Raw genomic sequence first — 57466 nt, 5'->3', positions numbered from 1 at the left:
GTATTCGCCGCAGTACGGCCGACGGTGGGACGGTTGCGAGGCGTGACCCGATTGACTGGTCGACGAGATGCCATGACGGGTTCTCCTACGATCCAGGCTTGGGCATCGCGCCCTCCGACGGTGTCGCACCGGGCTGTCCGGCTGTCGGCTGATTCAGCGGGACGGGCTGACTCAGGGGACTCGCCTTCTCGGCCTTCCAGACCTCACCCTGCTTGACCAGATCGAGGGCCCAGGTCTGCCGGTAGGCATACGGCGCGACATCCGGGGCGGTCCTGGTGGTCTGCAGCACGATGAGCGCGGAGGCGTGGTCGCGCTCGGAGTTCAGCGCGGTCAGCGAGGAGCCGATCACCTTGGACTCCAGCCTGGTCTTGGCCTGTCTGGCCTGCTCGCGGAACTGATCCTGGGTCTTGGTGGCATCGTCGAGCAGCGATCCGGTCATCGAAGACTGGATCAGCGCGAGCGAACCGTCGACATCATTGGGGTCCAGCGACATCAGGTTGATCGCGGCCTGCCTGGCATCAGCGAGCGCGGTATCGCGCGCCTCGGCGCGCGGACCGTCGGTAAAGAAGGCCGCGCGGACCCAGCCGGTGCCGAACCAGACCGCGGCGATCAGTGCGACGACCAGAGCGGCGGCCGCGGCCATGGTGACGGTGCGTCGTCCGGTGGCCGCGGCCGTCGGGCGCACGGAATCCGATGCCATCGCGTCATGCGCTGCGGCATCGGCTTCCGTGGCATCGGAGCCGGTCGCGGCCGGCGTTTCCTTGGACATGTCGATGCTCACGACCGTACCTCGCTAACGCTCGGCACAGTCGGGCCCATTGCGGGCGCTGTGCCTGTGGTTCGCTCGCTTCGATCACTCACGGCGAGACACCCTAACTTCCATCACTGCGGATTAGTCGCATAGGTCCTGCTCACCGCTTGGGCGTGACCCCCAGCAGGGTAGCCATCTGCACGGCGATCGGGTTCAGATTCAGCTTCTCGGGATCGGTTTTCGGGTTGGCATCCCAGGGCTGCACAATGCTCGGATCCGCCAGGTCGGCGCGCATTCCGCCGCGCACCGCGGTCGGATTGCCGAACGGCACAGTGCATTTCGCGTCCTTGTTGAACGGGAATTCGTCGCGGGTGTCGTCGAAGTCCGGATTCTCCCGCTTCATCTGCGCCAGGATGGCCTGCGTACCCTCGTAGCCCTGGGTGCAGGCGGGCGGATTGTTCACCTCCAGCACCAGGCCGAAGTGGCTGGTGCCGTCGCCGGGCGCGGTGGACGACGCGCCGATGGACAGCTGCGGCAGCATCTGCAGCAGCGGGCGCAGCGCGTAGAACTTCGGCGAGATGGACAGCAGCAGCTGACGCAGGTTGGTCAGGTCCTCGGTGAGGGGGCCGCCGCTCTCGTGCAGCAGCGCGGTGATCTGCTCGCCGGCGTCGGTACCGGTGCCGATGAGGCGCCGGATATCCGGATCGCTGGAGCGCAGCTGGGCGGCGAGTTCGTCGAGCCCCTGGCTGAACTGCCGGATGTAGCCCGACTGCTGGGCCTGGGTGCCCAGTGCGATCCGACCGTCACGAATCAGCTGAATCGTCTGCGGCAGGGTGTCGTTGAACGTCGCGGTGAACTTGTTCAGCGAATCGATGAAGACCGCGAGGTCGTCGCCCTTGCCGTCGAAGGCCTTGCCGAGTTCGGTGACGGTGGTGTTGAGCGCGGTGAGATCGACCGAGCGGGTAAACGTATCCACGCTCTGTACCAGCTGCTCGACCGAAATCGGTGTCGTCGCCGAGGTGATGACGGAGCCGTCGCGCAGATACGGCCCCTTATCGGAATCGGGTTGCAGATCGACGTACTGTTCACCGATGGCCGAACGGTTGGCGACCACCGCGCGGGCCGACTCCGGAACCTTCGGCGCACTCGAATCGAGCACCAGATTGATGGCCACGCCCGTGTCGGTGAGTTCGAGACTGCCGACCCTGCCGACCGGGACGCCGCGGTAGGTCACCTCGGCGCCCTTGTAGATGCCGCCGGTCTGCTTGGCCTCGACCTTCACCTTGTACTCGCCGATGCCGAGCATGTGCTCGAGCCGAACGTATTTGGCGCCGACGAAAACCACGCCGAGCACCGCGATCAACGCGAACGCGACCAGCTGGTAGCGCACCAGACGGGTCATCGCTGACCACCTCCGATCTGGTCGAGAATCGCCCCGAGCGGATCGGTCGGCAACGGCGGCAGACCGGCCGGGAAGCGAGGCATATCGGGCGGCAGCGGCAGCAGCGATACCGTCGGCCAACCCGGACGCGGACCGTTACCGCCGTAGTACGGGTTGGTCGGATTCACCGGCACTTCGGGGCCGTACGGCGGCGGGATGTACACCGGATCACCCTTGCCGACACCGAGATTGCTGAGCGTGACACCGATCTGCTGATCCACCGAGAGCCAGGTGTTCACTTGGCCACCGAAGGTGCCCTCCAGCGTCGAGTCCGGGAACGGATAGGTCGGTACCAGCGGCAACGCGGTGACCAGATCCGGTGCGGCCTTACCGAGTTCCTGCAGTGTCGGACGCAGCGAGGTCAGATCCTTGATCAGGTCCTGCTTCGAGTGGTTCAACACGTCGAACCCGGCCTGGCCCACCCGATCCAGCTGTTGCAGCAGCGCGATCAGTTGTGGCCGTTGCTCGTTCAGGATCTTGATGCCCCGCGGCAGCTCATCGATGATCTTGCTGATCTGGTCGGTCTGGGTGCTCACCCGGTTACTCAGGGTGGCGAGTCCGTCGATGGCTCTTGTGATGTCGTCGACCTGCTCGTTCAGCCCGGAGATCAGGGTATCGGCCTGCTCCAACAGCGAGCGGACCCGGTCCTCGCGGCCGCCGAGCGTCTTGTTCAGCTCCGTGACGATGGGCTGCAGCTGTGCGACGCCACCACCGTTGAGCAGCAATGACAGCGCACCGAGCACCTGTTCGACCTCGGTCGCGTGCCGGGTGTGGTCGGCCGGGATGACCGAACCATTGCCGAGCTTGTTGCTGTCGGGTTGCTCGGCGGGCTTGGACAGCTCGATGAACTTCTCGCCGAGCAGATTCGACTGCCGCACCTCGGCCCGCGCATTGGCGGGTAGATCGACCGAGGAGTTCACCAGCGCGCGCACGCTGGCGGTCCAACCGTCGGGGGCCAACGCGATCTTCTCGACGCGCCCCACCGCCACGCCCTCGACCTTGATCGCGGACTGCGGCACCAGATCGAGCACATCGTCGAAGCGGATATCGATGGTCATCGGATGGTCACCGACATCGGCGCCGCCGGGCAGCGGCACCGCGTAGATGCCCTCGGACGAGCACGAGGTCACCAGGACCGCGCTCATACCGAACACCAGCACAGCGCCGAAAGTGCGTGCCGCGCAACGGATTCGCATATTCATCGCTGGCCGCCTCCCTGCGAGGGCGGAAGTTGATCGGACGGGGTGCCGGGGACCGTGCCCGGCACCGGGGCGCGCTGCTCGTTCTCATTGCTGAGGATGCCGAACGGCAGGACCAGCGTCGGGGTCTTCACGCCGGCGGTGATCTGATCGGTGATTTCCTTGCAATGGTCCAGAATCGGGCGCATCTGCTTGCCCAGCGCTTCGAACTTCGGATCGCCGGGCATCAACTTGCCCAGATCCAGCATCTTGCACACCACACCGAACGGATCCTGCAGATCCGGCAAGTTGGCGCGCATATCGAGGGTGCCGGATTCGGCATTGTGGATATTGATCAGGTTGCTCAACGCCAGCGGCAGCACCGGCAGTGCGGCGGCCAGATCGTCGCGCTGCTTGGCCAGCGTCGCGGTGAGCGTGGTCAGACCCTGGGCATTGCGCTGGACCAGATCCCGGTTCTCATCGATGAATCGGGCGACATCGCCGAGTGCGACCGACAGCAGGTTCAACGCCGCGCCGAGATCCTGACGTTCCCCCGCGAGGAAGGTCGACAGATCCGCGAGCTGGGCATTGAATTGCCGCACCTGCTGGTCGTTCTGGGCCAGCATGGTGACGAAAGTCTGCAGATTCTTGACGGTGTCGAAGATATCGCCGCGGGCATCGCCCAGGTATCGCGCGGCGCGCGAGAGCTGAGTGATGCTGTTGGCCAACGCCTCTCCGTTGCCCGCCAGATTCGCCGCGGAGGTGCGCACCAGTTCGTTCACCGCGCCCTTGGCGTTGGCGCCGTTGGGGCCCAACGCATCCGAGAGTTCGGTGATGCTCTTGTACAGCTGGTCGACCTCGATCGGGGTGACCGTGCGATCACGCGGAATGGTCGCGTTGCGCCCCATTTTCGGTCCACCGGTGTAGGCCGGGGTCAGCTGGATGTAGCGGTCGGAGACGATCGACGGCGTGATCTGCGCGGCCTTGGCCTCGGCGGGCACGTCATAGCTGCGGTCGACACTCATCACCACCTTGACCCGATCGCCCTGCGGCTCGACCGAATCCACCTTGCCCACCGGCACACCAAGGATGCGGACATCCGAACCCTCGTAGATGCCGACGGAGCGATCGAAATACGCGGTGATCTTGGTCGTGGCCATCCGGTCGAAGAGCCACCAGAGGGCACCGGCCAGGACCAGCGCCGCGATCACACCGATCGCGATGCCCACCTTCGTGCCGCGACGCGAGGTCCGGATCGCGGTGAGCGGCTCCTTACGAGGCCAGTGCACCCCCATGTCAGTTACCTCCCATGGTGCGCACCGGCGGCCGGTCGCCCGGAATCTCCGGCAGACCGGGCGGGATCAGGTTCACGATCACCGCGTCGAACCAGCGACCGGTACCGAGCACATTGGCGTAGAGGCCGTAGAACGGCGCGGCGAGTTCCAGCGTCTTGGAAACGTTGTGCTGGTTCTCGTTCAGCAGGTCGATGGCGGCCTCGAGGTTGGTCAATGCCGTACCCATCTGCTTCTCGTTATCGGCGACCAGCGCGCTCAGTTCGGCCGATACCGTCTTAGCGCCGGTGAGCAGCTGTGCGATGGACTGCTGGCGAATATTCAACTCGGCCAACAACTGTCCGCCATTGGCCAGCAGGCGCTCGAACTGCTGATTGCGATCCGCGAGCACACCAGTGGTCTGCCTGGTCGCCGCGAACAGCTTCTTCAGCTCCTCATCGCGCTTGCCCAGGGTTTCCGAGAGCCGGGCGACCCCGTCGATCGAGTTGCGGATCTGCGGCGGCGTGGTCTCGAACGCCTCCGAAAGCACCCGCATGCTGGTAGCCAGCTGCGCGGTGTCGATCTGATCGATTTGCTTGGCCGCATCGCTGAATGCGTCCACCACGTCGTACGGGGATACCGTGCGCGACAACGGAATCGCCTTGCTCGGATCGGCGGGCCCGGAACCCTTCGGGTCCAGCGCCAGATACTTCTGACCGAGCACGGTCTTGATCTGGATCGAGGCGGTGGTCTCGTTACCGATCCAGGCATCCTGAGTGCGGAAGTAGACGAGCACCTTATTGCCGTCGAGCCGAACATCCGATACCGAGCCGACCTTCACACCGGCGATGCGAACCTCATTGCCTTTCTTCAGACCGGCGGCCTCGGAGAACTGCGCGATGTATGTGGTGCCCGCGCCGATGATCGGCAACTTGTCCAGGAAGAACGCGGAGACCGTCACGAGCAGGACCATGACGACGCCGAGCACCCCCATGAATGCGGGGCTGCGCTTGCCGAGCAGGATCCGGTCGTCCATCAGTGACTACCCTTCCCTTGGCAGCGCGGTGCGGCATTGGTGTAGATCGGCTGGTTGACTGTCGGTAGCCCGCCCGGCAGGTTGAGCTGCGGTGCATCCACCGCACCCGTTCCGAGCACGATGTCGATACCGCACAGATAGAACTGGAACCAGGAGCCGTAACTGCCGGCGCGGCCGAGCTTTTCCATCTTGATCGGCAGGTTCGTCAGCGCCGCATTCACTTCGCCCTTGCGCTCGTCGATGGTGCCGGTCAGCTGGCTGAGCCCGGCGATCGAACCCTGTAGCGTCGGGCGGGTCGGCACGAGCAGATCCGCGGTGGCCGAGGCCAGATTGCCGAGCGAGGTGACCGAGCTGCCGATGGTGTCGCGTTCGGCCGCCAGTCCGCTGACCAGTGCCTCGGTATTGACGATCAGCTGATCGAACTGGCCCTCGCGCTCGTTGACCGCATTGAGTACGGCGGTCAGGTTGCGTACCAGATCACCGATGACGGCGTCCTTGTCGGCGATCTTGTTCGTCAGGTTCGCGGTAGTTGCCACCAGATCATGGATGGTGCCCTGTTCGCCCTGGAAGACCTGGATGATCTCGTAGGACAACTTGTTCACATCATCGGCGGTCAGCGTCTGGAACAGCGGACGGAAGCCGTTGAACAGGGTAGTCAGATTCAGCGCGGGCCTGGTGTGGTCGAGCCCGATGGTCGCACCCTTGTTGAGTTTGCGGCCCTGCTCTCCCGTGCCCTGCTCGAGCGCGATATAGCGCTGGCCGACCAGGTTGCGGTACTTGATGGTCGCCGTGGTGGAGGCGGGCAGCCACTCGCGGTCGGTCAGTTCGAATCCGACCTCGGCCTGACGCTTATCCACGATCTTGACACTGGTGACCTTGCCGACCCGGACACCCGCGATGCGCACCTCGTCACCGGAATTGAGCGAGGTGACATCGGTGAAGCGCGCCCTGAACGCGGTACCGCCGCCGGTGTAGTTGGCGATCGAGAGTCCGAGGATCGTCGTCGCCAACAGCGTGACGACAACGAAAATGATGAGTTTGGTCAGCGGCCCGCCGAGGCCGCGCATCTGCTGCTTCATCGCACGCTCACCTCGCTGCCACGAAACGCGGGCGCACCGATCCGGGTGACCCAGCTGGGCACCTGGTCGGGCGAAACACCGTTCGCCGCACCGTAGATCGTGCCGAGGGTCTGCTGTTCGGCCGGGGAACCGGCCGTGGTCGGCACATTCGCGGCCGGGTACATACCGAACTGCGGCGCCGGCAGCTTGCCGCTGTCCTGGTCACCCGGGTTGCGACTCGGTACCGCATAGGAACCGTCGTTGTTCGGTCCGCCGGTGTACTGGCCGGGATCGGTGAAGACCGGGTATTCCGGCATGCACCACGGCCCGCGGGTGTCCAGCCAGCGCGGCTCGTCCTGGTTGGGCAGGTACTTGCCGCGGGTATTGGTCAGCTCGATGCTGACTCGGGAGCCGGGACGCGAGGTGCCCTTGCCCATGATCTGGTCGATGCGCGGCTTCATCTTGGCGAAGTTGGCCAGTGCGCAGGCGTAGCTCGGCGAGTAGGTCGCCAGCTGCTCCAGCGCGGGCCGAGAATCGGCGGCCACGTCGATGATGTTGTCACGGTTGGCGATCAAGAAGTCCGCGGTGGTGGCCGCGGTCGGATTCAGCGTGGCCAGCAGGGTATCGATCTGCGGGCGGCGCGCGATGATGGTCGCATTGGTCGTGCGCAGGTTGTCGAATGCGTCGATCAGCTGTGGCAGCGCGTCGGAGTAGGTGGCTGCCACATCGGCGAAGCTCACCAGATCCTGCCTGAGATCCGGCATGACCCCGTTGACCTCACGGAAGATGTGTTCCAACTTCTCCACCGACTCCCCGAGCGCCACACCCTGCCCCGAAAGCGCCTGGGACAGTGCGCCGAGCGTCGAGGCGAGATCCTGCGGCGGAATCGCCTGCAGCAGCGGCAGCACATCGTCGAGCAGCTTGCTGATCTCGATGGCGTTGCCGCTGGTGTCCTGATGCAGGGTCACGCCCTCGGTCAGGTGCTGCTTACTCGGCTCGTCCGGGATGACCAGATCCACGTACCGCTCACCGAAGAGCGTCTTCGGCAGCAGCCGGGCCGTCGCGTTGACCGGAATCTGCTGCGCCTTATCGGGATCGATAGCGAGGTCGAGGGTCACCTTGCCGCGCTCGGACCGGCTGGATCTGACTTCGCCGACATGGACGCCGCGCACCTTCACATCGGCATTGCGGGTCAACGCGTTTCCGACGCTGTCGGTGATCAGGTGGATCTCGAGGGTCTCGACGAACACCTTGTTGTAGGCCGCGACCGTCGTGGCCAGGAATAGTGCGCAAACTACGAAGAATGCGATACCCAGCAGCCGGACACGCAATTTCTCCGTCGCGCGCCATATCTGCACGCGATTACTCATGACGGCACCTCACTGCCGCTTCCCGTTTCGCTCATCCGGCAACCCGCACAGTCGTAGTCGTGCCCCAGATAGCAAGGCTCAGGAAGAAGTCGAGCACATTCACGAGCACGATCGCCGCGCGCACCGCGCGCCCCACCGCGACGCCGACACCGGCCGGTCCACCGGTGGCATTGAAGCCGTAATAGCAATGCACCATGATGATTACGAATGCGAAGACCAATACTTTGACGAATGAATACAAGACGTCTTCTGGTGGCAGGAACAGACTGAAATAGTGGTCATAGGAACCACTGGATTGTCCGTTGAACCAAATACTGATCATTCGCGACGCGAGGAAGGTGCCGAGCAGGCCCACGATGTAGAGCGGGATGACGGCGAGGAAGCCCGCGATCACCCGGGTGGTGACCAGGAACGGCACACCCGGGACCGCCATCACCTCCAGCGCGTCGATCTCCTCGGAGATCCGCATCGCGCCGAGCTGGGCGGTGAAACCACAACCGACCGTTGCCGACAGCGCGAGCGCGGCGACCAGCGGCGCGATCTCACGGGTATTGATGTAGGCGGTGAGGAAGCCGGTCAGCACCGAGCTGCCGAGCGAATCCAAAGCCTTGAAGCCCTGCAGGCCGACGACGACGCCGACCGAGCCGGACATGAACACGATGACACCGATGGTGCCGCCGATGACGGCCAGCGCACCACTGCCGAAGGTCACCTCGGCGAGCAGCCGCATGACCTCCTTGCGATAGTGCACCGCGGTGCGCGGAATCCAGGCGATGGCCTTGGAGTAGAACGACATCTGATCGCCTGCGCGATCGATCACATTCACCGGCACGCGCGCGATCCCACGAGCCCGGCGGGCGGATTTCGCCAGAGCCGGGAGACGGTAGGAGGTGGCCACGGGTCAGGCGCCCTTGGCGGGGACGACCTGCAAATACACCAGAGTCAGGATCAAGTTCACGAAGAACAGAACCATGAAGGTGATAACCACGGATTGGTTCACCGCGTCTCCGACTCCTTTCGGGCCCCCTTTGGGATGCAACCCCTTGTACGCGGCGATTACGCCTGCGAGCAGACCGAATATCAAGGCCTTGATCTCGCCGATCCACAAGTCCGGCAGCTGGGCCAGTGCGGAGAATGAAGCGAGGTAGGCGCCCGGCGTACCGCCCTGCAGCCCGACATTGAAGAAATAGCCGCCCGCGATGCCGACCACCGACACCAGACCGTTGAGCAGCAGCGCGACCAGCATCATGCCGAGCACGCGCGGTACCACCAGCTTCTGCACCGGATCGACGCCGAGCACTTCGAGTGCGTCGATCTCCTCACGGATGGTGCGCGAGCCGAGGTCGGCGGCGACCGCCGACCCAGCCGCGCCGGCGATGATCAGCGCGGTGACAACCGGGGCAGCTTGCTGGACGGTAGCCAGCACGCTGGTTGCGCCGGTAAAGGATTCGGCGCCCAGCTGTTTGATCAGGGAGCCGGTCTGCAGCGCGACAACCGCACCGAAAGGGATGGCGACCAAGGCGCTGGGCAAGATCGAGACACTCGCGATGAACCACGACTGCTCGATGAATTCGCGCAACTGGAAAGGCCGTTTGAATGTCTTGCGCATAACGTCGATGAGTAGCGCAAACATGTTGCCGGCCTGGCCGAACCCCGACTCCACTGGAGTCCGCAATCGCGCCAGGGTGGAATTCACGATCGCAGATGTTACCCGTTAGTTGTGTTGTGGCGCACGGTTGTATCGAGCGACCCGCCTTGGTATCCACCGATATCGCCGTTCTGGTACGCCATCACCTGCGTATTGTCGTTCTCCTCGAGTGACTCGCGAATAGCCACCTGGGCCGCGTGCGGCAGGGTGTGCATGATCTCGCGGACGCGTTCCTTGCGCCGAAGCACGGCCTGGCGCACCGGCATACCCGGAGTGGCCCGCATCTGCGGGATGATGCCCTCGACCTCCTCCGCGCCGCCGTGATGGTGCCCGGCGTCGACGAGAGCCTGCTCGCGGGCCATCTGCGCCTCGTCCTTCTCCTCCGACATACCGATCGGGCCGATCATGCGACCGTTGAGGAACTGCTTGACCACCGGCTCCTCCGAAGTCAGCAACACCTCACGCGGGCCGAACATCACCAGACTGCGCCGGAACAGCATTCCGATATTGTCGGGCACGGTACGAGCCAGGTTGATGTTGTGGGTCACGATCAGAATCGTCGCGTCGATCTGGGCGTTGATATCGATCAGCAACTGCGACAGATACGAAGTACGCACCGGATCCAGACCCGAGTCCGGCTCGTCGACCAGGATGATCTGCGGATCCAGCACCAGCGCACGCGCCAGACCGGCACGCTTGCGCATACCACCGGAGATCTCGCCGGGCAGCTTGCCCTCCGCACCCAGCAGACCGGTCAGCTCGAGCTTCTCCATCACGATCTTCTTGATGTCGGACTCGGACTTCTTGGTGTGCTCACGCAACGGGAACGCCACATTGTCGAACAAGTTCATCGACCCGAACAGCGCACCGTCCTGGAAAAGCACACCGAACAACTTGCGGATTTCGTAGAGCTCCTTATTGGAGCAGGTGGTGATATCGGTGCCGTCGACGAAGATCGAACCACGCTCCGGACGCAGCAGACCGATCAACGACTTCAGAAAGACGGATTTACCGGTACCCGAGGGGCCGAGTAGCGCGCTGACCTCACCCGAGGGCAGGGTCAGCGAGACGTCCTGCCAAATTCGCTGTGCACCGAAGGACTTGGTAACACCTTCGGTCCTGACCTCGACGCCCACGCGTACCTCCACAAATTCTCAGCGAGCCACCCACCGGCGTACCGCGCTGTTCGGTATCACGGTGTGTCGCGTCACAGTGGGTTCGGTCACTGTATCCCATGCGCATGACCAGCACACCCTTACCTGACCGAAGAGTAACCCCGAAACCCTCGCGATATTCGCAGACCGTCGAACGCATCATGACAAAGCAAACGGGCGGCCCCAATGGGGACCGCCCGTTCGGCGAGTTACTCGCGAATTACTTGACGGAGACCTTGGCGCCGGCCTCTTCCAGCTTCGCCTTGGCAGCCTCGGCGGCATCCTTGGCGACCTTCTCCAGGATCGGCTTCGGGGCGCTCTCGACGAGGTCCTTGGCTTCCTTCAGGCCCAGGCCCGAGACGATCTCACGGACCACCTTGATGACCTGGATCTTCTTGTCGCCGGCACCCTCGAGGATGACGTCGAACTCGTCCTGCTCCTCGGCGGCTTCGGCCGGAGCAGCGGCGCCACCGACGGCGGCCACGGCGACCGGAGCAGCCGCGGTGACCTCGAACTTCTCCTCGAACTTCTTGACGAAGTCCGACAGCTCGAGCAGGGTCATGTTGCCGAAGGTCTCGAGCAGTTCGTCAACGTTGGCCATTGTTGTTTCCTTTCGGTAGTTGGTTGTCTATGTGGGCGAGCCGCACGCGGATCCACCCTCGGTGTTGAATTTGCGGCGTTCGCCGGGCCCGCGTGGGCGCGCACGCCTTGCAGAGAGTCCATCGACGGCGCCTGCGGGCCCGTCGCGACCGCCGCAGGGTGTTACTCGGCGGCGGCTCCGCCTTCGGCCTGCTTCTTCTCCTGCAGGGCGGCGGCCAGGCGGGCCACCTGCGAAGCAGGAGCGTTGAACAGACCGGCGGCCTTCGCCAGGTTGCCCTTCATCGCGCCGGCCAGCTTGGCCAGCAGCACCTCGCGGGACTCCAGGTCGGCGATCTTCTCGACCTCGGCAACGGACAGCGCGGCGCCGTCCATATACCCGCCCTTGATGATGAGCGCCTTGTTCTCCTTGGCGAAGGTCTTGATGGCCTTCGCCGCGTCGACCGGCTCGCCCTTGATGAAGGCGATGGCGGTCGGTCCGACGAACAAGTCGTCCAGGCCAACGACGCCCGCTTCCGCGGCCGCCCGCTTGACCAGGGTGTTCTTGGCGATGGAGTAGGTAGCGCCTTCGCCGAGCGCGCGACGCAGATCGGTGAGCTTACCGACCGACAGACCACGGTATTCCGTGATGACGGTGGCCGACGAGCTCTTGAACTGCTCCGTGATCTCCTCGACCGCGGTGACCTTCTCGGGTTTTGCCATACTTCGCCTCCTCTCTGGATGTCGGTTTCGTATTCGAACTGCCGAGTACCAGGGGCCGGTGATAAAGCAAACGCCCCGAACGCAGAGCGTTCCGGGGCGCAATAGGTGATCGACCCAGGCATAGCCCGGATCGGATCCCAGCCACGGTCCTCCCTGCGTGGGCCGCCGGCTCGATGCCGGACCTTCGACCACGCCCGAATGGGCGCAGCGACCAACGGTCTTCGGTAGAACGGATTTGGGTAGTCATCGAACTCGTCGATTACTTCCGTCCAGGGTAGCCGAACCCACCCCTATCTGCCAAAACGGGTTCGAACGGGATGCTTCCGCGACCGAATTGTTGTGGCGCGGACGACATTTCATATCAGAATGCGTCGAACGTCGCCGCAGGGTTCCTATTTCGGGCCAGCGGAAGTTCGATTGAATCCCGGCAGCGAGTCGGATCACACGCTCACAGCTCGGCGGACCAGGAGATCGAGGGCTGCCAGTGCCCCGGTGCGGAATCCAGGGGTTGCGACCAGGCCGTTCGCGGCGACGGCAGCGCGCGCCACCGGCAGGTGAGCGCAGCCTGCCGGGTCGACGATCGCGCCGACATAGCCCAGCACCGTCGTCAGCGTCGCGGACGCACCCTCGCCACGCCCGTGGGCGGCGACATTGAGGAAGGCGGTCGGCTTTTCGTACAGGTCGGCAGTGCCGACGGTCCAATCGAGCAGATTCTTGAAGCTCCCGGGAAGCGTGCCCGCGTACTCCGGGGTGCAGAGCAGGACCGCGTCGGCGCGCGACATGCATTCACGCAGTGCGACAACCGAAGGATGTCCGGTCCCATCGTCATCCGGGCTGAAGGCGGGAAGTTCGGACAGCCTGTCGTACCAGAAGGTTTCGACCCCCTCCGGCGCGATCGCGGCAACGGTGCGCAGTGCGGCGGTATTCGTCGAAGCACTGCGCGTACTTCCGGAGATGAGCAGAACGGCGGTCATCTCGGTGGCAACGATGGCCGCGCGCGAATTAGTCCGGCGACCATTCGAAAAACGCAAAGGGCGGGAACGCGATTCACGCTCCCGCCCTGGTGCCGACGTGCTACTTACGCATCCTCGTCCAGGAGGTTGCGGGTGCGGTTCGGGTCCACCGGGATGCCCGGTCCGGTGTTCGTCGAGACCGTCACCTTCTTGACGTAGCGACCCTTGGCGGTCGACGGCTTGACACGCAGGATCTCGTCCAGCGCGGCGCCGTAGTTCTCCACCAGTTTGGCATCGTCGAAAGACGCCTTGCCGATGACGAAGTGCAGGTTGGCCTGCTTGTCGACCCGGAAGTTGATCTTGCCGCCCTTGATGTCGTTGACGGCCTTGGTCACATCGTTGGTGACCGTGCCCGTCTTCGGGTTCGGCATCAGGCCGCGCGGGCCCAGGACACGCGCGATCCGGCCGACCTTGGCCATCTGGTCCGGGGTGGCGATCGCGGCGTCGAAGTCCAGCCAGCCGCCCTGGATCCGCTCGATCAGATCCTCGGCGCCGACGGCGTCCGCACCGGCGGCCTCGGCCTCGGCGGCCTTCTCACCGGCCGCGAACACGATGACGCGGGCGGTCTTACCGGTGCCGTGCGGCAGGTTGACCGTGCCGCGGACCATCTGGTCGGCCTTGCGGGGATCCACACCGAGACGAACGGCGACCTCGACGGTCGCGTCGGTCTTGGTGGTTGCGGTCTCCTTCGCCAGACGCGCGGCGGCCAGCGGGGAGTAGAGCTGAGTGCGATCGACCTTCTCGGCCGCGGCGAGATACGCCTTGCTTCGCTTTGCCATGATTGTCTGTCCTTAATGTGGTTCAGAAGTGGTTATCGGGTCTGGCCGACCCTCCCACCGGGATTGCGAGTGCGGAACTCAGGCCTCGACGGTGATACCCATCGAACGAGCGGTGCCCGCGATGATCTTGGCCGCCTGGTCGATGTCCTTGGCGTTCAGATCTTCCTGCTTGGTCTTGGCGATCTCCCGGACCTGGTCCATGGTGACCTTCGCGACCTTGGTCTTGTGCGGCTCGGCCGAACCCTTCTGCACACCGGCGGCCTTGAGCAGCAGCTTGGCGGCGGGCGGGGTCTTCAGCTTGAAGTCGAAGGTCCGGTCCTCGTACACCGAGATCTCGACCGGAATGACGTTGCCACGCTGCGACTCGGTCGCGGCGTTGTACGCCTTGCAGAACTCCATGATGTTGACGCCGTGCTGACCGAGCGCGGGGCCGACCGGAGGGGCCGGGTTCGCCTGGCCGGCCTGGATCTGCAGCTTGATGATCCCGGCGAGCTTCTTCTTCTTGGGGGGCATCTTTCTTTCCTAGGGTTTGGTGTCCTTGCTCTTTGCAAGCCTGGTGAATCAACCCGTGCGCCGGGCCGATTCATCCCGCGATCCCGGCCGAAGCCGAAATCGCGAAACTAGATCTTCGCGACCTGGGTGAACGCCAGCTCGACCGGAGTCTCGCGACCGAAGATCGACACGAGCACCTTGAGCTTCTGCTGCTCGGCATTGACCTCGGAAATGCTGGCGGGCAGCGTCGCGAACGGGCCGTCCATCACCGTGACCGACTCGCCGACCTCGAAGTCGACCTCGATGATCGGCTTGGGCGCGATATCGGTGGCGGCCGTAGCCGCGGCGGCGGCCTCGGCCGCCGGCTTCTTCTGCTGCTGCGCGGCCGGGACGAGGAACTTCACCACATCGTCGAGGGAAAGCGGCGAGGGCCGCGAGGTAGCGCCGACGAAACCTGTGACACCGGGGGTGTTGCGCACCGCGCCCCACGATTCGTCGTTGAGTTCCATCCGGACCAGGATGTAGCCGGGCAGCACCTTGCGGTTGACATGCTTGCGCTGGCCGTTCTTGATCTCGGTGACCTCTTCGGTCGGCACCTCGACCTGGAAGATGTATTCCTCGAGGTCCAGGTTCTGCACGCGGGTCTCGAGGTTGGCCTTCACCTTGTTCTCGTAACCGGCGTACGAGTGGATCACATACCAATCACCGGGGGCACGCCGCAGCGCTGCCTTCATCTCGGCGACTGGATCGGCGGGTTCGGCATCGACAGGAGCGGCCTCGACAATTTCGGCGTCAGCGGCGTCGGATTCGTCGACCACTTCCTCGACGGCCGCGGACTCCTCGGCGGCCTGCACCGCGTCGTCGACCGGGAACTCGTCGGTTGTGTCGTTCTCCGGGGTGCTCACTGGGGCACTCGCTTCCTGTGTCGTCACGTACATCCTTTGCGTACCGGGCCGGGCGCGCTGTGTAACGCGCCGGCTCGGGGTCGGCTACCGGCGTCGGCGGCGATCAGCTAGCCGAACAGCCAGTTGACACCCTTGATGAACGCCAGATCCAACCCGCTGATGAACGCGACCATGAAGATCACGAACACCAGAACAACGCTCGTATAGGTGACCATCTGCTTCCGGTTGGGCCAGATCACCTTGCGCAGTTCTGCGACCACTTCGCGCAGGAACTTGATCAAACGCTTGAGCGGGTTACCCGCCTTGCGTCCGGCCCGATCGGTCTTCTTGGCTGCCTTGCCCGACGTGGGCCGATCGATGGTGGCGACCGAGCCCGAATCGGCATTGCGACTGCGCCGCACGGACCGCTTACCGCTCGGCCGAGCCACCGCGGCGGTGTCGTCGTCCTCGGCCGCGTGCGCGCCGTGGCGAGTATCCCGCTCGTCGACCACGTCGATCCTTTCGTCGCTGGCATCCAGGGCAGGGGCGACAGGACTTGAACCTGCAACCTGCGGTTTTGGAGACCGCTGCTCTGCCAATTGAGCTACGCCCCTTCGGTTGGACGATCCAGCTGTCCAACCACTGTTCGGTATTCAGTTGTCGGTCTAACTATCTGGTGTCACACGACACGCGCGCCACTCCGGCAGTTGCCGGCCCCGTCGGCGAATCCTCGCGGACTCACCTGGAACCAGCCCTTGCAGAGCAGCGCGCAGCGGCTGGTGACCCCAGAAACCTGAGTGTACGTTACCGCCTGCGGCATATGCCAATCAGGGCCAATCGACCAGGTCAGGCCAGTTGCACTGTCGCGGTGGCGCGTCCGAAGATCTTCTTGCCCGCGGACTTCGCCACGATAGCGACGACCGCGGTCTTGGTCTCCGGATCCACCGACTTCACCTTACCCGTGTACTCGACCTCGGCAGGCTCCTCGGAGCCAACGTAGACCGGGCTGGTGAAGCGGACGTTGTACTCCTTGACCGCGCCGGGATCACCGAGCCAGGAGGTGACGAAACCGCCGCCTAGGCCCATGGTGAGCATGCCGTGCGCGACCACATTGTCAAGACCGACCAGCTTGACGACCTCGTCGCTCCAGTGGATCGGATTCGCGTCACCGGAGACACCGGCGTAGTTCACCAGATCGCCGCGGGTAAGCCGGACGGTGCGCGACGGCAGCTCGTCCCCGACGGCGACGTCCTCGAAGTTGATCGCGTGCTTGCTCGGCGCGATCGCGGGCACCGCGGGCGCGGACACCGCGAGCACATCGGTGCCGGCCGCAGTGCGCGGATGGTGGCTGGGGGCGTCCTCGCCGATGCCGTGCATGAGCACATTGCGGACCGCGCCCTGCAGGTTCGGATCGATATCGCCGCCGCTGCGTCCGATCAGCGTGGTGTAGGTGGTGAGCACCAGCTCGTCGTTCTGCGCGGTGACGATGTTCTTGGTGACGATGATGTCGCCGCCGAAGGCCTGCCGGAACGAGTGCAGGTAGACATCGCAGACCAACTGGTCGCCGACCTTGATGGGCCGGTGGAATTCCAGAATCTGATCGGTCTGCATGATCTGGCTCAGGTCGTAGCCCGTGACGATCTGCTCGAAGAGTTTGCGCTGGGCCAGAATTCCGACCAGGGAGATGAAGGTGAGCGGGGCGAGCAGGCCGGCGTAGCCGTACTCCTGCGCGGCGTCTTCATCCCAGTGCACCGGGTGATAATCCTGAACGGCGCGGGCGTACTCACGCACCTTCTCGCGGCCGACCTCGTAGTAGTCGTCGACGCGGTAGTGGTGGCCGACCATCGCCGCGGCATGCGCCGCCGGGTCGAGTTCTTCGTCCGTCGCGACCGCTTCGTCTGTACCGGTGTTGATTGTCACGGGAGGACTGTACCTATCTGACCCCGTGCCCCGGAGTCGACGGAGCGGTCACAACTACACCTCGCTGGCGCTCGGCTCCGTCGTACCCGCTTGGCGGCTGTGTCGATCGGTTACTCGCTGCACCCGCAACCCCACCGCACTCGAGTCGTGAAACACGTCAGGGCCGGACATATGTCCGGCCCTCGCAAGTGTCACGACCCAAGAATCCGGGACGAACCCGGAAGCCAATCAACGCGGCAGCGGCCCGCGTGGTGGACTAGCGGGATTCGCGGTGCGCCCGGTGGGTTCCACAGTTCGGGCAGAACTTCTTCAGCTCCAGCCGATCCGGGTCATTGCGCCGGTTCTTCTTGGTGATGTAGTTGCGGTGCTTGCACTGCTCGCAGGCCAAGGTGATCTTTGGCCGGACATCGGTGGACTTCGCGGCCACGATATTCCTTCTTTCGGGTCAACCAGATGGTCTGATCGGTCTTTGGTAGCGATGGCCGGACTTGAACCGGCGACACAACGATTATGAGTCGTTTGCTCTACCGACTGAGCTACACCGCCACGGGGTCGCATTGCTTGGTGATGCCGCGCCCGGCCCCACAGAGTGGAGGTTGTAGCGATGCCGAGTCGGTCACCACCGGCAATCCGGCGAGCCCCCTAACGGAATCGAACCGTTGACCTTTTCCTTACCATGGAAACGCTCTGCCGACTGAGCTAAGGGGGCATGACTAGCTCCGCACCGTGACCTACGTTCAGGACTCCGGCGCGGCGAAGTCTTGAACGAGGTTACACACTCACCGGTCGCACCTCCAAACCGGGTGGTCAGAGCGGTTTTTGCGGCCACATGCAGCGGCCGCGGCAACGTCTACCGGTAATTGACGAACTGCAGCGCGATGCCGAAGTCCTCACCCTTCAGCAATGCGATCACCGCCTGCAAATCATCGCGCTTCTTACTGGAGACGCGAAGTTCATCGCCCTGGATCTGGGCCTTCACCCCCTTGGGGCCCTCGTCGCGGATTTTCTTGGAAATTTTCTTCGCATGCTCGGCGTCGATGCCCTGCACCAGTGTGCCGGTGATTTTGTAGGTCTTGCCGGAGGCCGCAGGCTCACCGGCATCGAGCGCCTTGAGCGAGATATCGCGGCGAATCAGCTTTTCCTTGAACACCTCGAGCGCCGCCTTGACCCGCTCCTCGGCCTCGGCACTGAGCACGATCTTGTCCTCACCGGACCATTCGATACTCGCGCCGGTGCCACGGAAGTCATAGCGGGTGTTCAGCTCCTTCTCCGCCTGATGCAGCGCGTTGTCGACCTCCTGACGGTCGACCTTGCTGACAACATCGAAAGACGAATCGGCCACACTTCGCTCCTGTCCTGGCGGTCCAACGGGTCTGGGACAGACCCTTTCGAGCGACCTGCACGCAGTCGCTACGGGCCGGCTGTTCCGGTCACCGTCAGTTCTACCCCGGAGCGCGACGGTAGTCCTGTCGCATGGCCGATGGCCAGCCGGTTTGCATTATGGGTACGGGTTCGTTGTAAGCTGCACTGCGCGCCGAGAAGCGCGACGGCAGGTTGCCCGAGCGGCCAATGGGAGCAGACTGTAAATCTGTCGGTGAAAGCCTACGTAGGTTCGAATCCTACACCTGCCACCGGAGCCCCCGTCGATCATCATGATCGACGGGGGTTTTCATTTCTCCGGGCGTTTGTCGCTGACGAAGGGCGGCCAGGTCGGTCGCATTCAGGCTCGCAACTAGTTCGTCCTCTTCGTAGCTGACATGGTTTTCCAATTCAGTTGCGAGAAGCCGTTGCATACCGAATAGAGACGGATGTTCACGCAGAGGCTATGAGCCTACGAACGGGAATTCGCGGCCGAACACGATTGAGCGACTCGCGATCACCGATCAGTATCCGCGTGGCCCGCCCGCCATTTCCTCGAGGCGGGCGATGCGATCGGCCATCGGCGGGTGGGTGGAGAACAGGCGCGCCGCGCGCTCACCGGCCCGGAACGGGTTGGCGATCATCAGGTGCGACTGGGCCGTCAGCTGCGGCTCAGGGGGCAGCGGGGCGGCCTGTACGCCGCGCTCCAGCTTGCGCAGCGCCGAGGCCAAGGCGAGCGGGTCACCGGTCAGCTCGGCGCCGGACTGGTCGGCTTGATATTCGCGGGAGCGGGAAACGGCCAATTTGACCAGGGTCGCGGCGATCGGGCCGAGCAGCGTCACCAGGATCACGCCGAGGATATTGGGACCGTCGCCATTGCGGTTGCCGCCGAAGATCGAGGCGAAGAAGGCCAGGTTGGCCACGCCGGAGATGACCGCGGCCAATGCGCCCGCGATCGACGAGATCAGAATGTCGCGGTTGTAGACGTGCGACAGCTCATGGCCGAGTACGGCACGCAGTTCGAGCTCGTCCAGGATCTGCAGAATGCCGCTGGTGCAACAGACCGCGGCATGGCGTGGATTGCGCCCCGTCGCGAACGCATTGGGGGCGTTTGTCGGGCTGATATACAGCTGTGGCATCGGCTGCCGCGCCGTGGTCGCGAGCTCGCGCACGATGCGGTAGATGACCGGAGCCTCCAGCTCGCTGACCGGCTGCGCGTGCATGGCCCTGAGCGCGATCTTGTCGCTGTAGAAATACGCGTAGGCATTCATGCCGACGGCCAGCAGGATCGCCAGGAAGAGAATCATCGGACTGCGGAACATCGCCCCGGCGAACACGATCAAGGCCGAGAGGCCGACCATGAGCCCGAACGTCTTCAGCCCATTCGAATACCCGTGCATGTCCGCCTCTCCGCGTATTCAGGCCATACAAGTCAGTGCCGCGAGACTTGGCCACGGGTCCTGCGTCGAGTGCCTGGTGGGTTCTGGGCGTACCCGGCGAGTTACCCATGTACTCACGACATCGGTCGTTGCGTGTGCCACGATCTCACCGATTGGATTACACCAGGTCAACGCCAAGGGCCGAGCAAAGGTTCCTGATCGAGATGTGAACTCCGTGCCACCTAGCCGACGCGTTCGATCGTGTAGCGGACCAGGCGTGCCAGGGCGTCGTTGGCCGGGCCCGAGGGCAGCGCGGACAGTTCGGCGTGCGCGATATCGGCGTAGCCCTGCAGCTTCTCCTTGGCCAGCACCATGCCGCGCGAGCGGGCGAGCAGCGACAGCGCCTCCTCGACCTCGTCATCGGTCTGCAGCGGGTGGGCCAGCAGTTTGCGCAGTCGGTCGCCCTCGGCGCCCTCATCGCGCAGCGCGTACAGCACCGGCAGGGTGTGCACGCCCTCGCGCAGGTCGGTGCCCGGCGTTTTACCGGACTGTTCGGCCGCCGAGGAGATGTCGATGATGTCGTCGGAGATCTGGAAGGCGGTGCCGACCACATCACCGAGCCGGGCCAGCCGCTCGACGTGTTCGGCGTCGGCGCCGGAGAAGGTGCCACCGAAACGTCCGGCGGCGGCGATCAGCGAACCGGTCTTCTCCCAGACCACGCGCAGGTAATGCTCGACCGGATCCTGGGATTCGCGCGCGCCCATGGTTTCCCGCATCTGACCGGTGACCAGTTCGGCGAAGGTCTCGGCGATGATCCGCACCGCGTCGGGCCCCAGGGTCGAAGTAAGTCTCGACGCGTGCGCGAACAGATAGTCGCCGGCGAGGATGGCAATATTGTTGCCCCAGCGCGAATTCACGCTCGGGGCGCCGCGGCGCATGGGAGCCTCGTCCATGACGTCGTCGTGGTAGAGGGTCGCCAGGTGCACCAGCTCGACCACCGTGCCCGCCGTGATCAGCGCCGGATCGGTCGGACGCGGCCCGAGCTGGCCGGTGAGGATGGTGAACAGCGGGCGGAATCGTTTACCCCCGGCCTTGGCCAGATGCAGCGCCGCCTCCTGTAGGAAGAGCTCGCCGTCGGACAGCTCATCGATCAGGAGTTTTTCGACATCGATGAGGCCATTGCGCACGGTCTGCGCGAGCTCGGTGTCACCGAGATCGACTCCGGCCACCACCGTGCTTTCCTCACTCACAGCCGATGTGCTCATCTCTTCTCCCAGCGATGCGTCCGACCCCACGGTAGAGAACCTAGCGTGTCCCCGTCGCGCGGCCCATGAACACCGTCACTATGCGGTGTATCAGACACTGTCGCATATTGTTTTCCGCGTCATCGATCGCATGGTCTGCGACGCGGGCAGGCTCGATCGACACGAACGGAATGCTCCTGCGAGTATTGAGCGCATGGGTTCACCGGATGTCACCCCCGCGGGCGGGGACGGGGAGACGCAGCGCGCGATTCCCACACAGACCGAAGTGCTCGTGGTCGGTGCCGGGCCGGCCGGATCGGCCACCGCCGCCTGGGCCGCGCGCGCCGGTCGCGATGTCTTGCTCATCGATTCCGCCGTCTTCCCACGTGACAAGACCTGCGGCGATGGACTCACCCCGCGCGCCACAGCCGAATTGGAGCACCTCGGGCTCGGCGATTGGCTGCGCGCGCACACCGTGAACCACGGCCTGCGGATGACGGGTTTCGGTCGCGAGGCGCTACTGCCGTGGCCGGGCGGTTCCTTCCCAACGTATGGGAGTGCAGTTCCCCGAACCGAACTCGACGACAAGCTGCGTGAGACAGCCGTGAAGTCCGGGGCGCGGATGCTGGATGGCACAAAAGTGATCGATGTCATGCGCGCGGATGATCGCGCGACGGGTGTGATGGTGCGTACGGCGGACGGCACCCAATCGATCGGATGCACGACGCTTGTCGTCGCCGACGGTGTCCGCTCCCCGATCGGCAAACTGCTCGGCCGCACCTGGCATCGGCGCTACGCCTACGGCACCGCGGCCCGCGCCTACATCAAATCCGCGCGCAGCGACGATCAGTGGATCACCTCGCATATGGAGCTGCGCAATGCCGACGGTGAGTTGGTGCCCGGCTACGGCTGGGTATTCCCGCTGGGCAATGGCGAGGTGAATATCGGCGTCGGCTCGCTGGCCACCGAAAAGCGACCCTCGCATATCGCGCTGAAACCGCTGCTGGAGCATTACACCTCGATGCGACGCGAGGAATGGCAGTTCGAGGGTTCGCTGCGGGCGGTCGCCTCCGCGCTGCTACCGATGGGCGGGTCGGTGTCGAATATCGCTGGACGCAATTGGGTGCTGATCGGCGATGCCGCGGGCTGTGTGAATCCGCTCAATGGCGAAGGCATCGATTACGGACTGGAGGGCGGGCGCATGCTCGCCGAACTGCTGGATGAACCGGATCTCACGACCGTATGGCCGGAGCTCTTGCGGGCCCGCTACGGCCCGACGTTCTCGGTGGCGCGGCGGATCGCCGGACTGGCGACGCACCCGCGGATGGTGCCGATCGGCGGGCCACCGGTGATGCGGTCCAAGTATCTGCAGCGCACTGCGATTCGGGTAATGGGCAATCTGGTCACCGACGAGGATCTGGATCTGACGGCCAGGGCGTGGCGGGCCGCGGGCCGGGCGTCCTACCGCCTCGACGAACTCGCACCGTTCACCTGAGATGGCCGGGTTACCCGCGCTCTACCTGCTTCCGCATCTGCGGCGGGCGCGGGACCTCGCGGACCGAAACTATGCCGAGCCGTTGAATCTGGACGAATTGGCCGCTGCCGCAGGGGTTTCGAAATATCACTTTCTGCGCGCGTTCGCGGCCGTCTACGGGGTGACCCCCGCGGCGTATCTGGCCCAGCGGCGGATCGAGCGGGCACAGGATTATCTGCGGGCCACCAACCTCACCGTGACCGAGGTCTGCATGCTGGTCGGGTACAGCAGTCTCGGGTCGTTCAGCAGTAAGTTCCGGCAGTTGGTCGGGGTGACGCCATCGGCGTATCAGGCCGAATTCGCGGATGGGGCACCGCGAATTCCGGGCTGTTATGTGTTCATGCACGGGCTCTCGGATCGCAAGCCGCGCGGTTGAGCCGCTCGGCTCAGCGGTTCGCCCAGCTCAGCAATTTCGGAGAAGCGTCCCGGTCAACGCGTTTCCTAGCCTTTGTGCATGACTATTACGAATGTCTCGCTGGTCACCGTGTACGTCACCGACCAGGACGCGGCCAAGCAGTGGTACACCGAGAAGCTCGGGTTCGTCGAGACCGCCGACCTGACGATGGGCGACAACGGATTCCGCTGGGTCAGCATCGCACATCCCGATCATCCGGAACTCGAGATCACCCTGATGATTCCGGGACCGCCGCTCGATGAGAATCTCGCCGACGCCATCCGCCGGTCCCTGGCCAACGGCACCCATGGCGCACTCGGTCTGAAGACCGACGACTGCCAGAAGACCTTCGAGGAATTGACCGCCAAAGGCGTGGAATTCATTCAGCCGCCCGCCGAACGCCCGTATGGCACCGAGGCGATCATCCAGGACAACTCCGGCAACTGGCTGGTGCTGGTGGAGCCGAAGGAATTCGACCCGGCGGATTTCGCCGGATAGCCGACGAACCCGATACGCCCCGGCTTTCGCCGGGGCGTTGGGGACGAGTCAGGCGCTCGCCTGTGCGGCGACCCACCGCTCGATATGTTTGCGCTCACTCTCGAGCACCCGATGGTGCAGTTGTTCGGCGAGCGGTTCGATGGCGCCGCCGACCAGCGGAACCTTGACCTTCACAGTGCCGACGACCTCGATCTCGGCCCCCTCGACGGTCGAACGCAGTTCATAGGTGCCCGACATTTCGCTGCTGATGCCGCCGGTGGTGCCCTCGAAGGTGCCCTTGGCGATTTCGCCGTCCAATGCCTGCCAATTGTCGGTGCGCGAGAGCACCAATTCGCTCTTGAGTACCTTGCTCACGATGCCGGGAACCTTGTCATGGCTGGCCTTTTCGGTCATGTGAATGCGGATGGTATCCGCGCCCTGCGGATGCGAAAGATCTAGTGTGGCCGTCTCCGCACCGGCGAACCGGGACAACCAGACCTCTTCGTTGGTGAGTGCCCGGTGAAGATCTTCGACCGGGACGGTGTAGGGCACGGTGAAGCTGAATTTTCGGGACATGGGGGCACACGGTATCGGAGGCGGCAAGTAGCCTGATGTCGTGTCGGAAACCAGCCAGTCTGAAAGGCGTTCGAACCGCCTGCGGCGGGCCAGGATCGGGGTACTGACCGCGGCCGTCTTCCTGAGCGCCCTTGTCGTGCTGCTGGTGCTCGCCGCCTGGCGCAACGACTATCTGATCAGCTCCGACAAGGGTGTGACCTCCGCCGAGGTGCTCTCGGCCGGGCGGCTGCGTTCGGCGGTCATTTATGTCACACCGGACGGGAAGACCCACAATCCGAAGGTCGGGGTGTTGTATCCGACCAACCTCACCGCGGGTGAGCGGATCAATGTGGAGTACAGCCGCAAGGATCCGGATCTGGTCCGGGTAGCCGGGCGTGATGTGCGGGTCGCGATTCAGCCCGCATTGTCGGTGATTCTGGTGGTGTGGGTGGTCGCGCTGCCCACGGTGTGGCTGCTGCTGCGGGCCCAGCGCCGCAACCGGGGACCGCTGGAGGGACCCCGTGCGGTGGCCGGCGCCACCTGAGTCGAGCAGCCCCGATAGTTCGCCGGATCTTTGCGTTTCGGTCATTTCGACGTGACGGCGTGGCGCGTTGCGCAGGTCAACCTGGGATGGTGCGCGTAGCCATCGTTTCGGAGTCGTTCCTGCCGAATATGAACGGCGTCGTCAATTCCGTCCTCCGGGTGCTGGACCACCTCGACCAGCACGGGCACGAGGCGCTGGTGATCGCGCCGGACACCCCGCACGGGCTGCCCGCCGCCCCCCGGGTCTACAAGCGGTTCCCGGTGCATCTGGTGCCAGCGGTGATGGTGCCGAAGGTCAGCTCACTGCCGGTGGGTCTGCCGCAACCCGGAATCACCGCCGCGATCGACGAATTCGACGCCGATGTGGTCCATCTGGCCTCACCCTTCCTGCTCGGCGCGGGGGGTCTCGGTGCGGCTATGCGGTTGGATCTGCCGACAGTCGCGATCTATCAGACCGATGTGGCCGGATTCGCGAAAAGTTACGGGCTGGGACTGGCCGGTCGGGCGGCCTGGGCCTGGACGCGACGGATTCATGAGGGCGCGACACGGACCCTGGCACCGTCACGCGCGGCCGCCGAGGATCTGGCACGGCACGGTATTCCGCGGGTGCACCGCTGGGGTCGCGGTGTCGATATCGCCCGGTTCACGCCGTCGGCGAAGCGGCCGGAGCTGCGGGCCTCCTGGTCGCGCGATCAGGACAAGCTGCTGGTGGGATTTGTCGGGCGACTGGCCCCGGAGAAGCATGTGGAGCGGCTCGCGGTGCTGGCGAGCGATCCGACGATCCAACTGGTGATCGTCGGAGAAGGGCCGGAGCGGGCCCGGTTGGCGCGAATGATGCCGACCGCGATCTTCACGGGTGAACTCGGCGGCGACGAACTGGCGCAGGCGTACTCGAGTCTGGATGTGATGGTGCACGCGGGTGAGCACGAGACGTTCTGTCAAGGCGTGCAGGAGGCGTTGGCCGCCGGAATTCCGGTGATCGGGCCGGATGCGGGCGGGCCGCGCGATCTGATCGCGCACTGCCGCAACGGCTACCTCCTTCCGGTGGATCGCTTCACCGAGCTGCTCCCCAGTGCGGTTGCGGCGCTTCGGGACCCGGTTCTGCGGACGCGATTCGCCGCGGCCGCCCGCAAGTCCGTGCTGCACCGGACCTGGCCCGCCATCTGCACCGAATTGATGGGCCACTACGCCGACGTCACGGGGATTCGGACGCAGTTGCCGCACACCGCGTGAGCTGCTTACGCATGTGAGTTTCGTGACCTCCGAATCCCGATTCCGGCCAGGTGAAGGGTGTGACCACGGAAAAAGCAGGCGGGTCCGAACGCGGCGCCGAAAGTCTGGCCCGGCCCGGCGCGGGGGTTTCGCCCGGCCTATGTCAGGCGCGGTAGGTTCGGAGGCGTGGCGAAAACAGAGCAGCGGGAACCAGTTCGGGCTTCGCTGGACAAGCAGCCGCACGAGGTCGCGTCGATGTTCGACGAGGTCGCGAAGCGGTACGACCTGACCAATACCGTCATCTCCTTGGGACAGGACCGATATTGGCGCTGGGCGGTGCGCAAGGCCGTGGCGCCGCGGCCGGGTGAGCGGGTGCTCGACCTCGCCGCGGGCACCGGCATTTCGACGCTGGACCTGGCGAAATCGGGTGCCTGGTGCCTGGCAGCCGACTTCTCCCAGGGCATGCTCGCCGCGGGCAAATCCCGCGATGTGCCGAAGGTGGCCGCCGATGCGACCGCACTGCCCTTCGCCGACGATTCGTTCGACGCGGTCACCATCTCCTACGGCCTGCGCAATATTTCCGAGACCGATGCCGCCCTGCGCGAGATGTTGCGGGTCACCAAGCCGGGCGGGCGGATGGTGATCTGCGAATTCTCCACGCCGACCGTGCCCGTCTTCAGCACCATCTATCTGGAGTACCTGATGAAGGCGCTGCCGAGGGTCGCGGTGGCGGTGAGCAGTAATCCCGATGCCTACGTCTACCTCGCCGAATCCATCCGGGCCTGGCCGAATCAGCGACAGTTGGCGCTGCGGATCGCCGATGCGGGCTGGTCGTCGGTGAAATGGCGCAATCTGACCGGCGGCATCGTCGCACTGCATCGCGCCTATAAATTGGGCTGAGCCGCCGAATTGGGCTGAGCACCCGGTCGCGGCATATCTTCGTGGCGCACGCCACACCTCACGGAGGGGATTCGCTGACGTGAGGTTAATTGTCATCTACCGATAACGCTGAGTAAATCAGCCGCAATCGGCGATGCGCATGATCGGTGACATGACCGATGCTGGCTCTGATCGCACGCGCACCGCGAGCACGGCGTGCTCGTACTGCGGCGTCGGCTGCGGCATCGTCGTCGAGACCCGCGCGGGTGCGGACGGCGCGCCGGTCATCGCCAAGGTGCGTGGTGACAAACTGCATCCGACGAATGCGGGCCGCCTGTGCACCAAGGGCGCGACTCACCAGGAATTGATGGCGACGCCGGGGCGGATGGAGACCGCGTACCGGCGACCCGAGCGCGGTCAGGTGCCGGTGGCCGTGCCCGTCGACGAGGCGGTGCACGAGGTGGCCACCCGGCTGCGGGCGATCCTGGACGAACACGGACCGGACGCGATCGCGCTGTACGTCTCCGGGCAGATGTCGCTGGAGGCACAGTACCTGGCGACCAAGCTGGCCAAGGGGTATCTGCGGACCAAGCACATCGAGGCCAATTCCCGGCTGTGCATGGCCAGCGCGGGGACCGGCTACAAGCAGTCGCTCGGCGCTGACGGACCGCCCGGCTCCTACGACGACTTCGAACACGCCGATCTGTTCTTCGTGATCGGCGCGAATATGGCCGACTGCCATCCGATCCTCTATCTGCGCATGCTCGACCGGGTCAAGGCGGGGGCGAAGCTGATCGTGGTGGATCCGCGGCGCACCGATACCGCCGCGCGGGCCGATCTGTTCCTGCAGATCGCGTCAGGCACCGATCTCGCCCTGCTGAACGGGCTATTGCACCTGCTCGTCGAAAACGGCGCCATCGACGCGGACTTCATCGCCGAACACACCGAGGGCTGGGCGGCAATGCCCGAATTCCTCGCCGACTACCCGCCGGATAAGGTCGCCGCGATCACCGGGCTGGCCGCGGACGATATCCGCACGGCCGCGCGCTGGATCGGCGAAGCCGGCGAATGGATGTCGCTGTGGACCATGGGACTCAACCAGTCCACCCACGGCACCTGGAACACCAATACACTCTGCAACCTGCACCTCGCCACCGGAGCAATCTGTCGTCCGGGCAGCGGACCGTTCTCCCTGACCGGTCAGCCGAATGCCATGGGCGGACGCGAAATGGGTTATATGGGGCCGGGTCTGCCGGGACAGCGCAGCCTGCTCTCCCCTGCCGACCGCAGCTTCGTGGAGACCGCATGGGGTCTCGAGCCGGGCACGCTGCGCACCGGGGCCGGACCGGGCACCATCGAGATGTTCCGCGAGTTGTCCGAGGGGCGGATCAAGGCGGCCTGGATCATCTGCACCAATCCCGTTGCGTCCGTAGCCAATCGGAAGACGGTCATCGGGGGGCTGGAGGCGGCCGAGCTGGTCATCGTGCAGGACACCTACACGGATACGGCCACCAACTCCTACGCCGACATACTGCTGCCCGCCACGCTGTGGGCCGAGGCCGATGCGGTGATGGTGAATTCGGAGCGCAATGTCACGCTGCTGCAGCGCTCGGTGGATCCGATCGGCGATGCCCGCCCGGACTGGCTGCTCATCGCACAGGTCGCCACCGCGATGGGCTTCGCGGGTTTCGAATACCGCTCCAGCGCGGAGGTTTTCGACGAGATCAAGCGGTTCGCCAATCCGGTCACCGGATACGACCTGCGTGGGATGAATTATGCGCGGCTGCGCGAAGGGCCGATGCAGTGGCCGTGCGCCACGCCGGACCGTGCGCGCAATCCGATCCGATACCGCAATGACGGTGTCAGCCAGGAACTTTTCGTCGACGATGCCGGGCACCAACCTCGGCTGGCCTTCGCGACATCGAGCCGTCGCGCGGTGTTCTGGCCGCGCCCGCATCTGGCGCCGGAGGAAATGCCCGCCGACGACTATCCGTTCCTGCTCAATACCGGTCGGCTGCAGCATCAGTGGCACACCATGACCAAGACCGGCAAGATCGACAAACTGACCAAGTTGACCGGACAGCCGTTCGTCGAGGTGCATCCCGAGGATGCCGAACGGCTCGGGGTCACGGCGGGAGACGAGCTCGAAATCGCTTCGCGGCGTGGTCGAGCGGTGCTGCCGGTGCAGATCAGCGACCGGGTGCGACCCGGCGATTGTTTCGCACCCTTCCACTGGAATGACGAGCAGGGCGAATATCTGACGATCAATGCCGTCACCAACGACGCGGTGGATCCGGACTCGCTGCAGCCCGAATTCAAGGCGTGCGCGGTATCGCTGCGGCGGGTCGCGGTAATGCCGGAAGCGTCCGCGGCCGATAGCCCTTCGACGGAAACCGCCGTGCATAACGGCTCGCGGACCGCGCATCCGCTTTCGGTCATGCTCGGGCTCGACGCGGGCACCACTCCGACGCTCAGTGAGGCCGAACGGATCTATCTCGCCGGATATCTCTCGGCGCTGCAATCCATTCCGGTGACGGGGCAACCGGTGCTACCCGAATCCGCGCCCCTGGCCAGCAACAGCCGGTTGTGGATCGATGGACTGTTGGCCGGCATGTATTCGCGCAGCGCGGCATCAACATCCGCGCCCGCCGCCGATATTCCCGACGAACCACCCGCCCGTCCCATCACAGTGCTGTGGGCCTCACAGACCGGCACCGCCGAAGAGTTCGCTGCGACGACGGCCGCGCGGCTGGCCGAATCCGGCTTCGCGCCGCGGCTGATCGTCATGGATTCGTGCGAACTCCACGAACTCACCGGCGATGTACTGGTGATCAGCAGCACCTTCGGCGACGGTGGTCCGCCGGATAACGGCACGGACTTCTGGGAACGGCTGGACGACAGCGCGATCCGGCTGACCGGCATGCGGTACGCGATATTCGCGCTCGGCGACTCCTCCTATGACGACTTCTGCGGCCACGGTCGCAAACTGGACGCGAAACTGAGCGAGCGCGGGGCTACCCGGCTGCTCGCGCGTGTCGACAGCGAACCCGATTACGAGGAAGCCGCGGCACGCTGGTTCGACGAGGTGCTCGCCACACTCGACGGCGGTGCGAGTGCTTCCGATCCCGGCGGAACTCGCAAGCCCGAGCGGTCCGCCGACGCCACGATGGTGCTGACAGGTACCGCTGCGGCTGTCGGAACCCAGATCGCCGGACCCGCGACATTCACCCGCAACGCACCGGTGACCGCAGCACTGGTGCGCAATGAACCGCTGTCACATGCCCGATCGCCGAAGGAAGTGCGCCAGTTCGGGTTCGACCTGCGCGGGCTGAAAGCGAGCTACGAGGTCGGCGATTCGCTCGGGGTTTGGCCGACGAACGCCGATTCGATGGTGGCCGAATGGCTCGCGGCGACCGAGGTGGACGGCCGTCGGATCATCGAGCTGGACGACCAGGAATTGCCGCTGGCCCAGGCGCTGCGGACCCACTACGACATCACGAAGGTCGGCCACGATCTGCTCACCTTCCTAGCCGAACGCAATCCCGACAAGCGACTGGCGAAACTGCTGCGCCGCGATAATCGCAATGAACTCGACAACTACCTGTGGGACCGGCAGGCCGTCGATGTGCTCCGCGATTTCCCGGTGCGCGCCGATCTCGTCGAATGGCTGGGCACGCTGAAAAAACTGCAGCCGCGCCAGTATTCGATTTCGTCGAGTCCGCTGGTCAGCCCGGACGAGGTGCAGCTGACCGTCGGTGTCGTCCGGTACGGCGATCCGGCCGCGACCGGATCGGCCGCGCGGCGCGGCGGGGTGTGCTCGACCTTCCTTGCCGACCGCGCCGACGCCACCGAATCCGCGGTACCGATCTTTCTGCAGCGCGCACCGCATTTCCGGCCGCCGCTCGACCCCACCGCTCCGATGATCATGGTCGGCCCCGGCACCGGTATCGCACCGTTCCGCGGCTTTCTGCAGGAGCGTCGTGCCCTCGGCTGTAGCGGCCGCAACTGGCTGTTCTTCGGCGATCAGCACGCCACCCAGAACTTTTACTACCGAGCGGAATTGGAGGACATGTTCCGCTGCGGCTTCCTCACCCGCCTCGATCTGGCCTTCTCCCGCGACCAGCGCGAGCGGATCTACGTGCAGCACCGGATGATCGAGCACGGTGCCGAGCTATGGTCCTGGCTGCGCGACGGTGCGCACTTCTATGTATGCGGCGATGCCGCGCGCATGGCCAAGGATGTCGATGACACGCTGCTGGCCATTGCCAGGATCCACGGCAAGCTCGACGAGGACGGGGCGCTGGCGTTCCGGAAGCAACTGGTCGCCGAGAAGCGCTACGTTCGCGACGTGTACTGAGGGGCGACCTGAGCGGCGCCCATTCCCGGTGGATTCCGCGCAGTGGGCGCTGTGGCCATCGGATTCACACCGCGGGGGCACTCAGCCGAGCGAAGTCCGGCAGCCGCCGACTGCGTCCAGGTCGTTCCGACGCTGCGCGCGGGCTCCTGTCACCGCCCATCGCAATCAAGTCGTAGCGGCGAAAGGTGCTGAAAAAGCGGAGAATTGGTAGATGAAGGGCGATCGGGTGGAGATCGTCGTCGATTTCGGCGACGGGTCTCGCAGTTATGAAGTGGCGGCAACGCGCGCCGGGCGCAAGGTCGAGGTACGGATCGCGCGTGGCGTGGTCGAGGTCAGCGAAGTGACGCGAACGGGTGTCGCCGTGCGGACGGCGCGGTTCATGGCGGGACGCACATTGGCGCTCGTCGAATTCCCGGCGAATGGGTCGGATCCGGTCGACCGCGAATAGCGGGTGGGTTGCCGAACGGGCCGACCAGGAGCATTCTCATCTGTGTCGGACTGTTGTCCGTCTGCGCCGTGTCGTGGCGCAAGAACGGGTTATTCACTCATTGGAGCACCGGATACCAGCCGGAACGCCCGCGCGGAAAGGAGTGAACGATGACTGAACCCAGCACGTCCCGCAGCCTGGACGAGGTCTCGGAAGCCGACTACGTCGAGCAATCCCTCCCGGCCTATCCAGACCCCGAAGACACCGCCGAGGACCGCGGCGAACGCGATCTCGCGGCGGCAGTCGATCGTGATGCCTTCGACGCCAACCCGGCCGATATCGTCGAACAGTCGATCGCGGTGCCGCTCGATGACGACCGGGATGCCGAACCGGAGTACTGATCGGCCTCGATCGCAGCCAGGACTCGCCGACGCCTCGAGTACGGCAGGGGCGATCGCACGCTCACGCGGCGATCCTGGCCCGCACGGTCGCGTGCAACTCCCGCAGACTGGAACGCTCGGTGGCAACCTCCAGGACCCGCAAACCGTGCGCATGGCCAGCCAATTCGACCGCCAACTGCCGGGTATCGACCTGCTTGTGCGGAATCCGATAGGCGGCACAGAGAGCGGCCAAATCCATCCCGTGCGGTGTACCGAAGACGCGCTCGAAAACACCGGCGTACTGCGGATCACCCTGTTCCAGGAGTTCGAAGATGCCGCCGCCGTCGTCGTTGGCGACCACGATGGTCAGATCGGCGGGGCGAGGTTCACCGCGGCCGATGAGCAGGCCGGAAGCGTCGTGCAGGAAGGTGAGGTCACCGATAAGCGCGATAGTGCGGCCGGTGTGGTGTAGTGCCGCGCCGACGGCCGTGGAAACGGTGCCGTCGATACCGGCCACACCTCGATTGGACAGCACCTGGACACCGGGTCGCGGATATGCGACCAGGGCCGCGTCGCGCACCGGATTGGAGGCGCCGAGCAGCAGCTGATCGCCCTCGCGCAGCGCGTCCATCACCACCGCGGCGACGTGCAGCCCGGTCGGCTTCGGATGGTTGGCCAATTCCGCGCGGACGATCTGATCGGCCTTCGCACCGAGTTCGCGGCAGTGCGCGAGCCAGTCCGCATTCGGCGCGCCCGTGGTAACCGCCCTGGTTCCCGTCCCGACCACATTGCCGGAGACATCGGGCCAGCGCGGACCGGTGGTGAGCGCGTAGACGGTGACGGCTGGATCGGCCAGCACCTTCGCGACCTGACGGTGCAGTGTCGGCCGCCCGGTAATGATTGCCTGCCGCGGCTTCAGCAGGGGCAAGGCCAGCGGATGCAGGGACGGACCGTGCATCGGGGCCGTGGGTTCGGCCACCGTCGGCAGCTCGGCCAGTTCCGGTCGCAATCCGGCGCCGTGGCCGGAGATGACGACCGTATCGGGCGTCAGGTCGAGGTCGAGCGGCACATCGAGCGTCGCGTAGCTGGTACTCGTCCACGCCACACCGCCGGAGCGGCCCTGGGGCGCGCACTCGTCCGGCGTGTGATCCGGCACCAGTGGCTCGCGCAGCGGAATATCGAAATGCACCGGCCCGGCATTGCCGGAGCGGGCACCATGGGCCGCGGCGAGTACCCGGCAAACGGCCGAACGCCACTGGCTGTTCTGGTGCCGATATGGCATGCCGCCATCGGTGCCCGCCTCCTCCTCGGCGAGTCCGAGGCTGATCGAGGCCCGGACCTGGCTACCGAACAGCCCGAACTGTTCGACGGTCTGATTGGCGCCGGAACCGAGCATCTCGTAGGGCCGGTTGGCGCTCAGCACCACCAGCGGTACCCGGGCGTAGTTCGCCTCCAGCACCGCGGGGCCGAGATTGGCGACGGCGGTTCCCGAGGTCATCACCACCGGTACCGGCAGTCGGCTTGCGATGGCGAGTCCGATGGCCACGAAGCCCGCGGTCCGCTCATCGATGCGCATATGCAGGCGCAATCGACCCGCCGCATCGGCCGCCTGCAGTGCGAATGCCAGGGGTGCGTTTCTCGACCCCGGGCACAGCACGACATCCCGCACGCCCCCGCGCGCGAGTTCGTCAACGACCACTTGCGCCTGTGCTGTAGACGGATTCACGTCTCCAGCCTCTCAGACAGTCGCTTCGACGTCTTCGTCACCCTGCTCACAATGGCACCTCGCCAGCGCTCGGCACCATTGTGCCCAGTGGGCGCTGTGCCGTTGGTTCGCGCGCCGCGCTCCCGCACGCTGTCCGGGCCGACGGAAATTTCGCCCCGCGTCCACCACCGGACGCGGGGCGCTCAGCGCCCATGGTCGGCCGAATCGCCGTGCGCGACAGTGACCGTCGCCGACGTACCCACCACGGAGCGAGTCCCATGAGCGAACGCAGTGAGCGCCGAAAACACGGCCGCCATGCGGTCATGCCGGAGCCGAGCGCTAGCGAGGCGCAGGCACCAGCGAACGCAGTGAGCGCCGAAAACACGGCCGCCATGCGGTCATGCCGGAGCCGAGCGCTAGCGAGGCGCAGGCATGAACGCAATGCGCGGCGCCGCCCGCCGACTCAGGCGTGCCGCTGCACCAGGTCGCCCAGCCGCGGCAGGGCCTCGATGACGTTCTTCTTGGCCGAGGAACGCATCGACGAGTAGACCTTCTGCAGCGCCGGACGGGTCGAGGCCTCGGCACGTGCGTCGGTCACCGAAAGCAAAGCCTCGGCGACCTCATCTGACTTGGCGACCAGCAGGTCGGCGAACTTGCCGGACCCGGTCGCCGTGTATTCCTGCCAGAACGGCTCCAGCTGCGATACGAGCTTGGGCGCCAAGGACTCCAGCGCGTCCGGCACGATGGACGGGCTGAGCTTCTTGACCGCCGCGTAGCCGCCCTTGACGGCCAGGCCCGACGCACCACCCTTGTCCGACACCTCGGCGTCCAGAACCTCCTTGGCATCGGCAAGGAAGGCCGAGCGCTTCGCGTCGTCGAGCAGGGATTCAGACAGTGCTGCAACCACTTTCAGGTTCCTCCGGATAGATGTCGATGAACGAGCGCACGTCACTATACGCACTGGTGCGCAGAGTCACACGGCGCTCATCCGGCTACGGCTGCCACAGCAGCAATTTCGCGCGTCCGATCGAGCGCCTCGCCGAAGATCTCGTCGGGGGCGTCCAACGGAGACGGCCAGATCCTGCAGCGTGCGCATGGCTTCGACGAACGGGGCGAAGTCGGCGCCGACGCGGGCGCGCGAAATCTTGGGGAAGCCGCCGTGCTTCGTACCGGGATTCGTCCACCGCGCTGTCGTCGATGCGCGGAGCGGACCGCCCGACAACACGCTCTGGAACTCGTTTCACTGCATCGCACCCGACCGCCGCCCGCCAACCGAATCGCTTCGCGATGCCCCTGTTACTGACGCGGTATCGCCTTGTTATACACCGTCAAGTCGTACGGCCGAGTAATGCAATCGACGCCGTAGAAGTTCGCATGGAAGGCGCTGACACCCGAAACACCGATGGGGGGCAATAATCACTGGGGTGACGTTCAATCCGAAGCTGTGGCGGCCCGTTCCGGGGTTCGAGAACCTGACCGACATCACCTATCACCGGCATATCGAACAGGGCACCGTCCGGGTGGCATTCGATCGGCCGGAGGTGCGCAATGCGTTCCGCCCCCATACGGTCGACGAGCTCTATCGCGCGCTCGATCACGCCAGGATGACCCCGGACGTCGGCGCGGTGCTGCTCACCGGCAACGGACCGAGCCCCAAGGACGGCGGCTGGGCTTTCTGCTCCGGCGGCGACCAGCGCATTCGCGGCCGCAGCGGCTACCAGTACGCCGATGGCGAGACCGCGGATACCGTTGATCGGGCGCGTGCGGGCCGGCTGCACATCCTCGAGGTACAGCGGCTGGTCCGGTTCATGCCCAAGGTGGTCATCGCGCTGGTGAATGGCTGGGCCGCGGGTGGCGGACACAGTCTGCACGTGGTCTGCGATCTGACCCTGGCCAGCCGCGAGCACGCCAGGTTCAAGCAGACCGATGCCGATGTCGGGAGCTTCGACGGCGGTTACGGCAGTGCCTATCTCGCGAAAATGGTCGGCCAGAAATTCGCGCGGGAAATCTTCTTCCTCGGCCGTCCCTACACTGCCGAGGAAATGCATCAGATGGGCGCGGTGAACAAGGTCGTCGATCACGCCGAACTGGAAAATGTGGCGCTGGAGTGGACCGCCGATATCAACGGCAAATCCCCGCAGGCCCAGCGCATGTTGAAATACGCGTTCAATCTGCTCGACGACGGTCTGGTCGGTCAGCAACTGTTCGCGGGCGAGGCCACCCGGATGGCGTACATGACCGATGAAGCGATCGAGGGTCGCGACGCCTTCCTGGAGAAGCGCGAGCCGGACTGGACCCCCTACCCCTGGTACTTCTGAGATGGACATCCTCAGCAGCCGGGTCGTCCTGCGGCCCGCCGACTACCCGACCGCCCTCGCGTTCTACCGCGACGGACTCGGCCTGGCGATCGCGCGCGAGTATCCGGGCGGCACGGTTTTCTTCGCTGGACAGTCGCTGATCGAGGTGGCCGCGCACGGCGGATCGGGCAAATCGACCACCTTCGAAGGCGCGCTCTGGCTACAGGTACGCGACATTTCGGACACGGCGGCCGAGTTGGCGCTGAAGGGGATTCGCATCGAGCGCCAGCCGGTGCGCGAGCCGTGGGGACTGATCGAAATGTGGGTGCGCGATCCGGACGGCGTGCCGATCGTTTTGGTCGAGGTGCCCGCCGAACATCCGATCCGACGGGATTCGCGCTGGTCACCGGAATGATCGCGACGCATGTGCCGATGCGGGTGATTCGGCTCGAGTTGCCAATGCCGACCCCGGCGACGACGATAACCCACGGATGGCCGTCCGATCGCCGACGTCCGGGCGACCATTCTCGAGTTCCATCCTCCGAGTGAATCGCAGTCTCGATGTCCGGCGTACCCGAGTTCTCTTCCCCCGACGCGGCCGAACCCCCGGTGCGCCGCCCAGCAAACCGACCCCTGCCGCATGCGGTCACGTCGACATGACACGATCAGACCCGTGAGGGAGCGCAGCGAGCGAACCATGAACACAGCGCACCTGCGCACGACGGAGCCGAGCACCGAGCGAGGTGCGGTCGTGAGAAAGCACAGCGAACGAGCCATGGGTAATGTGCGCCCGCGCGTGACGGGGGCGAAATCATGAGTCGCACTTTGCGGACGCTGCCGATGCCGACCGGATCGGGGCTCGGCGATGTCATGCCGCATCTGCGAGAAGTGTTGGAGGGCAACGGTCCAGCCTGGTTGCCTATCCCGACCAGTGACCGTCGGGAGGCCCGGCGACTGAGCGACGCGCTCGGCCCCGGCGAACCGATCGATGACGAGGTCGCGCTGGTGGTGACCACCTCCGGCACTACAGGTGCGCCGAAGGGCGCCATGCTCAGCTCCGCCGCCCTGCGGGCCAGCGGGACCGCGACACACGATCGACTCGGTGGACCCGGCACCTGGCTGCTGGCCCTGCCCACCCATCACATCGCGGGCATTCAGGTTCTGCTGCGCAGCATTCTGGCCGGTACCGAGCCCGCCGTGCTCGATGTTTCCGGCGGCTTCCTGCCCGAGGCACTGGCGGGCGCGATTTCGGGTATGCGCGGTGACCGCCGCTACACCGCGCTGGTACCGACCCAGCTGATCAAGGCGCTGGAGGCACCGACCGCGGCGGCGGCACTCGCTCGATTGGACGGCGTGCTGGTCGGCGGAGCGGCCACTCCGGCGCCGGTCTACGAACGTGCGAAAGCAGCCGGTATCAATGTCGTTCGCACCTATGGCATGAGCGAAACCTGCGGCGGCTGTGTGTACGACGGAGTTCCGCTCGACGGCACCGAGATTCGCATCGAGGACGGTCGCGTACTGCTCGGCGGCGCGATGATCGCCAATGGCTATCGCGGCCAGCCGGACCATCCGGCCTTCGCCGAACCCGGCTGGTTCCGCACCGAGGACTCGGGCACTTACGACAATGGGGTGCTCAGGATCAGCGGACGCCTCGACGAGGCGATCCTTACCGGCGGATTGCTCGTCATCCCGCAAGTGGTGGAGGCCGTGCTGATGACCCATCCCGGCATCAGCGAATGCGTGGTGCTCGGTCTGCCCGATGATCGGCTCGGCCAGCGGGTCGCGGTCGCGGTGGTGCCTGCCCCCGGCGCCACGCCGACGCTCGAGGAGTTGCGCGATCACGTGGTGCGCGAACTCGATTCCATCGCCGCACCGCGCGAACTGGCGCTGCTGGACGAACTCCCACTGCGTGGCCCCGGTAAGCCGGACCGTGCCAAACTCCGCGAACGTTTGTCCGCCACTCCCCGTATTTAGGCGCCAGACCTAGGTGCTGGCCCAGCCGCGTCGGCGACCCGCGCGGCGAGTTACCCATCTTCTCCCGAAATCAGTTGTTACGTCCGCGCATCGAGCCAGCGGCGCAAGAGCATGTGATCGCGGTGCAAGCTAGGGCGACATCGCCGTGCAAGGGCCGCGCAAGACGGCGGCCCCACAGTGTTGTGCATGACTTCTTTCACACCCACTTCAGTGCTCGCCGTCGAGGCGGACAGCCTGGTCAAGGTGTTCGGGGAACAACGCGCCGTCGACGGTGTGAGCCTGGCGGTTCCGCAGGGCTCGGTCTACGGCGTGCTCGGCCCGAACGGCGCGGGCAAGACCACGACCATCCGCATGTTGGCCACCCTGCTGCGGCCCGACGGCGGCAGCGCGCGCATCTTCGGCCGTGACGTCGTCGCGGAACCGACGGCGGTCCGGTCCCTGGTCGGTGTCACCGGGCAGTACGCCTCGGTCGACGAGGACCTCACCGCCACCGAGAATCTGATCATCTTCTCCCGCCTGCTCGGCCTGAGCCGGATCGATGCCAGGCGCAGGTCGGTCGAACTGCTGGAGGAGTTCGACCTCACCGAGGCGGCGAACAAGCCGTTGAAGAATTTCTCCGGCGGCATGCGACGCCGTCTCGATCTGGCCGCCAGCCTGATCGCGACACCGCCGCTGTTGTTCCTGGACGAGCCCACTACTGGTCTCGATCCGCGCACTCGCGCTCAGATGTGGGAAACCATCCGCCGTCTGGTCCGCGACGGCGCGACAGTGCTGCTCACCACGCAGTACCTGGACGAGGCCGATCAGCTCGCCGACCGGATCGCCGTCATCGACCACGGCAAGGTGATCGCCGACGGCACCGCCGATGAGCTCAAGTCCTCGGTCGGTGGCTCGTCGCTGCATCTGACCCTGGTCGATCGGGCGCAACTCGACGAGGCCCGCCGCATTGTCGGCGAGTTCCTCGGCGCCGAGGCCCAGATTACGCCCGAGGCCGGACGGCTCACGGCACCACTGCAGGACGCCGGCATGACCGCCGATCTGCTGATCCGCCTGCGCGAGTGGGAGATCGCGATCGACGAGATCACTGTCACCAAACCCAGCCTCGACGAGGTCTTCCTCACCATCACCGGCCACCCGGCCGACCACGAGAACGAACGGAGCGCGGCATGAGCGAGCGCAGCGAGCGAACAATAGGCTCAGCCACCCTGGTGGGCCTGACGGAGCCGAGCGAGAGCGAGGCGCAGTCATGACCACCATTACCGCCACCGAAAAGGCCGCGCGGCATGCGGCGCCGCAATCGATTCCGGAGGCCAGCAATCGGATCAGCCTCCGCCAGACCGTGGCGACCTCGCTCACCATGGCCTACCGCGGCATCCTCAAGATCAAGCACAATCCCGAACAGCTGTTCGATGTGACAATTCAGCCGATCTTGTTCACCGCGCTGTTCGCCTACATCTTCGGCGGTGCCATCGGCGGCAGCGTGCACGACTATCTGCCGATCCTGGTTCCGGGCATCCTGGTGCAGACGGTCATCCTGACCTCGGTCGTGACCGGCACCCAGTTGCGCGAGGATATGGACAAAGGCGTCTTCGACCGGTTCAAATCCCTGCCCATCGCCCGCATTTCGGCGCTGGCGGGTGCGTTGATCGCCGATATGGTGCGCTATGCGCTGGCGACAACGCTGACCATCGTGGTCGGCCTGGCCATCGGCTATCGGCCCGAGGGCGGTGTGGCCGGTGTCGTGGTGGCCGGTCTGGTCATCGTGGTCTGCTCATTCGCGGTGAGCTGGATCTGGGCGCTGGTCGGCGTCACCGGTAAAAGCGCCGCTGGTGTGCAGGGCATTTCGATGATGGTGATGTTCCCGCTGACCTTCATGTCCGGCGCGTTCGCTCAGGTGAGCACCATGCCGGGCTGGATGCAGGGACTCAATCACGTGAATCCCGTGTACTACATGGTGAATGCGGCCCGAGCGCTGATGAACGGCAATGTCTACGGCAGCGATCTGGCCTGGTCGCTGATCGGCTCGGTGATCGTGATCGCGATCTTCGCACCGCTGAGCATCAAGGCGTATATGCGCCGGGCGTGAGTCGATAACCCGAAAATCGCGGTGGGAGACGGTAAATCACCCACCGCGATTTTCGTCGTCGCGGGACAGTTCCTGCAGGAGTTCGAGTGTCCGCGCCGCCGCTTGTCGTCGGCGCATTCCCGCGACCCGGGCCAAGGCTTCGTCGAAGCGCGCGTCTCCCACCGTGGTTCGGTGCAGTTCGACGTGACGTCGCAATTCGGTCGACGGATTGTCCTGTCGCGCCGTCACTTTGGTAGCCAGCGAGACCAACTCCAAGCCGAGCTCCGAGTGGCGTCCAATCGCCAGGTAGAACGTTCCGACCGCATTGCCGACCGCGCCGATCTGCGGCAGGTCGTGCCCAAGTCGGCCCGCCACGAGGCGCAGCAGCGTGCGCGCGATATCGCCCGCCTCGGGCGCGCGCCCGTGCAGCACATACGCGTCCATCGCCGCGCTCGCGGTCATCAGAGTGCCCGGGTCCGGCATGGGTTCGTCATCGGGCCAGCCGCGCAGATCCAGGGCCCGACGATAATGGCGCAGTCCGGCATCGATATCGCCCTCGGCCAATTCCAGTTCCGCTAAGCCGATGACAACCGGCGCCAGGCGATGGTTGCGCCGGATGTGCGGATCGTCGATCGCGGTGCCCTGTGTCGGATCACCGTCGGCCGCACCGAGTGCGAAGCCCAGCTCGCGCCGCGCTTGTGCGAGCCGACCCGTACCGACCAGCGATACCGCGAGATAGCTGCGTATCTCGACGGCTTCTTCGTGGGCGCGTAATTCTCGCAACAGTTCCTCGGCCCGCCGGTAATACCCCACCGCATCGGCATAGCGCGCGGTTTGTCCGGCGAGCTGTCCGAGATGTTGGGTGACCATCGCCATACCCCAGACGTCGCTGCCTGCGATCAGGTGCGAGGCCGCCTTCGCGTCCCGGGTGGAACCGTAGACATCGCCGGCGTTCTCCCGGAGATGCGCGCGCATGAATAACGCCGTGGCACGCACCACGCGATCCGGCGACCTGGCACCGTCGGCGAACAACCGCGGCGCGTCCGAACCCGCGGGATTCGCGATGACCATGGTGCCGAGAAAGCGCGTTCCACCATGGAGATCGATCGCAGTGCTGAGCAATCGACGGACACGAGCTCGCGTGGTCGCCATCCGACGCAGACCACCGCCCAGGAAGACCATGTGCATACCGATCTGCAGGTGCGCGAGCATCTGCAGATCGGCGACCGTACCGCGTACCGGACCGGGTTCGGGTGCCAGACCGAGGATCCGGCGCGCCCAACCGCCCAGCTCCATATGCGCGCCACGCATGACCCATAGCGTGCCGACGATCGGGAAGACCCGGTACACCGTGCGGGCATCCCCGCGCTCCAAGGCATAGCGCAGCACCGTGACCAGGTTGTCGAGTTCCACACCGACCGAGAGCACGGTGGCCACCTGCTCGTTGGAGAGATATCGGTGCGCGGCGGCGATCGAATAGTCACCGGCCCAGCGCGACATACGATCCATCACCACGGGACGCTCGTCGACGGCATCCGAAATAGCCGCCGCCGCATCGGCTCCGGTCAGTGTGAGCTGTTCTTCACCGAATTCGCGGACCGTTTCCAACATGCGGTAGCGGGTTCCGATCAAGCCCTCGTCATCGTCCAGGACAGTGAGCAGCGATTGGCTGACCAGTCCGTCCACGGCCGCGGCCACATCGTCGACATCCGGGCCGCCTGCCACCGCTTCGGCCGCATCGAGGGTGAATCCGGCCGGAAAGCGGCACAGCCTGCGCAACGCGATCTGCTGCGGCTGCTCGAGCAGATTCCAGCTCCACGCGATGACCGCGTGCAAGGTGCGGTGCCGTTCCGGCGACGAGCGATCTCCGCCGCGCAGCAGGGCGAACCGGTGTTCCAGGCGGGTTTCGATCTCCTCGACGCTCATGGTCCGCGCGCGGGCGGCCGCGAGTTCGATGGCCAGCGGCAGCCCGTCCAGCGTGCCGCACAACCGGGCCACCACTTCGGGATCCAGGCGCACCGTCGGCCGCACCGCACGCGCTCGGGCCATGAACAGCTCGGTCGCGGGCGACCCGGCCGCGTCGATTGCCAGCGGGGCCAGCGGATAGACCGTCTCCGCGGTGATCGCCAGTGGCGCTCGACTGGTGGTGAGCACGCTGAGCTGATCGCAGCTGCCGACCAGATCGGCGACCACCTCGGCGACCGGGTCGATCAGATGCTCACAGTTGTCCAATATCAATAGCGTCGGGCGGGCGGCGAGCGCATCGCGCAGTCGGCGACCGACGTCGCTGTAGCCGGTGGAGCGCCGCCACGCCGTCTCCCGGACGATCTCGCCGAGGCCGAGTGTGGTGCTGATCGCGGCCTCGATATCGGCGCGCGGATCGGCGTCGGCGGCCGTATCGGCCCGCACCGACGCCAGCTCGACCAGCACCACGGATTCGTTGCGCGCTATCCGTGCCCCCAATTCGTTCGCCACCCTGGTCTTACCCGTCCCGCCGGGGCCGAGGACGGTTGTCACCCGGGATCGGTGCAGTAGTTGTTCGAGTGCGTCCAGATCCTCGGCACGTCCGAGCAAGGCATTGGGGGCCGCGCGCAGGCCGATCGCGCAGGGTGCACTCAGCGCTGCGGCGGCGGGCGAATCCGAAACTCGTCCAATCGAATCCGAAGCCCGCCGTGCGAAATCCCGTGTGACCGAATCCACTACCGCGACTGATAGTGACAAACCCGATGATGTGACCGAATTCACACCTGACGTCGGATTCGGTACGGCCCCACCATGATCGGTGCGCGATACGAATCCTGGCACCGGATCACCGCGCAGGATCGCGGTATTCAACTCCACCAGCGCTGGACCCGGATCCGCGCCGAGTTCTTCGACAAGTCGCCCACGGATCGACGCGAAGACGTCGAGGGCTTCGTTGGGCCGACCCGCCGCGGCGAGCAACCGCATCAGGGTGGCGTGCGCGGCTTCGTCGAGCGGATTGGTTGCCGCAGTGCGGCGGGTGATCGCCACCGCGCCGTCGAGATCACCGCCGGCGACCCGAGCGGCGATCTCGATCGCCTCCAGTTCGGACCAGCGATGCGCGGCCGCCGTGCGCAGTTCGTCGGCAAGGTCGCCGGCCGGGAGGTCGGCACCGGGCTCGCCGCGCCACAGCGATCTGGCCCGGGTCAGCACCTCGAGGCATCCGGCGTGGTCACCGTCGACCTGTTTGGCGCGGGCTGCGCACACCAGATCGTCCACAAGGGTCACATCGACCTGATCGGCGGTCAGTGTGAGGCGGTAGCCCGCCGGGCCGATCTCGAGCACCGCATCCGGTAACGCCGCGCGCAGCCGCGACACCTGGGTGTGCAGCGCGTTCATCGGCGCGCGCGGCGGCTGCTCACCCCACACCTCATCGATCAGCGCCTGAGCACTGCGGCTGCGGCCGGGGCGCAGTGCCAGCGCTGCGAGCAATAGTCGCGACCGCGCCCCAGGTAGCGCCGCGAGCGCGCCGTCTCGGCGTAGCGCGATTTCGCCCAGCAGGGCCACTACGACCGATTCGCCTGCGGGCGTCGTGAGGGTTCGACTTCGGCCAGTCGCGCCGGTCTGATCGGGAGACATTCCGTCGATATCGTATGCGAGCCCCGGCCGCCGCAGAGTCCAACTGAACCGCCCGAGCGGACCGTACCGCGTCCGCGCATTAGGCTGCGAACATGGCTACTGCAGCGCAATGGCTCGAGGGCGCGCGGCCCCGAACCCTGCCGAACGCGATCGCCCCTGTCCTGGCCGGAACCGGCGCCGCCGCCTCCATCGATGGTGCGGTGTGGTGGAAAGCCGTTCTCGCGCTGCTGGTCTCGTTGGCCCTGATCATTGGGGTGAATTACGCCAACGACTACTCCGACGGCATCCGCGGCACCGATGACGTGCGGGTCGGTCCGCTGCGGCTGGTCGGGCAGAATCTCGCCTCGCCCGCCGCGGTCAAGAACGCGACGATCATCAGCCTGGCCATCGGCGCGGTCTTCGGGCTGGTGCTCGTCATCGCGACGGCGTGGTGGTTGCTGCTGGTCGGCGCAGCCTGCGTGGCCGGTGCCTGGTTCTACACCGGCGGCAGCAAGCCGTACGGCTACAGCGGGTTCGGTGAGTTGGCGGTCTTCGTTTTCTTCGGTCTGATCGGTGTGCTCGGCACCGAATTCGTCCAGGCCGAGCGGATCGAATGGGCGGGCCTGGTGCTGGCTATCGGGGTCGGGGCGTTCTCCAGTGCGGTACTGGTCGCCAATAATCTGCGCGATATTCCGACCGATATCGAATCCGGGAAGCTCACCCTCGCGGTCAAACTCGGCGATCCGCGGACCCGCACGCTGCACCTGGCGCTGCTCGCGGTGCCGTTCATCGCGACGCTGCTGTTGGTCGTTCGCACGCCGTGGGCGCTGGTCGGACTGGTCGCCGTGCCGTTGGCAGTGCGCGCCAATGCGCCGGTGCGCTCCGGTAGGGGTGGGCTGGAATTGATTCCGGCGCTCCGCGATTCGGGGTTGGCGCTGTTGGTGTGGTCGGCGGTTACCGCGTTGGGTATCGCCTTTTAGTTGGGTATCGCCGGGTGGTACGGCGGCGGGCGACCAGGAGGGCCGCCCGTGTCGCAGCTGCTAGTCGTCGCCGTCCGGGACCAGGATGCCGAGGACCCAGTTGACCACCGCGACGATGATGCCACCCCACACGGCGGCCCAGAAGCCATCGACGCGCAGGCCGTAGTCAGTCGTTTCGGTGATCTTCGCGGTCAGCCACAGCATCAGCGCGTTGATCACCAGCAGGAACAGACCGAGGGTCACGATGACCAGCGGTAGTGATAGCAGTTTCACAATCGGCTTGATCACGGCGTTCACCGCGGTGAAGACCACCGCGACGACCAAGATCACAATGACTTTGCCGCCATTGCCCTTGTCCGCGGGACTGAGAATTTCGATCTTGTCGACCCAAGCGGCGGCCAGCCAGATGGCCACCGCGTTGATAATCAACCGAATCAGGAGATGCATGCGCCAATGCTAGGCCCGCCGGGCGGGCATGTGCTGCCACATAAGACGAATCGGGCGGCGTGCACATGCCCGAGCCTCACGCCGCACGGTCGAGCAGCGAGTGCACCTTCGGCTGGAGTCCATCGACCGCCTACGGACCGCCCAGAACGCGGGTTTGACGATTTTCGCCGCAAGAAAGGCCCGCCGCTCGGCGCTCCCGGGGCGGACCGGTCGCGATAACGCGAGCTAGCCGGACCAGATTCCGGTCGCGGCGAACTTCTCCAGGATTGCGGCGGGTGCGGCGAGGTTCATCCCTTGTGCCTCGACCCACGCGTCGTCGAAATACGTTCCGGCATAGCGATCTCCGCCGTCACAGAGCAGCGTGACCACACTGCCCGAACGACCCGCGGCGATCATTTCGGCAATGAGCGCGAACGCACCCCACAGATTGGTTCCGGTGGAACCGCCCACGCGGCGGCCGATTACCCGACTCGCGAGCCGGGCAGTGGCGATGGATGCGGCATCGGGCACCTCGATCATCCGATCCACCACCTGACCGATGAACGACGGCTCGACCCGTGGGCGGCCGATTCCCTCTATGCGCGACGGCATTCCGGTCTGATATCGGGCATCGGCCGTTTCGTAGCCGCCGTAGAACGCGGAGTTCTCGGGGTCGACCACGGCCAGTTTCGACCGGTAGCGGTGATAGCGGATATAGCGACCGATGGTGGCGCTGGTGCCGCCGGTACCCGCACCGACCACGATCCAGTCCGGCACCGGATGCGTCTCCAATTCCATTTGCTCGAAAATGGATTCGGCGATGTTGTTATTGCCGCGCCAGTCGGTGGCGCGCTCGGCATGAGTGAATTGATCCATGAAGTGACCACCGCATTCGGTGGCCAGCCGCGCCGCCTCGGTGTACATATCCGGTGGGCGCCGCACGAAATGGCATCGGCCGCCCTGAGCTTCGATCAACTCGATCTTCTGCGGCGAGGTGCCCTCCGGCATCACCGCGACGAAATCCAGTCCGAGCAATTTGGCGAAATACGCCTCGCTGACCGCGGTCGAACCGGACGACGCCTCGACCACCGTGGTGCCTTCGGTGACCCAGCCGTTGCAGATCGCGTACAGGAACAGCGACCGCGCCAGCCGGTGCTTGAGGCTGCCGGTGATGTGGGTGGACTCGTCCTTCAGGTACAGCTGGACATCCCAGGAGACGGGCAGCGGGTACCGGATCAGATGGGTGTCGGCGCTGCGCTGCGCATCGGCCTCGATGAGCCGCACCGCATTGTCGACCCAGACGCGTGGCGTACTGCGATCGCAGTACTTCACGACGCCGCATCGGTCGGGTCGTCGTCACCACGCAGCCGGGCACGCAGCTGCGCCTTGTCCTGGCGACGCTGCGCATCGACCACCGCGATGTCCTCGTTGACTCGAGCACGCAACTTCTTGAACAGCGTCAGCGACAGCGGCATCGCGATGATCAAGGCGAACAGGGCGGCGACCACCAGCGGGATCTCCACCGCGACGAGCCGGGCGACGACGACGATCGCGACGGTAATGACGACGACCAGCCCCAGCCTGGCGAGCGTGTAGAGCGCCAGATTGCGGGCCAGCCGCGCGCCGACGCCAGCGGTTTGCTGTTCGGGTTCACCCTTCGGTGGAGTTGCCTCACTCACGCCGTCCAGACTATGCGAAGCTATGGCCGACCCCGGCGATACCTCCTATCGCGGTAAAGCACGTATCCGTTTTGTCTATTACTTCCCCTTTACCAACTGTAGGTGGTTCGAGTACCTAGGGGTTGCAGTGCAACGATGTCGCCATCTGATGAGGGAACTGTCGAGAACGGAGAGGTTTGCTATGACTGCGATCACCGTCGGCGGCCAGGACACCCTGCTGACACCGGGCCAAGTAGCCGCCATGTTCCACGTCGATCCGAAGACCGTCACCCGCTGGGCCCACGCGGGGCGCCTCGGGTCGCTGCGCACACCGGGCGGGCATCGCCGGTTCCGCGAATCCGAGGTACTCCAGCTGCTCAAGTCGCTTACCACCGAGGCCACGGCACGCTGATCCTGGTCCGCGGACCCGTAGCCGCGAGTCGAGTCTCGCCGTCTAGGGGTCCGCACCCACGAATTTCCGGTCTGCGGTGTCCGAAGGCTACGCACGCGACTACCCTCGATAGCAGGAGGTGAGCGACGTGACGTACCTGTTGGCACTCATCGCGGTTGTGGCAGTCGCGGTGCTGTGCTGGAAGGCGTTCGGCCCCGAGAAGACCGCGGGACCGCCCACGCGTTCGCCACAACGCAAGCGCATCATGGGACCGGACGACGACTCCGAATTCCTCTGGCGCATTTCGCGCCAGCATCGCGATGGTGACGGGCCCGCCGAGCGCTGAATGGGCCACGCCCGGTTCGCCGGGCTTTCCGATAGGCCAACGTAAATCCTTAGTCGCGCAACGCATATTGCCCGCGCGGTCCATTTTGCTGCGCCGATACCGAATCGCCTCGGACCCTGGAAACTCGCCGCAACCGGCTTCTACTGCTGTCCAGGTGAACTTGCCTTCGCCTGGTACGAGGCCGAAAGCCACTCGCAAATGATCACTCACGACCACCGAGGTCGCACCAAAGCACTTCCCGGGATGTGGACGCGAACTCGGGCTCGACAGTCGCCGCAAACTAGAAATGCCTGCGAGGCTCGGATAGTTGTTGATCTATCCGCGGCCGACCGACCATAGCCGATAAACAAGCGAAGTACGACCGGCCGCAGATCCTCCGACTCCCCCTCGGTCGTCAGGCCGACGAGGTCGCGGAAATTCATGTCATCGAAGGCCGCCGTCATGCTCCTCAGCGTGCCGTTCGACAGCTCGAACGATCACGGCTCGCCGTTGACGACGGCCATCACGGCGTCCATGAAGGACTGTCCGCCCATGATGTAGCCGCCGGCTATCGCGCCGATTACCGCGCCGATGGGGCCGGTGATGAGGCTGAAGAAGAAGACGCCGACGATGGCGCCGATAATGAGGCCGAGAACGCCGCCGACGACCACACCGACGATGTTCTTGTTGATTTCGTCGGTCAGGCGGGCCATGGAATTGACCGGCTGCATCTCGCCGATGTTCTTGGCGGTCAATTTCGGTGTGAGAGTGAGGGTTCGGCCGCTATCGGAGATCGCCTGGTCGACCGCGACATGAGTGCCGGAGAGCTCGTAGGTCAAGGGGACTTCCGAGACGACAGCGCCGGTGTCGGACTTCAGCTCGACCTTGGTGCCGTCGTCGGCGAGTTCGAACTTGCCGCTGTCGACGGCGGTCGTGAGCACCCGGTGCGCATCCGGGGTGTCGGAAACCACTGTGCGGTAACCGATTCCCTGCTCGACGCCGGAGGCCGACACCTCTTTGGCAACTTCCGCTGGCTTCGCATTCGCGGTTCCCGCCGTGATTCCCACGGCGGCGATGGACACGAGAGTGACGGCGAACGTGCCGAACTTCATCAAGTTTTCCTTCTGACAAGCACCGGCCCGGTTAGCCGATAGACGCGGATCAGCGCCACGTAGCTTGTTGCCCCGCACGATATTCGGGAAACCCCATACGGCCATCGTTATTCGATCGTTATTAACACATCCGACCTACGAAAATTTCACACATATATCCTTTTTATCCGCAAAAATAGATGACTCGACGCACAGGCATCAGATGGTGTAGGCATGACGTGATCTCACCATTGCAACTTTCAACTTCGTATCTCGGCGCGCGAGTTCGAACAGCCCTGGAGGACGTCACAGGTGTCGCGTCAACGTGTCCGTGCGGGTCTCACCTTGACGGTCTTCATAGCTGTAACCGCGCTGGCCGCAGCCGTCGTAGCGGTGGCCGCGATGTCGCTGAGCAAGGAAAAATCCACCACGAGCAGCCCATCGCCCGCGGCCGAAAACTATGCCGCGCCGACCACCTCGACGGCACCGTCGAGCTCCGACCTGCCACCGACCACCACCGAGGCGCCGCCGACAACCTCCGCCGTCCGCAGCACCTTCGACAAGATCGCGGGCGGGCTGCGGCTTGACGTCGGCGACTGCGTGGAGATCGGCGGCAGCGGCGACAGCCCCACCCTCGGTAAGATCGCCTGTGGCGGTACGGGTTCCAACTACAAGGTCATCGACAAGGCGCCCGAGAACGCCGCCTGCCCCAGCGACGCCGACCGCATCCTCAACGACACCCTGCGCGGCATCAACCGCGCCGCGCTCTGCCTGGATATCGACTGGGTAATCGGCGGCTGCATGGATCCGAACAAGGACAACCCCAAGCGCCTCGACTGCAGCACCAGAGGTGTCCCCAACGCCGTACGCGTCGTCGACATCAAACAAGACACCGCGAACGTAAATGTCTGCTCCTCCAGCGACCGCGGAATCGTCTACCAACAACGTCAATTCGTAGTCTGCGTCCACCGGTTGTAGATAGGCGGCCCCTCCGAGCGTCTCGGCCCGACAGCGGTCCGACGATGTCCGACCACGCAGAAATGCTCGCGATCCGAAGTGGTCACGGCGGCAATCGGAAACCGCTCGGCCACAGCGACAACGGATGCGTGTCCGAGCAGACAGCCGCGACGGCCTTCCAGCGAGATAGCCGCCTGGTGAACGCGAGCGCAGGGACCAACAGCGGCCAGAGCGTTCAGCGCTATGCGGCGTGCCCCGGAACCCGACCCGGCCACCACGAAGCCATCGTCGACATCGCCAGGATCGCCGTCGTGTCACGCCGCCTCGCCCGCACTCGACACAGTTCTCGGCCGCTCACTTAAACAGGAAAGTTATCTTCTATATGTTGTAGTTCCGGCCGAATCATCTGGTAGCCAGCGGTATGCTGTTGTTGACGCCTTCCGCGGTACCAGATGACGTCTTGTCCGGTTCGGTCGATGCTGCAGCTGTCGGCCTGCCGGAATGCGCGTTCCCATCGGGACGCATCATGTACTTCACCAGGTAGCCGAAATCGCGTGTCGCAAAGTCGATTCGGCACGTAACGCACTCACAGCCCCAGTCCGGTAGCTCGGCAGCGCGGCCTAACTACGCGGACGTTCATAAAGCTCGTTGTAAGGAAGCAAAATGTCTAGCAAGATCGTCAAAACTCTAGCCGCGACTGTTATGGCCGCGCCCCTGCTCGTCCTCGCGACGCCCGCAGCCTCCGCCGATTCGACTGCCACGGCCCCTGCGTCGTCCTACACCGCTCCGGTCGACGGATCATTCGGATCAGCTACGTGGTGTATCCCCCTCGGTAGTGTCGTCTGGTGCATCTGAGCGAGCGTCTGAGAACCCCCGGTAGCTGTGTGACGCTCGAGATTCGAGTGAACTCCTGGTAGAGCAGTGATTACTGAGATCAATTTATACCGGGAGTTCGCCGTCACCATCGATCGGTAATCAGCAGCTCAGAGCGCCTTTTCGAGCCTCAGTTCAGCCCAGCGTAAGAGTGCAATCCACTGATCACGATGTTGATGATGAAAAGCGTTCTCGGCGTTTGCGGTTGACGGCTGTGCATGGCAACGCCGTCTACCAGCGGATTTGGGTGATGTTCAGGTTGGTCGCGTTGGTGCGGCTCTGACCTGCTGCGTACTTTCTGCGTACCCGGGTCGCTACGGCACGAGGAGCAATTGACCGGCCTTGGACCGGACGATAGAGAAATGCTTGCGGTCCAGCGTGGCAACCGCGGTGGCGGGGAAGCGTTCGGCCACGGCGACGACGGATGCGTCCACCGTGCCGAGCGGCAGATCGGAGTACTTGTCAACCAGCTGGCGGATTCGGTCCAGGTCCTCGGTGGTCGTGTCCACGACGGTATATGTGCCTTCAGCTACGTCCTGGAGGAAAGCCAGCTCGGCGGCTGGACCACAGCGTCGTTCCAGCAGAATGGCCGCCTCGGTGAACACAGGTGCGGGCACCAGCAGCGGGCCGGGCGCGTTCAACAGCAGCTCTCGACAGGCAGTGTGATGGTCGTCTCGCCGGTTGACCAAGGCCACGATCGGCCCGGTATCGACAACAATCACTCGGCCGAGTTCCTGTCGAGCTCCTCCCGAACGATCTCCTTTGCCCGTTCCGCCAGATCGGGTTCGGCGGAAATGATGCCTTCGCTGTGGAACGTGCGGCGGCCGGACTTCTGGACGAGCTGACGAAGCAGCGCCGTCGCGGCCGGCACCTGGTCATCGGGCACGGCTTCAGCCAGCTGGACCAGTTCCTCATGAGACGTACGCATGGTGACCAGTGTAGATCTGACCGAAAACCAGCGCTGATTTGACGCACATGCATCAATCGGCTCCCCGAGGATGATTCCACTTTGTGGTCCCCCAGCGTGCTCGAAGCCGCCACGATCACACGTGACTCGGCTCCCGCACTGAGCGCGCCCTGCCGCGCGAACACGCCACCAGAGGTGGCGCACTCTGGGTTATCGGCTGGAACCTGCGTATCGCCGAAGCACAGATCCCCGGCTTGCCGGAGGGATTCAGCTTCCAAGCCTCCGGCACTACTACGCCCTCGTTGCTGATCAAGCACGGCGCTGATATCAAGACCGTGCAGGCGCGCGTTCGTCATGGAAGCGCCGTCACCACACTGCGGTACTACGCCGATCGTGGCCCGACGCCGATCAGTCGACGCGCACCGCTGTCGGCGGCGTACTCCGAGCCCGACTCGACGCTACTGCGTACCCACTGCGTACCGAGTCTGAAAATACCGGCACGAATGTACTGGAATAACGCGTATTTCCTCAGGTAGATCCCTTTAGTTCAGCCCAGCGTAAGAGTGCAATCCACTGATCACGATGTTGATGATGAACAGGTTGAACAGCATCGCCACGAAACCGGCGATGTTGATGTAGGCGGCCTTGGTGTCGCGCCAACCTGAGGTGGCGCGGGCATGGAGGTAGGCGGCGTACAACACCCAGGCGATGAAGGAGCAGGTTTCCTTGGGGTCCCAGCCCCAGAAGCGGCCCCAGGCGGCTTCGGCCCAGATGGCGCCCAGGATTACCCCGGCGCCGAAGAGGGGGAAGCCGATGATGGTGGTTTTGTAGGCGAGGCGGTCGAGGGTGCGGGCGTCGGGGAGGCGGCGGGCGATGGTGCCGAGGATGTTGTCGGATTCGGCGCCTTCGGGCTGACGCAGGCGGTAGAGGAAGAGCAGGCTGGCTATGCCGGAAACCAGGAAGACGCCGCTGCCGATGCTGACGATAGTGACGTGGATGGGCAGCCAGAAAGACTTCAGTGCGGGCACAACGGGTGCCGCGTCGGCGTAGAGCACGGTGCCGGCCAGGAACAGCAGGATGAGGATCGGGACCAGCAGGAAGACCCACATCGAGCGGTAGCGCTGCTCACGCAGAAACAGCATGCCGACGACGGCGGCCGCCGCGGTCGCCATGGTGACGAATTCATACATATTGCCGAGCGGAAAGCGATGGGTTGCGAAGCCGCGCAACACGATCGAGGTCACGTGCAGGGCGATGGCGACGAAAAGCACCGAGAACGCCATATTGCCCGCGCGTTCGGCGAGCGGCTTGGCCTGCGGCGTTTCGACCCGGCCGGGTCCGGCGGGACGATCGGAACCACCGCCGACGGTCACCAGGTCACGTGCGACGACCTTTTGCGTACGCGCCGCCGCGTACTGCACGATCAGCAGCACCAGCACCAGCGCGTACACGACGATCGCCGATTTGAAGGCGAGATCGCTGTACTGGGCGATGGTCTCGTCGATCGGCATGGTCACTCTCCCGTGGCGGATTGGTCATCGAGCAGGCGCTTGCGCAGGCGATCGAATTCGCCGCCCCAGCCCGCCTGATCGGTTCTGGCGAGCCCGCCCATCTCTACTACGGTGCGTCGTTTGTCGACAGTACCCGCTTCATCCTCGGCCGGGTAGCAGCGGATCCAGATGCGCCGCCGCTTCACCAGCAGCGATACCAGCAGCCCGGACATCATGGCCAGCGCGCACACCAGCACCCACTGCTGCGCCGGATCGTGCGATACCTGCAGATTCACGAATTCCTGCGCACCGTCGAAGGTGACCTTGGTGCCGTTGGGCAGCGTCGCAGATTCGCCGGGCCGCAGGTTGACCCTGGCCTCCTTGGTCAGTCGCCCCTGCTTGACCTGCTCAGGGTCCAGCGCGAACAGCGACTGTGGTTTACCGGTGTCGAGGCCGGTATCGCCGCGATAGATATCCACCGCGACGGCCGGATCGTTCATGGTCGGGAACGACGAGGTCAGCAGGCTGCCGTGGAGCAGCGCGGTCGGCGCGAACAGACCCTCGATGGCGATCTGGTTCTTGCGGCGCTCTTCGTCGGTCGCGTACATACCGCCGGGCGGATCGATCCGCAGCACACCGCTGGACAGGAAGGTCTGCGCATTGTCGGGCCGCCACTGGACGCTCTCGGTTCGGGTCTGCCCATTCGGGAAGGTCACCGTGAATGTCGGCGCGAAACCGTGGCCCTGTAGATACAGCCGGTCCCCCGCGACGCGCAACGGATGGTTCACCTGGATCTGCGCGTTGCGCCAGGTATCGCTGCGCAGATCGCCTCCGGCCTGATATTCGATATTCGAAGTGAACATCTCGGCCTGACCGTTCTGCAGATAGTCGGCCTTGAAGTCCTTGACCCGCACGCACAATGGCGCCATACCGGTGCCGTCATTGATATTGCCCGCCTTGAACGAGTCGAAGACCGCAGGCGAGGTGGTGCAGAAGCCGGGACCGTTGTTCGCGATGACGATCACGCTGCCCTCGTAGCCGAAGAGCTTGCCGACCGCGATGGCGACCAGCAGTCCGACCAGAGCCAGGTGGAAGACGAGGTTGCCGAGTTCGCGGGTGTAACCCTTCTCCGCGGAGAGAGTGATCTCACCATGACGAGTGCCGTCGCGCACCTCGGTTCGCCAGCCGCGCAGTTCATTTCGCGCATGCTCGAGCACGGTGTCCGGCGTTGCGTCGACGGTCTCGGAGTAGTGGTGCGGCAGCCGCGACAGGTTGCGCGGCACCTGAACCGGCGGTGTGCGCAGCGCGCGATAGTGATCCAGACAGCGCGGCAGAATACAGCCGACGAGCGAAATGAAAAGCAGCGCGTAGATTGCCGTGAACCAGAAACTGGAGAACACGTCGAACAGCTGGAACCGGTCCATCCACGGCCCGAGCGTCGGGCGGTCGGCGATGTACTGCTCGACCTTGCCCTCGTTGAGATTCCGCTGCGGCAGTAGCGCACCCGGAATCGCGCCCAGGGCCAGCAGAAACAGCAGTACCAGCGCGGTGCGCATGCTGGTCAGACCGCGCCAGGCATTGCGCACGAGCGCCCACGCGCGGCCCGGTAGCGACTGGCGCGGCGGCGTCACCGGCGCCTCGGGGCTGTCGAGCAAGGTCATATCGGCAGCGTCACCTCGGAAACGAAAGCATCGCGCACCCAGGCGACGAACTGCTCCCACGCCCCCGTGACCAGCGCGATCCCGACCGCGACGAGCAAGATGCCCCCGATGATCTGAATGGTGCGCGAATTGCGCCGCAGCCAGCCGACACCGCGCAACGCAGTCGCCGAACCGAAGGCCAGGATCACGAACGGCAGTCCGAGACCGAGGCAGTAGGCGACGATCAGGGCGATGCCGCGCACGGCCGTCGTGCCCTCGGTCCCGGCCGATACCGCCATCACCCCGGACAGCGTCGGCCCGAGACACGGCGTCCAGCCGAGCGCGAAGACCGCGCCGAGCAGCGGAGCGCCCAGAATGCCGGTAAGCCTGCGCGGCTCCATCCGGGTATCGCGCTGCAACGCCGGGACCAGGCCGATGAACACCAAACCCATCAGGATGGTGACCACACCGCCGACCCGTTGCAGCAGTTCACGATTCACGTTCAAGGTCTCGATGACGCCGAAAACCGTTGCAGTGGCGAGCACGAACACCACGGTGAAGCCCGCGACGAATAAACCGGCCGCACCGGCGACTCGGATCCGTCCCTTACCTACCGCAGCCCGACCGACCGAAACCGCGGTGCCGCCAATGCTTTTGGCCTGCGCCGCGGTGGCGGGCGGCGCCTCGGCACCGACCAGCCCGGCCAGATAGGACAGGTAACCCGGCACCAGCGGCACTACACACGGCGAGGCGAACGAGACCAGTCCGGCCAGTACGCATGCGCCGAGCGCCAATAACAGCGGCCCCGTCGCCGCCGCCTGCTGGAACGAATCACCTACTGCGGCAAGCACCATCAGTCGGTCTCCACCGGGGGTCGATCGGCGCGCTCGGGCACCGGCGCCGCAGAAGTATTCGTCGAGGCGGGAACGAAGTCCATCATGGAATCGGCTGCGGCGCTGCGCGGTACAGCGGCAACGCCGACCCATCGGTCATCGACAGTCCAGACACCGCGAACCAGACGGGCGGCCTGCCGCGGGCGACAGGCACGCGGGCTACGAGTACGGCGATCGCGATTCACGATTGCACCTTCCTACCGCTCGCTCTCGAGCGGGACGTAATTACGGCGTGGGCCGAACGGCTTGCGCGGTGTCACTGCGAACCTTCCGCGGCAATGCGTTCGACAATTGGTTGGAGGTCTTCCGCCAAGAGCGAGCGGAGGAAGACAGCGGCGACCCGATGTTGTCGATCCAGCACCAGCGTGGTGGGAATGACACTGGTCGGGAAATTGCCGCCGAGCGCGAGCAGGGTGCGCATGGACGGGTCGTAGACGGACGGATAACCGACCTTGTTGTCGACAACGAAGTCCTGCGCCTTGTCCTGCTGGAAATCACGGACATTGATGCCGAGAAAGACGACGCCCCTGTCCTTGGTTGCCTCGTAGACCTTTTCGAGCGCGGGCGCCTCGGCGCGGCACGGGCCGCACCACTGCCCCCACAGATTGAGCACGACCACCTTGTCCGGGAAGTCGGCGACCGAGGTGGTTTTGCCCGAGGTCATCAGATCCGGCCCGGCGAGCTCGCCGATGGTGCCGCGCCCAGCGGGCGGATCATAGAAAATATCGGTTTTGCCACCGGGCGAGACGAATTCGAACGTACCGCCGGAGGCCACCGCATCCTTCCCGGTCGAACAACCCGCGAGCGCAGCCACCAGGGCAACGCACGCGAACAGGACCGGCGCGAAACGCCGGGCCGACGGCCGGGAAGAAGTTCTCATGCGCCGTGCACCGTGGGATCCGAACCGCCGGCGGGTTCGGAGTAGACGATGTCGACGAGGGTGTCGCCCTGGTAGACCAGCGAGGTCAGCGAGGCGAGCGAGCACTGCCGCTGGCGCGGATCGTGCCAGAGACGCTGGCCCTGCAGGAATCGCCGCAGCGTCCAGACCGGCAGCTGATGCGAAACCAGCACCACCTCATGTCCGGCCGCCTCGACCCTGGCCTTGTTGACCGCGGCCAGCATGCGGTGCGCGATCTGCAGATAAGGCTCGCCCCAGGACGGGGTGAACGGATCGCGCAGCTTCCACCAGTGCCTCGGCTTGCGCAGTGCACCGTCGCCGACCGAAACCCGCAGGCCCTCGAAGGTATTGCCGGCCTCGATCAGGTTCTCGTCGGTGCGCACGAGCAGCCCGTGCCGGCGCGCGATCGGCTCCGCGGTCTCCTGCGCACGCTGCAGCGGCGAGGCGATCACCAGCGCGACGTCGTGATCGGACAGCGACCGCGCCACCGCACCGGCCTGCGCCCGGCCGGTCACCGAAAGACTGAAACCGGGCAGGCGACCGTAGAGAATGCCCTTCGGGTTGTGCACCTCGCCGTGCCGCAGCACGTGCACGATGGTCTCGACGGTGTCGTCCTCGACCGCGTCGGCGGGCTCGGCGCCGCGCGGACGGGTCACGGTGGAGGTACGCGGCGACGCGACGGGCTCTTCGGTCTCGTCGTAATCGGGCTGGTCGACCGCCGCATCGGCGGCACGGGATGCAGCCGCGACACAATCGGATGCGACACCGGGCTGCTCGGCAATGCCGGATCCATCGACGGCGCTCGACGGCGCGGTCGCGGTGGAATCGTCTGTGTCGGTGGCGGCCTCGCCGCCGTCGACAGGGGTATCCGGCAGTTCGCGCACTTCTGAATCTGGCTGGTCGGAACTCACGCGCGGGATCCTTCGGGGGTGGCGGCCGCGGCCGCATGTGCGGCGGCGGGCAGGGCGGCGGCGATACGGTCGAATGCGTCCTCGTCGAGCGCCGCGGAGACGAACCATGCCTCGAACGCGCTCGGCGGTGCGTACACACCGCCGTCGAGCAGTGCGTGGAAGAAAGGCGGGAAACGCCAGGTCTGGCTGGCTTTGGCGGCGGCGTAGTCGGTGACCGGACAGTCGGCGAAGAACACGCTCACCATATTGCCCGCGAACTGGACCTGATGCTCGACCCCCGCCGCGGTGAGCGCCTCGGTGAACAAGCCGCCCAGTCGCTCGGCATTGCGATCGAGTGCGGCGTACACCGCGTCGTCGGCCGCACGCAGCGAG

Annotated in this window: 58 protein-coding genes and 4 tRNA genes (2 of these 62 only partly in view); 20 read left to right on the top strand and 42 right to left on the bottom strand. The window is 65.2% G+C overall.

The genetic code is table 11. The features are described 5' to 3' along the window. The 24 genes from ACW2Q0_RS15995 to ACW2Q0_RS15880 all read right to left on the bottom strand — a co-directional run. Window positions 1-74 carry the 5' end (the start) of a hypothetical protein gene (locus tag ACW2Q0_RS15995; protein WP_457190767.1) on the bottom strand. Its footprint begins 646 nt before the window's first position, so the window shows 74 of its 720 coding nt (coding positions 1-74); its start codon is at window positions 72-74; the stop codon falls past the left edge of the window. An 11-nt stretch (window positions 75-85) separates the two neighbouring features. Beyond that, entirely contained in the window at window positions 86-781 is a 696-nt protein-coding gene (locus ACW2Q0_RS15990) for a hypothetical protein (protein ID WP_457190765.1), read from the bottom strand. A 130-nt stretch (window positions 782-911) separates the two neighbouring features. After that, complete coding sequence (locus tag ACW2Q0_RS15985) at window positions 912-2153, bottom strand: MCE family protein (RefSeq protein ID WP_457190763.1); 1242 nt, start codon at window positions 2151-2153, stop codon at window positions 912-914. Further along, window positions 2150-3388, bottom strand: coding sequence for an MCE family protein (locus ACW2Q0_RS15980; RefSeq protein ID WP_457190898.1), 1239 nt, complete (start codon window positions 3386-3388; stop codon window positions 2150-2152). The genes ACW2Q0_RS15985 and ACW2Q0_RS15980 overlap by 4 nt, the downstream gene beginning before the upstream one ends. A gap of 2 nt (window positions 3389-3390) precedes the next feature. Continuing rightward, a complete protein-coding gene (locus tag ACW2Q0_RS15975) occupies window positions 3391-4665 on the bottom strand; it encodes an MCE family protein (RefSeq protein ID WP_457190761.1) in 1275 nt (424 codons plus the stop codon). Window position 4666: 1 nt separating this feature from the next. After that, entirely contained in the window at window positions 4667-5677 is a 1011-nt protein-coding gene (locus ACW2Q0_RS15970; RefSeq protein WP_457190759.1) for an MCE family protein, read from the bottom strand. Beyond that, the gene (locus ACW2Q0_RS15965; protein ID WP_457190896.1) at window positions 5677-6744 is read right to left on the bottom strand and encodes an MCE family protein; all 1068 of its coding nucleotides are present in this window, start codon (window positions 6742-6744) and stop codon (window positions 5677-5679) included. Before ACW2Q0_RS15965 ends, ACW2Q0_RS15970 begins: the two co-directional genes overlap by 1 nt. An 8-nt stretch (window positions 6745-6752) precedes the next feature. Next, a complete protein-coding gene (locus ACW2Q0_RS15960; protein WP_457190757.1) occupies window positions 6753-8105 on the bottom strand; it encodes an MCE family protein in 1353 nt (450 codons plus the stop codon). Between the two features lie 31 nt (window positions 8106-8136). After that, window positions 8137-8901: an ABC transporter permease gene (locus ACW2Q0_RS15955; protein WP_457190894.1), complete on the bottom strand. Its 765-nt coding sequence runs from the start codon at window positions 8899-8901 to the stop codon at window positions 8137-8139. A 105-nt stretch (window positions 8902-9006) separates the two neighbouring features. Then, a complete protein-coding gene (locus ACW2Q0_RS15950) occupies window positions 9007-9738 on the bottom strand; it encodes an MlaE family ABC transporter permease (RefSeq protein WP_457190892.1) in 732 nt (243 codons plus the stop codon). 74 nt (window positions 9739-9812) lie between these two features. Continuing rightward, window positions 9813-10889 (bottom strand): ABC transporter ATP-binding protein, encoded by a 1077-nt coding sequence (locus ACW2Q0_RS15945; RefSeq protein WP_457190755.1) that lies wholly within the window; start codon window positions 10887-10889, stop codon window positions 9813-9815. Window positions 10890-11127: 238 nt separating this feature from the next. Further along, entirely contained in the window at window positions 11128-11508 is a 381-nt protein-coding gene (gene rplL, locus ACW2Q0_RS15940; protein WP_040696004.1) for a 50S ribosomal protein L7/L12, read from the bottom strand. A 161-nt stretch (window positions 11509-11669) separates the two neighbouring features. Next, the gene (gene rplJ / locus ACW2Q0_RS15935) at window positions 11670-12206 is read right to left on the bottom strand and encodes a 50S ribosomal protein L10 (RefSeq protein WP_457190752.1); all 537 of its coding nucleotides are present in this window, start codon (window positions 12204-12206) and stop codon (window positions 11670-11672) included. 440 nt (window positions 12207-12646) lie between these two features. Continuing rightward, window positions 12647-13180 (bottom strand): NADPH-dependent FMN reductase, encoded by a 534-nt coding sequence (locus ACW2Q0_RS15930; RefSeq protein WP_457190750.1) that lies wholly within the window; start codon window positions 13178-13180, stop codon window positions 12647-12649. Between the two features lie 104 nt (window positions 13181-13284). Continuing rightward, window positions 13285-13998 (bottom strand): 50S ribosomal protein L1, encoded by a 714-nt coding sequence (rplA, locus tag ACW2Q0_RS15925; protein WP_457190748.1) that lies wholly within the window; start codon window positions 13996-13998, stop codon window positions 13285-13287. Window positions 13999-14076: 78 nt separating this feature from the next. After that, window positions 14077-14511, bottom strand: coding sequence for a 50S ribosomal protein L11 (rplK, locus tag ACW2Q0_RS15920; RefSeq protein WP_040696015.1), 435 nt, complete (start codon window positions 14509-14511; stop codon window positions 14077-14079). A gap of 107 nt (window positions 14512-14618) precedes the next feature. After that, a complete protein-coding gene (gene nusG / locus ACW2Q0_RS15915) occupies window positions 14619-15395 on the bottom strand; it encodes a transcription termination/antitermination protein NusG (RefSeq protein WP_457190890.1) in 777 nt (258 codons plus the stop codon). 107 nt (window positions 15396-15502) lie between these two features. Then, window positions 15503-15886, bottom strand: a complete 384-nt coding sequence (secE, locus tag ACW2Q0_RS15910) for a preprotein translocase subunit SecE (RefSeq protein WP_457190745.1) — start codon at window positions 15884-15886, stop codon at window positions 15503-15505. Between the two features lie 29 nt (window positions 15887-15915). Then, a tRNA-Trp gene (locus ACW2Q0_RS15905) sits at window positions 15916-15988 on the bottom strand. A gap of 232 nt (window positions 15989-16220) precedes the next feature. Then, entirely contained in the window at window positions 16221-17288 is a 1068-nt protein-coding gene (locus ACW2Q0_RS15900; RefSeq protein ID WP_457190888.1) for a fused (3R)-hydroxyacyl-ACP dehydratase subunits HadA/HadB, read from the bottom strand. Window positions 17289-17550: 262 nt separating this feature from the next. Beyond that, window positions 17551-17721, bottom strand: a complete 171-nt coding sequence (gene rpmG / locus ACW2Q0_RS15895) for a 50S ribosomal protein L33 (RefSeq protein WP_011211653.1) — start codon at window positions 17719-17721, stop codon at window positions 17551-17553. A gap of 43 nt (window positions 17722-17764) precedes the next feature. Next, window positions 17765-17840, bottom strand: a tRNA-Met gene (locus ACW2Q0_RS15890). Between the two features lie 90 nt (window positions 17841-17930). Further along, a tRNA-Thr gene (locus tag ACW2Q0_RS15885) sits at window positions 17931-18003 on the bottom strand. Window positions 18004-18144: 141 nt separating this feature from the next. Continuing rightward, on the bottom strand, window positions 18145-18636 hold the full coding sequence (locus tag ACW2Q0_RS15880) for a YajQ family cyclic di-GMP-binding protein (RefSeq protein ID WP_457190743.1): 492 nt from the start codon (window positions 18634-18636) through the stop codon (window positions 18145-18147). 206 nt (window positions 18637-18842) lie between these two features. Between ACW2Q0_RS15880 and ACW2Q0_RS15875 the strand changes: the two genes are divergently transcribed. Further along, window positions 18843-18925: transfer RNA gene (locus ACW2Q0_RS15875), tRNA-Tyr, on the top strand. A 252-nt stretch (window positions 18926-19177) separates the two neighbouring features. Here the strand turns inward: ACW2Q0_RS15875 and htpX are convergent. Next, window positions 19178-20053: a zinc metalloprotease HtpX gene (gene htpX, locus ACW2Q0_RS15870; RefSeq protein WP_457190741.1), complete on the bottom strand. Its 876-nt coding sequence runs from the start codon at window positions 20051-20053 to the stop codon at window positions 19178-19180. Between the two features lie 221 nt (window positions 20054-20274). Then, window positions 20275-21297 carry a polyprenyl synthetase family protein gene (locus ACW2Q0_RS15865; RefSeq protein ID WP_457190739.1) on the bottom strand — a complete coding sequence of 341 codons (1023 nt, stop codon included), beginning with the start codon at window positions 21295-21297 and terminating at the stop codon, window positions 20275-20277. Window positions 21298-21490: 193 nt separating this feature from the next. On the opposite strand from ACW2Q0_RS15865, the gene ACW2Q0_RS15860 reads away from it, so the two are divergent. From ACW2Q0_RS15860 to ACW2Q0_RS15850, 3 genes are all read left to right on the top strand, one after another. Then, window positions 21491-22771 carry a geranylgeranyl reductase family protein gene (locus ACW2Q0_RS15860; protein WP_457190737.1) on the top strand — a complete coding sequence of 427 codons (1281 nt, stop codon included), beginning with the start codon at window positions 21491-21493 and terminating at the stop codon, window positions 22769-22771. Between the two features lies 1 nt (window position 22772). Further along, entirely contained in the window at window positions 22773-23186 is a 414-nt protein-coding gene (locus ACW2Q0_RS15855) for a helix-turn-helix transcriptional regulator (protein ID WP_457190735.1), read from the top strand. Between the two features lie 78 nt (window positions 23187-23264). Further along, window positions 23265-23702 carry a VOC family protein gene (locus ACW2Q0_RS15850; protein ID WP_457190733.1) on the top strand — a complete coding sequence of 146 codons (438 nt, stop codon included), beginning with the start codon at window positions 23265-23267 and terminating at the stop codon, window positions 23700-23702. 48 nt (window positions 23703-23750) lie between these two features. On the opposite strand, the gene ACW2Q0_RS15845 is transcribed toward ACW2Q0_RS15850, so the two are convergent. After that, window positions 23751-24257, bottom strand: coding sequence for a DUF2505 domain-containing protein (locus ACW2Q0_RS15845; protein ID WP_457190731.1), 507 nt, complete (start codon window positions 24255-24257; stop codon window positions 23751-23753). Window positions 24258-24297: 40 nt separating this feature from the next. Here ACW2Q0_RS15845 and ACW2Q0_RS15840 point away from each other — a divergent pair, with 40 nt between their 5' ends. The 6 genes from ACW2Q0_RS15840 (at window position 24298) to ACW2Q0_RS15815 (ending at window position 32055) form a co-directional block, all read left to right on the top strand. Further along, window positions 24298-24780 carry a DUF3592 domain-containing protein gene (locus ACW2Q0_RS15840; RefSeq protein ID WP_457190729.1) on the top strand — a complete coding sequence of 161 codons (483 nt, stop codon included), beginning with the start codon at window positions 24298-24300 and terminating at the stop codon, window positions 24778-24780. A gap of 89 nt (window positions 24781-24869) precedes the next feature. Beyond that, window positions 24870-26012, top strand: a complete 1143-nt coding sequence (locus ACW2Q0_RS15835) for a glycosyltransferase family 4 protein (protein ID WP_457190886.1) — start codon at window positions 24870-24872, stop codon at window positions 26010-26012. A gap of 165 nt (window positions 26013-26177) precedes the next feature. Beyond that, window positions 26178-26891 carry a demethylmenaquinone methyltransferase gene (locus ACW2Q0_RS15830; protein WP_457190727.1) on the top strand — a complete coding sequence of 238 codons (714 nt, stop codon included), beginning with the start codon at window positions 26178-26180 and terminating at the stop codon, window positions 26889-26891. 139 nt (window positions 26892-27030) lie between these two features. Then, complete coding sequence (locus tag ACW2Q0_RS15825; protein WP_457190725.1) at window positions 27031-31227, top strand: molybdopterin-dependent oxidoreductase; 4197 nt, start codon at window positions 27031-27033, stop codon at window positions 31225-31227. A gap of 211 nt (window positions 31228-31438) precedes the next feature. Next, on the top strand, window positions 31439-31675 hold the full coding sequence (locus ACW2Q0_RS15820; protein ID WP_457190723.1) for a hypothetical protein: 237 nt from the start codon (window positions 31439-31441) through the stop codon (window positions 31673-31675). 149 nt (window positions 31676-31824) lie between these two features. Then, the gene (locus ACW2Q0_RS15815) at window positions 31825-32055 is read left to right on the top strand and encodes a hypothetical protein (protein ID WP_457190721.1); all 231 of its coding nucleotides are present in this window, start codon (window positions 31825-31827) and stop codon (window positions 32053-32055) included. A 61-nt stretch (window positions 32056-32116) separates the two neighbouring features. On the opposite strand, the gene menD is transcribed toward ACW2Q0_RS15815, so the two are convergent. Further along, window positions 32117-33760 (bottom strand): 2-succinyl-5-enolpyruvyl-6-hydroxy-3-cyclohexene-1-carboxylic-acid synthase, encoded by a 1644-nt coding sequence (gene menD / locus ACW2Q0_RS15810; protein ID WP_457190720.1) that lies wholly within the window; start codon window positions 33758-33760, stop codon window positions 32117-32119. 442 nt (window positions 33761-34202) lie between these two features. Beyond that, the gene (locus ACW2Q0_RS15805) at window positions 34203-34646 is read right to left on the bottom strand and encodes a DUF6918 family protein (RefSeq protein ID WP_457190718.1); all 444 of its coding nucleotides are present in this window, start codon (window positions 34644-34646) and stop codon (window positions 34203-34205) included. Window positions 34647-35163: 517 nt separating this feature from the next. Between ACW2Q0_RS15805 and ACW2Q0_RS15800 the strand changes: the two genes are divergently transcribed. The 5 genes from ACW2Q0_RS15800 (at window position 35164) to ACW2Q0_RS15780 (ending at window position 40096) form a co-directional block, all read left to right on the top strand. Then, window positions 35164-36057, top strand: coding sequence for a 1,4-dihydroxy-2-naphthoyl-CoA synthase (locus ACW2Q0_RS15800; protein WP_457190716.1), 894 nt, complete (start codon window positions 35164-35166; stop codon window positions 36055-36057). Window position 36058: 1 nt separating this feature from the next. Continuing rightward, the gene (locus tag ACW2Q0_RS15795; RefSeq protein ID WP_457190714.1) at window positions 36059-36451 is read left to right on the top strand and encodes a VOC family protein; all 393 of its coding nucleotides are present in this window, start codon (window positions 36059-36061) and stop codon (window positions 36449-36451) included. A 398-nt stretch (window positions 36452-36849) separates the two neighbouring features. Continuing rightward, window positions 36850-38010, top strand: a complete 1161-nt coding sequence (gene menE / locus ACW2Q0_RS15790) for an o-succinylbenzoate--CoA ligase (RefSeq protein WP_457190712.1) — start codon at window positions 36850-36852, stop codon at window positions 38008-38010. 186 nt (window positions 38011-38196) lie between these two features. After that, complete coding sequence (locus ACW2Q0_RS15785) at window positions 38197-39180, top strand: ATP-binding cassette domain-containing protein (protein WP_457190709.1); 984 nt, start codon at window positions 38197-38199, stop codon at window positions 39178-39180. A gap of 76 nt (window positions 39181-39256) precedes the next feature. Further along, window positions 39257-40096, top strand: coding sequence for an ABC transporter permease (locus ACW2Q0_RS15780; RefSeq protein WP_457190707.1), 840 nt, complete (start codon window positions 39257-39259; stop codon window positions 40094-40096). Window positions 40097-40132: 36 nt separating this feature from the next. On the opposite strand, the gene ACW2Q0_RS15775 is transcribed toward ACW2Q0_RS15780, so the two are convergent. After that, a complete protein-coding gene (locus ACW2Q0_RS15775; RefSeq protein ID WP_457190705.1) occupies window positions 40133-43675 on the bottom strand; it encodes an AfsR/SARP family transcriptional regulator in 3543 nt (1180 codons plus the stop codon). Window positions 43676-43767: 92 nt separating this feature from the next. Between ACW2Q0_RS15775 and ACW2Q0_RS15770 the strand changes: the two genes are divergently transcribed. Further along, entirely contained in the window at window positions 43768-44634 is an 867-nt protein-coding gene (locus ACW2Q0_RS15770) for a 1,4-dihydroxy-2-naphthoate polyprenyltransferase (protein WP_457190703.1), read from the top strand. 60 nt (window positions 44635-44694) lie between these two features. Here ACW2Q0_RS15770 and ACW2Q0_RS15765 read toward each other — a convergent pair whose 3' ends face one another. The 3 genes from ACW2Q0_RS15765 to ACW2Q0_RS15755 all read right to left on the bottom strand — a co-directional run bounded on the left by ACW2Q0_RS15765 (window position 44695) and on the right by ACW2Q0_RS15755 (window position 46739). Next, window positions 44695-45081, bottom strand: coding sequence for a phage holin family protein (locus ACW2Q0_RS15765; RefSeq protein WP_457190701.1), 387 nt, complete (start codon window positions 45079-45081; stop codon window positions 44695-44697). Between the two features lie 225 nt (window positions 45082-45306). Beyond that, window positions 45307-46392 carry an L-cysteine desulfhydrase Cds1 gene (gene cds1, locus ACW2Q0_RS15760; protein WP_457190699.1) on the bottom strand — a complete coding sequence of 362 codons (1086 nt, stop codon included), beginning with the start codon at window positions 46390-46392 and terminating at the stop codon, window positions 45307-45309. Next, window positions 46389-46739, bottom strand: coding sequence for a DUF4229 domain-containing protein (locus tag ACW2Q0_RS15755; protein ID WP_457190697.1), 351 nt, complete (start codon window positions 46737-46739; stop codon window positions 46389-46391). The genes cds1 and ACW2Q0_RS15755 overlap by 4 nt, the downstream gene beginning before the upstream one ends. 181 nt (window positions 46740-46920) lie before the next feature. Here ACW2Q0_RS15755 and ACW2Q0_RS15750 point away from each other — a divergent pair, with 181 nt between their 5' ends. Both ACW2Q0_RS15750 and ACW2Q0_RS15745 read left to right on the top strand, forming a co-directional pair. Further along, complete coding sequence (locus tag ACW2Q0_RS15750) at window positions 46921-47130, top strand: BldC family transcriptional regulator (RefSeq protein ID WP_062983746.1); 210 nt, start codon at window positions 46921-46923, stop codon at window positions 47128-47130. Between the two features lie 127 nt (window positions 47131-47257). Further along, window positions 47258-47455 (top strand): hypothetical protein, encoded by a 198-nt coding sequence (locus ACW2Q0_RS15745; RefSeq protein ID WP_457190694.1) that lies wholly within the window; start codon window positions 47258-47260, stop codon window positions 47453-47455. A 476-nt stretch (window positions 47456-47931) separates the two neighbouring features. Here ACW2Q0_RS15745 and ACW2Q0_RS15740 read toward each other — a convergent pair whose 3' ends face one another. Then, window positions 47932-48546, bottom strand: a complete 615-nt coding sequence (locus tag ACW2Q0_RS15740; RefSeq protein ID WP_457190692.1) for a hypothetical protein — start codon at window positions 48544-48546, stop codon at window positions 47932-47934. Between the two features lie 291 nt (window positions 48547-48837). On the opposite strand from ACW2Q0_RS15740, the gene lppU reads away from it, so the two are divergent. Then, the gene (gene lppU, locus ACW2Q0_RS15735; RefSeq protein ID WP_457190690.1) at window positions 48838-49503 is read left to right on the top strand and encodes an LppU family putative lipoprotein; all 666 of its coding nucleotides are present in this window, start codon (window positions 48838-48840) and stop codon (window positions 49501-49503) included. Window positions 49504-50669: 1166 nt separating this feature from the next. Here the strand turns inward: lppU and ACW2Q0_RS15730 are convergent. Further along, window positions 50670-51077 carry a type II toxin-antitoxin system VapC family toxin gene (locus ACW2Q0_RS15730; protein ID WP_457190688.1) on the bottom strand — a complete coding sequence of 136 codons (408 nt, stop codon included), beginning with the start codon at window positions 51075-51077 and terminating at the stop codon, window positions 50670-50672. Next, complete coding sequence (locus ACW2Q0_RS15725) at window positions 51074-51283, bottom strand: hypothetical protein (RefSeq protein WP_457190686.1); 210 nt, start codon at window positions 51281-51283, stop codon at window positions 51074-51076. The genes ACW2Q0_RS15730 and ACW2Q0_RS15725 overlap by 4 nt, the downstream gene beginning before the upstream one ends. Window positions 51284-51516: 233 nt before the next feature. On the opposite strand from ACW2Q0_RS15725, the gene ACW2Q0_RS15720 reads away from it, so the two are divergent. Continuing rightward, on the top strand, window positions 51517-51798 hold the full coding sequence (locus ACW2Q0_RS15720; protein WP_457190684.1) for a hypothetical protein: 282 nt from the start codon (window positions 51517-51519) through the stop codon (window positions 51796-51798). Between the two features lie 6 nt (window positions 51799-51804). On the opposite strand, the gene ccsB is transcribed toward ACW2Q0_RS15720, so the two are convergent. The 6 genes from ccsB to hemL all read right to left on the bottom strand — a co-directional run. Further along, window positions 51805-52773 (bottom strand): c-type cytochrome biogenesis protein CcsB, encoded by a 969-nt coding sequence (gene ccsB, locus ACW2Q0_RS15715; RefSeq protein WP_457190682.1) that lies wholly within the window; start codon window positions 52771-52773, stop codon window positions 51805-51807. 2 nt (window positions 52774-52775) lie between these two features. After that, window positions 52776-54413, bottom strand: a complete 1638-nt coding sequence (gene resB / locus ACW2Q0_RS15710; RefSeq protein WP_457190680.1) for a cytochrome c biogenesis protein ResB — start codon at window positions 54411-54413, stop codon at window positions 52776-52778. Continuing rightward, window positions 54410-55246: a cytochrome c biogenesis CcdA family protein gene (locus ACW2Q0_RS15705; protein WP_457190678.1), complete on the bottom strand. Its 837-nt coding sequence runs from the start codon at window positions 55244-55246 to the stop codon at window positions 54410-54412. Before ACW2Q0_RS15705 ends, resB begins: the two co-directional genes overlap by 4 nt. A 295-nt stretch (window positions 55247-55541) precedes the next feature. Next, window positions 55542-56165, bottom strand: a complete 624-nt coding sequence (locus ACW2Q0_RS15700; RefSeq protein WP_457190676.1) for a TlpA disulfide reductase family protein — start codon at window positions 56163-56165, stop codon at window positions 55542-55544. Continuing rightward, on the bottom strand, window positions 56162-56839 hold the full coding sequence (locus tag ACW2Q0_RS15695) for a histidine phosphatase family protein (RefSeq protein ID WP_457190884.1): 678 nt from the start codon (window positions 56837-56839) through the stop codon (window positions 56162-56164). Before ACW2Q0_RS15695 ends, ACW2Q0_RS15700 begins: the two co-directional genes overlap by 4 nt. Window positions 56840-57090: 251 nt before the next feature. Continuing rightward, a protein-coding gene (gene hemL, locus ACW2Q0_RS15690; RefSeq protein WP_457190674.1) for a glutamate-1-semialdehyde 2,1-aminomutase crosses the window boundary here: on the bottom strand, window positions 57091-57466 show its end. The gene runs 962 nt beyond the window's last position; 376 of the gene's 1338 nt are visible here — the last part of the coding sequence; the start codon falls outside the window, past its right edge — the gene reads right to left on this strand; its stop codon occupies window positions 57091-57093.

The organism is Nocardia citri (assembly GCF_054065835.1).
This window is presented reverse-complemented; position numbering and strand designations above follow the sequence as displayed.

Coding starts and splice junctions, on each gene's coding strand:
- ACW2Q0_RS15985 (WP_457190763.1), bottom strand. CDS start 2,153: ATGACCCGTCTGGTGCGCTACCAGCTGGTCGCGTTCGCGTTGATCGCG.
- ACW2Q0_RS15980 (WP_457190898.1), bottom strand. CDS start 3,388: ATGCGAATCCGTTGCGCGGCACGCACTTTCGGCGCTGTGCTGGTGTTC.
- ACW2Q0_RS15975 (WP_457190761.1), bottom strand. CDS start 4,665: ATGGGGGTGCACTGGCCTCGTAAGGAGCCGCTCACCGCGATCCGGACC.
- ACW2Q0_RS15970 (WP_457190759.1), bottom strand. CDS start 5,677: ATGGACGACCGGATCCTGCTCGGCAAGCGCAGCCCCGCATTCATGGGG.
- ACW2Q0_RS15965 (WP_457190896.1), bottom strand. CDS start 6,744: ATGCGCGGCCTCGGCGGGCCGCTGACCAAACTCATCATTTTCGTTGTC.
- ACW2Q0_RS15960 (WP_457190757.1), bottom strand. CDS start 8,105: ATGAGTAATCGCGTGCAGATATGGCGCGCGACGGAGAAATTGCGTGTC.
- ACW2Q0_RS15955 (WP_457190894.1), bottom strand. CDS start 8,901: ATGTCGTTCTACTCCAAGGCCATCGCCTGGATTCCGCGCACCGCGGTG.
- ACW2Q0_RS15950 (WP_457190892.1), bottom strand. CDS start 9,738: ATGTTTGCGCTACTCATCGACGTTATGCGCAAGACATTCAAACGGCCT.
- rplL (WP_040696004.1), bottom strand. CDS start 11,508: ATGGCCAACGTTGACGAACTGCTCGAGACCTTCGGCAACATGACCCTG.
- rplJ (WP_457190752.1), bottom strand. CDS start 12,206: ATGGCAAAACCCGAGAAGGTCACCGCGGTCGAGGAGATCACGGAGCAG.
- ACW2Q0_RS15930 (WP_457190750.1), bottom strand. CDS start 13,180: ATGACCGCCGTTCTGCTCATCTCCGGAAGTACGCGCAGTGCTTCGACG.
- rplA (WP_457190748.1), bottom strand. CDS start 13,998: ATGGCAAAGCGAAGCAAGGCGTATCTCGCCGCGGCCGAGAAGGTCGAT.
- rplK (WP_040696015.1), bottom strand. CDS start 14,511: ATGCCCCCCAAGAAGAAGAAGCTCGCCGGGATCATCAAGCTGCAGATC.
- htpX (WP_457190741.1), bottom strand. CDS start 20,053: ATGCACGGGTATTCGAATGGGCTGAAGACGTTCGGGCTCATGGTCGGC.
- ACW2Q0_RS15865 (WP_457190739.1), bottom strand. CDS start 21,297: ATGAGCACATCGGCTGTGAGTGAGGAAAGCACGGTGGTGGCCGGAGTC.
- ACW2Q0_RS15860 (WP_457190737.1), top strand. CDS start 21,491: ATGGGTTCACCGGATGTCACCCCCGCGGGCGGGGACGGGGAGACGCAG.
- ACW2Q0_RS15855 (WP_457190735.1), top strand. CDS start 22,773: ATGGCCGGGTTACCCGCGCTCTACCTGCTTCCGCATCTGCGGCGGGCG.
- ACW2Q0_RS15850 (WP_457190733.1), top strand. CDS start 23,265: ATGACTATTACGAATGTCTCGCTGGTCACCGTGTACGTCACCGACCAG.
- ACW2Q0_RS15845 (WP_457190731.1), bottom strand. CDS start 24,257: ATGTCCCGAAAATTCAGCTTCACCGTGCCCTACACCGTCCCGGTCGAA.
- ACW2Q0_RS15825 (WP_457190725.1), top strand. CDS start 27,031: ATGATCGGTGACATGACCGATGCTGGCTCTGATCGCACGCGCACCGCG.
- ACW2Q0_RS15820 (WP_457190723.1), top strand. CDS start 31,439: ATGAAGGGCGATCGGGTGGAGATCGTCGTCGATTTCGGCGACGGGTCT.
- ACW2Q0_RS15815 (WP_457190721.1), top strand. CDS start 31,825: ATGACTGAACCCAGCACGTCCCGCAGCCTGGACGAGGTCTCGGAAGCC.
- ACW2Q0_RS15795 (WP_457190714.1), top strand. CDS start 36,059: ATGGACATCCTCAGCAGCCGGGTCGTCCTGCGGCCCGCCGACTACCCG.
- menE (WP_457190712.1), top strand. CDS start 36,850: ATGAGTCGCACTTTGCGGACGCTGCCGATGCCGACCGGATCGGGGCTC.
- ACW2Q0_RS15785 (WP_457190709.1), top strand. CDS start 38,197: ATGACTTCTTTCACACCCACTTCAGTGCTCGCCGTCGAGGCGGACAGC.
- ACW2Q0_RS15780 (WP_457190707.1), top strand. CDS start 39,257: ATGACCACCATTACCGCCACCGAAAAGGCCGCGCGGCATGCGGCGCCG.
- ACW2Q0_RS15775 (WP_457190705.1), bottom strand. CDS start 43,675: ATGTCTCCCGATCAGACCGGCGCGACTGGCCGAAGTCGAACCCTCACG.
- ACW2Q0_RS15770 (WP_457190703.1), top strand. CDS start 43,768: ATGGCTACTGCAGCGCAATGGCTCGAGGGCGCGCGGCCCCGAACCCTG.
- ACW2Q0_RS15765 (WP_457190701.1), bottom strand. CDS start 45,081: ATGCATCTCCTGATTCGGTTGATTATCAACGCGGTGGCCATCTGGCTG.
- ACW2Q0_RS15750 (WP_062983746.1), top strand. CDS start 46,921: ATGACTGCGATCACCGTCGGCGGCCAGGACACCCTGCTGACACCGGGC.
- ACW2Q0_RS15740 (WP_457190692.1), bottom strand. CDS start 48,546: ATGAAGTTCGGCACGTTCGCCGTCACTCTCGTGTCCATCGCCGCCGTG.
- ACW2Q0_RS15725 (WP_457190686.1), bottom strand. CDS start 51,283: ATGCGTACGTCTCATGAGGAACTGGTCCAGCTGGCTGAAGCCGTGCCC.
- ccsB (WP_457190682.1), bottom strand. CDS start 52,773: ATGCCGATCGACGAGACCATCGCCCAGTACAGCGATCTCGCCTTCAAA.
- resB (WP_457190680.1), bottom strand. CDS start 54,413: ATGACCTTGCTCGACAGCCCCGAGGCGCCGGTGACGCCGCCGCGCCAG.
- ACW2Q0_RS15705 (WP_457190678.1), bottom strand. CDS start 55,246: ATGGTGCTTGCCGCAGTAGGTGATTCGTTCCAGCAGGCGGCGGCGACG.
- ACW2Q0_RS15700 (WP_457190676.1), bottom strand. CDS start 56,165: ATGAGAACTTCTTCCCGGCCGTCGGCCCGGCGTTTCGCGCCGGTCCTG.